Source organism: Streptomyces sp. UF-297 (assembly GCF_058245575.1).
In genome coordinates, this window is record NZ_JBSIBZ010000072.1 from 1 (window position 1) to 55162 (window position 55162).

Annotated in this window: 49 protein-coding genes; 25 read left to right on the forward strand and 24 right to left on the reverse strand. The window is 72.3% G+C overall.

Features of this window, described 5'->3' with window-relative positions:
• Positions 1-36 precede the first annotated feature (36 nt).
• Entirely contained in the window at positions 37-1809 is a 1773-nt protein-coding gene (locus AC4IJH_RS31655; protein WP_490855369.1) for an acetyl/propionyl/methylcrotonyl-CoA carboxylase subunit alpha, read from the reverse strand.
• Positions 1810-2160: 351 nt separating this feature from the next.
• Between AC4IJH_RS31655 and AC4IJH_RS31660 the strand changes: the two genes are divergently transcribed.
• Positions 2161-2616 (forward strand): hypothetical protein, encoded by a 456-nt coding sequence (locus tag AC4IJH_RS31660; RefSeq protein ID WP_490855370.1) that lies wholly within the window; start codon positions 2161-2163, stop codon positions 2614-2616.
• A gap of 69 nt (positions 2617-2685) precedes the next feature.
• On the opposite strand, the gene AC4IJH_RS31665 is transcribed toward AC4IJH_RS31660, so the two are convergent.
• The 8 genes from AC4IJH_RS31665 to AC4IJH_RS31700 all read right to left on the reverse strand — a co-directional run bounded on the left by AC4IJH_RS31665 (position 2686) and on the right by AC4IJH_RS31700 (position 10603).
• Positions 2686-3456, reverse strand: a complete 771-nt coding sequence (locus tag AC4IJH_RS31665) for an IclR family transcriptional regulator (RefSeq protein WP_490855371.1) — start codon at positions 3454-3456, stop codon at positions 2686-2688.
• Positions 3457-3555: 99 nt separating this feature from the next.
• Positions 3556-3786 (reverse strand): CstA-like transporter-associated (seleno)protein, encoded by a 231-nt coding sequence (locus tag AC4IJH_RS31670; protein ID WP_490855372.1) that lies wholly within the window; start codon positions 3784-3786, stop codon positions 3556-3558.
• Positions 3783-5936 (reverse strand): carbon starvation CstA family protein, encoded by a 2154-nt coding sequence (locus AC4IJH_RS31675; RefSeq protein ID WP_490855373.1) that lies wholly within the window; start codon positions 5934-5936, stop codon positions 3783-3785. The genes AC4IJH_RS31670 and AC4IJH_RS31675 overlap by 4 nt, the downstream gene beginning before the upstream one ends.
• A gap of 153 nt (positions 5937-6089) precedes the next feature.
• Positions 6090-6725 carry a Maf family protein gene (locus tag AC4IJH_RS31680; RefSeq protein WP_490855374.1) on the reverse strand — a complete coding sequence of 212 codons (636 nt, stop codon included), beginning with the start codon at positions 6723-6725 and terminating at the stop codon, positions 6090-6092.
• 29 nt (positions 6726-6754) lie between these two features.
• The gene (locus tag AC4IJH_RS31685; RefSeq protein WP_490855375.1) at positions 6755-8251 is read right to left on the reverse strand and encodes a peptidoglycan D,D-transpeptidase FtsI family protein; all 1497 of its coding nucleotides are present in this window, start codon (positions 8249-8251) and stop codon (positions 6755-6757) included.
• Between the two features lie 151 nt (positions 8252-8402).
• The gene (gene mmpB / locus AC4IJH_RS31690; RefSeq protein WP_490855376.1) at positions 8403-8531 is read right to left on the reverse strand and encodes a morphogenic membrane protein MmpB; all 129 of its coding nucleotides are present in this window, start codon (positions 8529-8531) and stop codon (positions 8403-8405) included.
• 206 nt (positions 8532-8737) lie between these two features.
• Positions 8738-8944, reverse strand: a complete 207-nt coding sequence (locus AC4IJH_RS31695) for an acyl-CoA carboxylase epsilon subunit (RefSeq protein WP_490855414.1) — start codon at positions 8942-8944, stop codon at positions 8738-8740.
• Between the two features lie 69 nt (positions 8945-9013).
• Positions 9014-10603 (reverse strand): acyl-CoA carboxylase subunit beta, encoded by a 1590-nt coding sequence (locus AC4IJH_RS31700; protein WP_490855377.1) that lies wholly within the window; start codon positions 10601-10603, stop codon positions 9014-9016.
• 154 nt (positions 10604-10757) lie between these two features.
• Between AC4IJH_RS31700 and AC4IJH_RS31705 the strand changes: the two genes are divergently transcribed.
• The 5 genes from AC4IJH_RS31705 (at position 10758) to hutH (ending at position 17192) form a co-directional block, all read left to right on the forward strand.
• The gene (locus AC4IJH_RS31705; RefSeq protein WP_490855378.1) at positions 10758-11636 is read left to right on the forward strand and encodes a biotin--[acetyl-CoA-carboxylase] ligase; all 879 of its coding nucleotides are present in this window, start codon (positions 10758-10760) and stop codon (positions 11634-11636) included.
• A 370-nt stretch (positions 11637-12006) separates the two neighbouring features.
• A complete protein-coding gene (locus AC4IJH_RS31710) occupies positions 12007-13296 on the forward strand; it encodes an adenylate/guanylate cyclase domain-containing protein (protein WP_490855379.1) in 1290 nt (429 codons plus the stop codon).
• Positions 13297-13475: 179 nt separating this feature from the next.
• Positions 13476-14273 carry an enoyl-CoA hydratase/isomerase family protein gene (locus tag AC4IJH_RS31715; RefSeq protein ID WP_490855380.1) on the forward strand — a complete coding sequence of 266 codons (798 nt, stop codon included), beginning with the start codon at positions 13476-13478 and terminating at the stop codon, positions 14271-14273.
• A 182-nt stretch (positions 14274-14455) separates the two neighbouring features.
• Positions 14456-15544: a GGDEF domain-containing protein gene (locus tag AC4IJH_RS31720; protein WP_490855415.1), complete on the forward strand. Its 1089-nt coding sequence runs from the start codon at positions 14456-14458 to the stop codon at positions 15542-15544.
• A 103-nt stretch (positions 15545-15647) separates the two neighbouring features.
• Positions 15648-17192, forward strand: a complete 1545-nt coding sequence (gene hutH, locus AC4IJH_RS31725) for a histidine ammonia-lyase (RefSeq protein ID WP_490855381.1) — start codon at positions 15648-15650, stop codon at positions 17190-17192.
• A gap of 69 nt (positions 17193-17261) precedes the next feature.
• Here the strand turns inward: hutH and AC4IJH_RS31730 are convergent, their stop codons facing one another.
• Positions 17262-17576 (reverse strand): hypothetical protein, encoded by a 315-nt coding sequence (locus tag AC4IJH_RS31730; protein WP_490855382.1) that lies wholly within the window; start codon positions 17574-17576, stop codon positions 17262-17264.
• A gap of 107 nt (positions 17577-17683) precedes the next feature.
• On the opposite strand from AC4IJH_RS31730, the gene AC4IJH_RS31735 reads away from it, so the two are divergent.
• The 6 genes from AC4IJH_RS31735 (at position 17684) to AC4IJH_RS31760 (ending at position 27502) form a co-directional block, all read left to right on the forward strand.
• Positions 17684-18049 (forward strand): hypothetical protein, encoded by a 366-nt coding sequence (locus tag AC4IJH_RS31735; RefSeq protein ID WP_490855383.1) that lies wholly within the window; start codon positions 17684-17686, stop codon positions 18047-18049.
• Between the two features lie 300 nt (positions 18050-18349).
• Positions 18350-19594: a L,D-transpeptidase gene (locus AC4IJH_RS31740; RefSeq protein WP_490855384.1), complete on the forward strand. Its 1245-nt coding sequence runs from the start codon at positions 18350-18352 to the stop codon at positions 19592-19594.
• A 230-nt stretch (positions 19595-19824) separates the two neighbouring features.
• Positions 19825-23142 carry a S8 family peptidase gene (locus tag AC4IJH_RS31745; protein WP_490855385.1) on the forward strand — a complete coding sequence of 1106 codons (3318 nt, stop codon included), beginning with the start codon at positions 19825-19827 and terminating at the stop codon, positions 23140-23142.
• A gap of 150 nt (positions 23143-23292) precedes the next feature.
• Positions 23293-24540 carry a DUF2786 domain-containing protein gene (locus tag AC4IJH_RS31750; RefSeq protein WP_490855416.1) on the forward strand — a complete coding sequence of 416 codons (1248 nt, stop codon included), beginning with the start codon at positions 23293-23295 and terminating at the stop codon, positions 24538-24540.
• Positions 24541-24744: 204 nt separating this feature from the next.
• A complete protein-coding gene (locus tag AC4IJH_RS31755; RefSeq protein WP_490855386.1) occupies positions 24745-26136 on the forward strand; it encodes a serine hydrolase domain-containing protein in 1392 nt (463 codons plus the stop codon).
• A 22-nt stretch (positions 26137-26158) separates the two neighbouring features.
• Entirely contained in the window at positions 26159-27502 is a 1344-nt protein-coding gene (locus tag AC4IJH_RS31760; RefSeq protein WP_490855387.1) for a serine hydrolase domain-containing protein, read from the forward strand.
• Positions 27503-27625: 123 nt separating this feature from the next.
• Here AC4IJH_RS31760 and AC4IJH_RS31765 read toward each other — a convergent pair whose 3' ends face one another.
• Positions 27626-28330, reverse strand: coding sequence for an AraC family transcriptional regulator (locus AC4IJH_RS31765; protein WP_490855417.1), 705 nt, complete (start codon positions 28328-28330; stop codon positions 27626-27628).
• Between the two features lie 217 nt (positions 28331-28547).
• Here AC4IJH_RS31765 and AC4IJH_RS31770 point away from each other — a divergent pair, with 217 nt between their 5' ends.
• Positions 28548-29156, forward strand: coding sequence for a class I SAM-dependent methyltransferase (locus AC4IJH_RS31770; protein WP_490855388.1), 609 nt, complete (start codon positions 28548-28550; stop codon positions 29154-29156).
• A 14-nt stretch (positions 29157-29170) separates the two neighbouring features.
• Here the strand turns inward: AC4IJH_RS31770 and AC4IJH_RS31775 are convergent, their stop codons facing one another.
• Complete coding sequence (locus AC4IJH_RS31775) at positions 29171-29752, reverse strand: GNAT family N-acetyltransferase (RefSeq protein WP_490855389.1); 582 nt, start codon at positions 29750-29752, stop codon at positions 29171-29173.
• A gap of 164 nt (positions 29753-29916) precedes the next feature.
• Between AC4IJH_RS31775 and AC4IJH_RS31780 the strand changes: the two genes are divergently transcribed.
• Positions 29917-30996, forward strand: coding sequence for a beta-propeller fold lactonase family protein (locus AC4IJH_RS31780; protein ID WP_490855390.1), 1080 nt, complete (start codon positions 29917-29919; stop codon positions 30994-30996).
• An 88-nt stretch (positions 30997-31084) separates the two neighbouring features.
• Here the strand turns inward: AC4IJH_RS31780 and AC4IJH_RS31785 are convergent, their stop codons facing one another.
• From AC4IJH_RS31785 to AC4IJH_RS31800, 4 genes are read right to left on the reverse strand one after another with little or no spacing between them, the layout of a single operon-like run.
• Positions 31085-31297, reverse strand: coding sequence for a hypothetical protein (locus tag AC4IJH_RS31785; RefSeq protein WP_490855391.1), 213 nt, complete (start codon positions 31295-31297; stop codon positions 31085-31087).
• Positions 31298-31314: 17 nt separating this feature from the next.
• On the reverse strand, positions 31315-31986 hold the full coding sequence (msrA, locus tag AC4IJH_RS31790; protein ID WP_490855392.1) for a peptide-methionine (S)-S-oxide reductase MsrA: 672 nt from the start codon (positions 31984-31986) through the stop codon (positions 31315-31317).
• Between the two features lie 5 nt (positions 31987-31991).
• Positions 31992-32186: a hypothetical protein gene (locus tag AC4IJH_RS31795; RefSeq protein WP_490855393.1), complete on the reverse strand. Its 195-nt coding sequence runs from the start codon at positions 32184-32186 to the stop codon at positions 31992-31994.
• Positions 32187-32213: 27 nt separating this feature from the next.
• A complete protein-coding gene (locus AC4IJH_RS31800; protein WP_490855394.1) occupies positions 32214-33344 on the reverse strand; it encodes a hypothetical protein in 1131 nt (376 codons plus the stop codon).
• 170 nt (positions 33345-33514) lie between these two features.
• Between AC4IJH_RS31800 and AC4IJH_RS31805 the strand changes: the two genes are divergently transcribed.
• The gene (locus AC4IJH_RS31805; protein WP_490855395.1) at positions 33515-34675 is read left to right on the forward strand and encodes a cystathionine gamma-synthase; all 1161 of its coding nucleotides are present in this window, start codon (positions 33515-33517) and stop codon (positions 34673-34675) included.
• Between the two features lie 140 nt (positions 34676-34815).
• Here AC4IJH_RS31805 and AC4IJH_RS31810 read toward each other — a convergent pair whose 3' ends face one another.
• The 3 genes from AC4IJH_RS31810 to AC4IJH_RS31820 form a co-directional block, all read right to left on the reverse strand.
• A complete protein-coding gene (locus AC4IJH_RS31810) occupies positions 34816-35067 on the reverse strand; it encodes a hypothetical protein (RefSeq protein WP_490855396.1) in 252 nt (83 codons plus the stop codon).
• Positions 35068-35110: 43 nt separating this feature from the next.
• A complete protein-coding gene (locus AC4IJH_RS31815; protein ID WP_490855397.1) occupies positions 35111-35623 on the reverse strand; it encodes a sigma factor-like helix-turn-helix DNA-binding protein in 513 nt (170 codons plus the stop codon).
• A 212-nt stretch (positions 35624-35835) separates the two neighbouring features.
• Positions 35836-36336, reverse strand: coding sequence for a MarR family winged helix-turn-helix transcriptional regulator (locus tag AC4IJH_RS31820; RefSeq protein ID WP_490855398.1), 501 nt, complete (start codon positions 36334-36336; stop codon positions 35836-35838).
• Positions 36337-36491: 155 nt separating this feature from the next.
• Here AC4IJH_RS31820 and ilvA point away from each other — a divergent pair, with 155 nt between their 5' ends.
• The 3 genes from ilvA to AC4IJH_RS31835 all read left to right on the forward strand — a co-directional run bounded on the left by ilvA (position 36492) and on the right by AC4IJH_RS31835 (position 39952).
• On the forward strand, positions 36492-37745 hold the full coding sequence (gene ilvA, locus AC4IJH_RS31825) for a threonine ammonia-lyase (RefSeq protein ID WP_490855399.1): 1254 nt from the start codon (positions 36492-36494) through the stop codon (positions 37743-37745).
• Positions 37746-38015: 270 nt separating this feature from the next.
• Positions 38016-39086 (forward strand): ATP-binding cassette domain-containing protein, encoded by a 1071-nt coding sequence (locus AC4IJH_RS31830; protein ID WP_490855400.1) that lies wholly within the window; start codon positions 38016-38018, stop codon positions 39084-39086.
• Positions 39083-39952: an ABC transporter permease gene (locus tag AC4IJH_RS31835; RefSeq protein ID WP_490855401.1), complete on the forward strand. Its 870-nt coding sequence runs from the start codon at positions 39083-39085 to the stop codon at positions 39950-39952. The genes AC4IJH_RS31830 and AC4IJH_RS31835 overlap by 4 nt, the downstream gene beginning before the upstream one ends.
• Positions 39953-40031: 79 nt before the next feature.
• Here AC4IJH_RS31835 and greA read toward each other — a convergent pair whose 3' ends face one another.
• Together greA and AC4IJH_RS31845 are read right to left on the reverse strand one after the other, a co-directional pair.
• Positions 40032-40529 carry a transcription elongation factor GreA gene (greA, locus tag AC4IJH_RS31840; protein WP_490855402.1) on the reverse strand — a complete coding sequence of 166 codons (498 nt, stop codon included), beginning with the start codon at positions 40527-40529 and terminating at the stop codon, positions 40032-40034.
• 227 nt (positions 40530-40756) lie between these two features.
• On the reverse strand, positions 40757-41167 hold the full coding sequence (locus AC4IJH_RS31845) for a DUF4307 domain-containing protein (protein ID WP_490855403.1): 411 nt from the start codon (positions 41165-41167) through the stop codon (positions 40757-40759).
• Between the two features lie 108 nt (positions 41168-41275).
• Here AC4IJH_RS31845 and mca point away from each other — a divergent pair, with 108 nt between their 5' ends.
• Both mca and AC4IJH_RS31855 read left to right on the forward strand, forming a co-directional pair.
• The gene (gene mca / locus AC4IJH_RS31850; RefSeq protein ID WP_490855404.1) at positions 41276-42148 is read left to right on the forward strand and encodes a mycothiol conjugate amidase Mca; all 873 of its coding nucleotides are present in this window, start codon (positions 41276-41278) and stop codon (positions 42146-42148) included.
• 4 nt (positions 42149-42152) lie between these two features.
• Positions 42153-42458: an RAMP4 family protein gene (locus tag AC4IJH_RS31855; RefSeq protein ID WP_490855405.1), complete on the forward strand. Its 306-nt coding sequence runs from the start codon at positions 42153-42155 to the stop codon at positions 42456-42458.
• A 34-nt stretch (positions 42459-42492) separates the two neighbouring features.
• On the opposite strand, the gene AC4IJH_RS31860 is transcribed toward AC4IJH_RS31855, so the two are convergent.
• Positions 42493-45768 carry a tetratricopeptide repeat protein gene (locus AC4IJH_RS31860; protein WP_490855406.1) on the reverse strand — a complete coding sequence of 1092 codons (3276 nt, stop codon included), beginning with the start codon at positions 45766-45768 and terminating at the stop codon, positions 42493-42495.
• Between the two features lie 272 nt (positions 45769-46040).
• Between AC4IJH_RS31860 and AC4IJH_RS31865 the strand changes: the two genes are divergently transcribed.
• The 4 genes from AC4IJH_RS31865 to AC4IJH_RS31880 all read left to right on the forward strand — a co-directional run bounded on the left by AC4IJH_RS31865 (position 46041) and on the right by AC4IJH_RS31880 (position 51165).
• Positions 46041-48077: a thioredoxin domain-containing protein gene (locus AC4IJH_RS31865; RefSeq protein WP_490855407.1), complete on the forward strand. Its 2037-nt coding sequence runs from the start codon at positions 46041-46043 to the stop codon at positions 48075-48077.
• A gap of 180 nt (positions 48078-48257) precedes the next feature.
• Positions 48258-49268, forward strand: a complete 1011-nt coding sequence (locus AC4IJH_RS31870; protein WP_490855408.1) for an MDR family NADP-dependent oxidoreductase — start codon at positions 48258-48260, stop codon at positions 49266-49268.
• Between the two features lie 72 nt (positions 49269-49340).
• On the forward strand, positions 49341-50669 hold the full coding sequence (locus AC4IJH_RS31875; protein ID WP_490855409.1) for an amidase: 1329 nt from the start codon (positions 49341-49343) through the stop codon (positions 50667-50669).
• 64 nt (positions 50670-50733) lie between these two features.
• Positions 50734-51165, forward strand: coding sequence for a MerR family transcriptional regulator (locus tag AC4IJH_RS31880; protein WP_490855410.1), 432 nt, complete (start codon positions 50734-50736; stop codon positions 51163-51165).
• 91 nt (positions 51166-51256) lie between these two features.
• Here AC4IJH_RS31880 and AC4IJH_RS31885 read toward each other — a convergent pair whose 3' ends face one another.
• Together AC4IJH_RS31885 and trhA are read right to left on the reverse strand one after the other, a co-directional pair.
• On the reverse strand, positions 51257-51892 hold the full coding sequence (locus AC4IJH_RS31885) for a TetR/AcrR family transcriptional regulator (RefSeq protein WP_490855411.1): 636 nt from the start codon (positions 51890-51892) through the stop codon (positions 51257-51259).
• A gap of 389 nt (positions 51893-52281) precedes the next feature.
• On the reverse strand, positions 52282-52998 hold the full coding sequence (trhA, locus tag AC4IJH_RS31890) for a PAQR family membrane homeostasis protein TrhA (protein ID WP_490855412.1): 717 nt from the start codon (positions 52996-52998) through the stop codon (positions 52282-52284).
• Positions 52999-53230: 232 nt separating this feature from the next.
• On the opposite strand from trhA, the gene AC4IJH_RS31895 reads away from it, so the two are divergent.
• Positions 53231-55072, forward strand: a complete 1842-nt coding sequence (locus AC4IJH_RS31895) for a phosphoenolpyruvate carboxykinase (GTP) (protein ID WP_490855413.1) — start codon at positions 53231-53233, stop codon at positions 55070-55072.
• Positions 55073-55162: the final 90 nt, after the last annotated feature.

A 55162-nucleotide genomic window follows, 5' to 3' on the forward strand; every position in this document is an offset into this window, starting at 1 on the left:
AGCGGCCGGGCGCCCCTCATCCGCGTACGGGCCCGGTCAGTCCTTGATCTCGCAGATCACGGCGCCGGAGGTGAGCGAGGAGCCCACCTCGGCGGCCAGGCCCTTGATGGTGCCGGCGCGGTGCGCGTTGATGGGCTGCTCCATCTTCATCGCCTCCAGGACGACCACCAGCTCGCCCTCGGCGACCTGCTGGCCCTCCTCGACGGCGACCTTGACGATGGTGCCCTGCATCGGGGACGCCAGCGCGTCACCGGAGGCCGCGGAGCCGGACTTCTTGGCGGCCTTGCGCTTGGGCTTGGCACCGCCCGCGACCGCGGCGCGGGCCAGCGGCATGCTCAGCGAGGAGGGCAGCGAGACCTCCAGGCGCTTGCCGCCGACCTCGACGACGACCGTCTCGCGGCTGTCGGTCTCGGCCTCATCGGCCTCGGCGACGCCCGCGAAGGCCGGGATGTCGTTGGTGAACTCCGTCTCGATCCAGCGGGTGTGGACCGTGAACGGGTCGGCGGAGCCGGTCAGTTCGGGCGCGAACGCCGGGTCCTTGACCACCGTGCGGTGGAAGGGGATGGCGGTGGCCATGCCCTCGACGGTGAACTCGCCCAGCGCGCGGGCGGCGCGCTGCAGCGCCTGCTCGCGGGTGGCGCCGGTGACGATCAGCTTGGCCAGCAGGGAGTCCCAGGCCGGGCCGATGACCGAGCCGGCCTCCACGCCCGCGTCCAGGCGTACACCCGGACCCGTGGGGGCGTCGAAGCGGGTGACCGTGCCGGGCGCGGGCAGGAAGTTGCGGCCCGGGTCCTCGCCGTTGATGCGGAACTCGAAGGAGTGGCCGCGCACCGCCGGGTCGTCGTAGCCCAGCTCCTCGCCGTCGGCGATGCGGAACATCTCGCGGACCAGGTCGATGCCGGTGACCTCTTCGGTGACCGGGTGCTCGACCTGCAGGCGGGTGTTGACCTCCAGGAAGGAGATCGTGCCGTCCTGGCCGACCAGGAACTCGCAGGTGCCCGCGCCCTGGTAGCCGGCCTCCTTCAGGATCGCCTTGGAGGCGCGGTACAGCTCGGCGTTCTGCTCCGGGGACAGGAACGGCGCCGGGGCCTCCTCGACCAGCTTCTGGTGGCGGCGCTGCAGCGAGCAGTCACGGGTGGAGACGACGACCACGTTGCCGTGGCTGTCGGCCAGGCACTGGGTCTCCACGTGCCGCGGGCGGTCCAGGTAGCGCTCCACGAAGCACTCCCCGCGGCCGAAGGCGGCCACGGCCTCGCGTACCGCGGAGTCGTACAGCTCCGGGACCTCTTCGAGGGTGCGGGCGACCTTCAGGCCTCGGCCGCCGCCGCCGAAGGCCGCCTTGATGGCGATGGGCAGGCCGTGCTCCTCGGCGAAGGCCACGACCTCCTCGGCGCCCGAGACCGGGTCCGGGGTGCCGGCCACCAGGGGCGCACCGGCCCGCTGGGCGATGTGCCGGGCCGCGACCTTGTCGCCGAGGTCGCGGATCGCCTGCGGCGGCGGGCCGATCCAGGTCAGCCCGGCGTCGAGGACGGCCTGGGCGAACTCGGCGTTCTCGGAGAGGAAGCCGTAGCCCGGGTGGATGGCGTCCGCGCCCGAATCGGCGGCGGCCGCAAGGACCTTGGCGATGTCCAGGTAGCTGGTGGCAGGAGTGTCACCGCCCAGGGCGTATGCCTCGTCTGCCGCGCGGACGTGCAGGGCATCCCGGTCAGGGTCGGCGTAGACGGCTACGCTCCCGATCCCGGCGTCCCGGCATGCACGGGCAACGCGGACAGCGATTTCGCCACGGTTGGCGATGAGCACCTTGCGCACGATGGCTCCCTCCTTGAAACAAGGTGAGTTTAGGGACTGGCGACACCGCGTGCCGACCCGTCCCCGGGCGTGAGCTTGCCCACACGGAGCGTGCACCTGACGCGGGTGCGGGACGAAAGTCCCTTGGTATTCCAGGGTAGGCCTGCCGTGCCGGTGCGGTGCGGGCACGGTGGTGTGGCCTAGGTCTCGGCAGCTGTGAGTTCCAGATGCCGACGATTCTTTGTGGAGTCCCTACGAATGGGCGAAGGAAACTTTGCCGTGGCATGCGGCGTACCCCGTCGCCTTCGGCGCCTGCCGCTCCGGTGTGCCGCAGACCTCTTGCCCTCAGTATTACCGGTTAGTAGCGTTCCGATGTCTCTCGTACTCGGGGTAACACCGTGGAAGTGGGTGGGCGCAGTGGCGCGCAGGCCGGTGGCGCTGGTGGCGGCCGTGGTGCTGTTCCTGGAAGCGCTCGGGATCGCGCTGCTCAACTGGATCCTGAGCATCGTCGTGGACCGGCAGCGGATGTCGATGGCGGGCCTGGAGCCCGGCGCGATGTCGGTGGGCGCCTGGGTGGCGGGCATCGTGATCGGCCTGTATCTGCTGCTGTGCGCGCTCGTCCTGCTGCGCACCGGGGTACGCGACCGGGCGCCCGGCGGCTTCGGACGGATCGTGCTGATCACCTGCGCGGTGGTGCACGGCGTGCTCGGCGCGTTCGTCGTGGGGCTGGTGGGCTGGCTCGCGTTCGCGCTGATGATGGTCGTGCTCGGCCTGGTCGTCCTGACCCTGGTGGCGTACGGCCCTCCGGTGCGCGTCCGCGCCTCTTGAGGGGCGCGGGGAACTGCGCGAGCACCCCCACCGGCCCGCGGATTCGAGACCGCGTGCCCGGCCGAGCGCTCAGCTCAGCGCCGCGGCCTCGCCCGCGGCCCGCTGGACGGCCGCCGTCAGCGCGGCGCGGTGGCGGGTGAACTCCTCCAGCGGCAGCGCCGCGGACAGGGCCGTACGGCTCCCCGCCGTGGTGCGCACCGGCGCGGCGACGCACGCCATGCCGTCCACCACCTCCTCGACCTCCACGGCGAAACCCTCCCGGCGCACCCTGCGCAGCTCGGCCTCCAGGCGCTCGGGCGAGGTGATCGTGCGCGCGGTCAGCCGCCGCATCCCGGCCGCGGCCAGGTACTGGCGACGGGCGGCCGGGGACAGCGCGGAGAGCAGCACCTTGCCGTGGGCGGTGGCGTGCGCCGTGGTGTCCCGGCCGGCGCTCAGGACGCCGAAGGGGTCGTGGGCGGTGACGGGGGTGGTGCCGTCCAGCACGGCGATCTCGCCGCCGCGGTAGGTGCTGAAGTACGTCTCGGCGCCGATCGTCCTGCGCAGCCGCAGCAGCAGTTCGTGTACGCCCTCGTCGATGCGCAGCTGCCGCTGGAAGGCGCGGTGCAGGGACGGTACGCGGTGGCCGAGGGTGTAGCCGGCGGGCGTACGGGTCAGGTGCCCGCGCGAGGTCAGCGAGCCCAGCAGCGCGTAGACCGTGGACAGGCCGCAGTCCAGCTGCCGGGCCAGCGCCTTGGCGGTGACCGGGCCCGCCGCGGCGGCGACGGCGTCCAGCAGGTCCAGCGCGCGGTCCACGGACTGCGGCCCCTGCGGGGGCGTCGCGGCTGCGGGGGTCGCGGTCATGGCGCCGTCTGCTCCTTCACGGATCCGCCGTCGGGCGGCTTCCCGTACGGACCCTCCAGAATCGCACATGTGCGGCGTACGCCCCGCGCCGCAGGCCGCTCAGCAGCAGCCCCCGCCCTCGCGGGGATCGGCGTCGCGGCGGTCGGTGCGGCGGTGCTCGAACGCGCGGCGGGTCAGGACCGGCGCCTGGGGGTCGTGGGCGCGGGCACGGGCGACGTAGCGGTCGTAGGCGTGCTCGCCGTTGAACTCGCGTACGTACCAAAGGAGTCGGGACGCGGCGCGGCGCAGGCGGGGCAGCGGGCCCGCCCCGGCGGGGGCGGCGGCCGTCACGCGGCGCCGTCCTCGCCGCGCCCGCCCGTGGCGGCGAGCTCGCGCTGCTTGTCGCGGGCGGCGAACATCCCGGCGGGGGCGTCGAGTTGGGACTCGACGTACTCGCCCTCGCGCAGCGGGAGCGAGCCGCCGTTGCGGACGGCCTTGACGCAGACGACGGCGCACGAGGCCACGATGACCAGGGTGAGGGCGGCGAACGCGATCGAGAGGGTGCCGGTCACGGTGGAATTGTGGACGACGGTGGACATCTGGTCCAGGCTCTTGGCCGGAGCCAGGGTCTTGCCGTCGGCCAACGCGTCGGCGTACTTGGCGCGTTGGGCGAAGAAGCCGATGGCGGGGTTGTCGGAGAAGATCTTCTGCCAGCTGGCCGTCATCGTCACCGCCAGCGCCCACACCATCGGGACGCCGGTGACCCAGGCCCACTTCAGACGCCCCGACTTGACCAGCAGCGTGGTGCAGATCGCCAGCGCGATGGAGGCCAGCAGCTGGTTGGCCGTACCGAAGAGCGGGAAGAGCTGGTTGATGCCGCCCAGCGGGTCGTTCACGCCGACCCACAGGAAGTAGCCCCAGGCCAGGACGACGACGGCGGAGGTGATCCAGATGCCGGGCTTCCAGTCCTTGTCGCGGAAGCGCGGTACGGCGTTGCCGATCATGTCCTGGAGCATGAAGCGGCCCACCCGGGTCGCCGCGTCCACGGCGGTCAGGATGAACAGCGCCTCGAACATGATCGCGAAGTGGTACCAGAACGACATCATGCCGTCGGTCCCGAAGGCCTTGGCGAGGATCAGCGCCATGCCGACCGCGAGGGTGGGCGCCCCGCCCGTACGGGAGACGAGGGACTCCTCGCCGACGGCGTGGGCCCAGGACTGCAGCTGGTCGGGGGTGATGTGGAAGCCGAAGTTCGCCACCGCCTGGGAGGCGGACTCCAGGGAGCTGCCCAGCACGCCCGCGGGGGCGTTCATGGCGTAGTACAGGCCCGGGTCGATGACGCAGGCGGCGACCAGCGCCATGACCGCGACGAAGGACTCCATCAGCATGGAGCCGTAGCCGATCAGCGAGACCTGCGACTCCTTCTCGATCATCTTCGGGGTGGTGCCGGAGGAGATCAGCGCGTGGAAGCCGGACAGGGCGCCGCAGGCGATGGTGATGAACGCGAAGGGGAACAGGCCGCCGGCGAAGACCGGTCCGGTGCCCTCGCGCGCGAAGTGGCTCACCGGGGCGACGGCCAGGTCGGGGTTGGCCAGCAGCACGCCGACCGCCAGCAGGACGATCGTGCCGACCTTCATGAAGGTGGAGAGGTAGTCGCGCGGGGCGAGCAGCATCCACACCGGCAGGACGGAGGCGATGAAGCCGTACGCGACCAGGCAGATGACCAGGGTGCGCGGCGAGAGGACGAAGGCGTCGGCGATCGGGGACTGGGCGATCCAGCGGCCGCCGACGATGGCGGCGAGCAGCAGGACGACACCGATCAGGGAGACCTCGGTGACCTTGCCGGGCCGCAGAAAGCGCAGGTAGAAGCCCATCAGCAGGGCGATCGGGATGGTCATGGCGATGGAGAAGGTGCCCCAGGCGGACTCGGCCAGGGCGTTGACCACGATCATCGCCAGCACCGCGAGAATAATGATCATGATCGCGAACACCGCGATCAGGGCGGCGATCCCGCCGATCCGGCCGATCTCGTCCCGGGCCATCTGCCCCAGCGACTTGCCGTTGCGGCGCATCGAGAAGAACAGGACCACCATGTCCTGCACCGCGCCCGCGAAGATCACCCCGACGATGATCCAGATGGTGCCGGGCAGATATCCCATCTGCGCGGCGAGCACCGGGCCGACCAGGGGGCCTGCCCCGGCGATGGCCGCGAAGTGGTGGCCGAACAGGACCCGGCGGTCGGTGGGGTGGTAGTCCACCCCGTCGTTGAACCGCTCGGCGGGTGTGGCCCTGCGGTCGTCGACCTGGAGGACCTTGCGGGCGATGAAGCGGGCGTAGAAGCGCTGGGCGATCAGATACGAACCGACGGCGGCCGCCACGATCCAGATCGCCGAGACCTTCTCGCCGCGGGACAGGGCGAGCACCGCCCACCCGGCGGCGCCGACCGCCGCCACGGCTATCCAGATCGCGATCCGGACCGGACTCCACCTGTTAGTGCGCACGACGCTGTGCCCTTCCGCTCGCTCCCCCTGATCACGCTGTAAGGGCGATGTTAGCCACGGCTGGCGCGAAATCGATCTCTCGATTGGCTAACTACTGTGCGGCTTGTGGCCATTGAGGCGCAGTACGTCAGATAGCGGGGAAAGCGGAGGTAGTTACTCCGCGGCCGGGGCCGGTGTCGGCGTCCACAGATCGGTGATCGCGGTGCCCAGCTCGGCGAGCAGTGTGCGCAGCAGCGGCAGCGAGAGGCCGATGACATTGCCCGGGTCGCCGTCGATCCCGTCGATGAAGGGCGCGGAGCGGCCGTCCAGGGTGAAGGCGCCCGCGACGTACAGCGGCTCGCCGGAGGCGACGTACGCGGCGATCTCGGCGTCGGTGGGCTCGCCGAAGCGGACGGTGGTGGAGGCGGTCGCCGAGGTCCGCCGTCCGCTCGCGGTGTCGATCACGCAGTGGCCGGTCTGCAGGACGCCCGAGCGGCCGCGCATGGACTTCCAGCGGGCGGTGGCGTCCTCCGCGTCCGCCGGCTTGCCCAGCGCCCGCCCGTCCAGCTCCAGCACCGAGTCACAGCCGATCACCAGCGCGCCCGCGGTCTCGGGCCGTACGGACACCGCCTCGGCCTTCGCCTCGGCCAGCACCCGCGCCAGCTCGGCCGGGCTGTCCGCGCTGATCGCGTCCTCGTCGACACCACTGACGACGACCTCGGGCGCGAGCCCGGCCTGCCGCAGCAGGCCGAGACGGGCGGGGGACTGGGAGGCGAGCACGAGCCGGCGGCCACGGGACTGATCGGTCATGCCCGCCATCGTAAAGGGGCGCCCGGTCCCTACTTCTTGTTGAGGACCGCTTCCATGACGGACTTGGCGATCGGGGCGCCCAGGCGGCCGCCCGCGATGTCCTTGCGGGGGATGTCCATGTCCTTGGGGTCGACGAAGACGGCGACGGCGACCGGCGACTTGCCGTCGGGGCCCTTGGCGTAGGAGACGAACCAGGCGTACGGGCGCTCGTCGTTGACGTCGACGCCGTGCTGCGCGGTGCCGGTCTTGCCGCCGACCGTGACGCCGGGGATCTGCGCCTTCTTCGCGGAGCCGTCGCTGGCGGTGAACTCCATCATCTCCTGCACCTTCTTGGCGGTGGCCTCGGAGACGGCCTGCGGCTTGTCCTTGTGCAGCGGCTCGGGCTGGAACTTCTCCAGTACGGACAGGTCGGGGCCGCGCAGCTCCTCGACCATCTGCGGCTTCATCACCTTGCCGTCGTTGGCCAGGCCCGCGGTCAGCAGGGCCATCTGCAGCGGGGTGGAGGTCAGGCTGCCCTGGCCCATGCCGGTCATCGCGGTCTGCGGCTTGTCGAGCTTGTCGGGGTAGCCGCTGGCGGCCGAGCGCACCGGCGTGAAGAGCTCCTCGTTGAAGCCGAACGCCTCGGCGGTCTGCTTCATCTTGTCCTTGCCGACCTTCAGCGCCGCGTCGAGGAAGACGTTGTTGCACGACCACTGCATGCCGACCTTCATCGACACCTTGTCGCACATCGCGTTGGGGACGTCGTTGCCGATCTTCGTGGTGCTCAGCGGGAGCTGGTAGGGCGCGGCGGCGCCCGAGGAGGCGTTGATGTCGGTGACCGCGCCGGTCTCCAGCGCGGCGGCCGCGGTCAGGATCTTGAAGGTGGAGCCGGGCGGGTAGATCTCGCGGGTGGCGCGGTTGTTCAGCGGCTTGCTCTTGTCCTTGAGCAGGTCGACGTACTTCTGGCTCTCCTTGATGGAGTTGCCCGCGAAGACCGAGGGGTCGTACGAGGGGTAGCTCGCCATGGCGAGGATCTTGCCGGTGCCCGGCTCGATGGCCACGACCGCGCCCTTGGCCTTCTCGCCGAGGTCGGTCAGGCCCTTCCAGGCGGCCTTCTGCGCCTTCTCGTTGATGGTGGTCAGCACATCGCCGCCGCGCGGCTTGTCGCCGGTGAGGATGTCCTTGGCGCGCTTGAGGAAGAGCCGGTCGTCCTTGCCGCTGAGGACCTTGTCGTAGACGCCCTCCAGGAAGATCGGCCCCTGGGCCTGGGAGGAGTAGCCGGTGATCGGGGCGTACATCGGGCCGTCCTTGAACGTCCGCTTGTACTTGAAGTCCGATCCCGTGGTCTCCACGGCGCCGGTGATGGGCTTGTCGCCGACGATGATGTTGCCGCGCGGGTAGGAGTACGCCTCGATCTTCACCCGGCGGTTGTGCTCGTCATTGGCCAGGGAGTCGCTCTGGACGAACTGGACCCAGGTCACCCGCCCCAGCAGGGCGAGGACGAGCACCCCGCAGAAGACGGCTATATGCCTCAGCGGTTTGTTCATCGATCTGCTACTCCCACACTCTCCGTACGCCTGCACCTGCCCCGCACGCTGTCGGCGTGCTCCTGGCACGATACGCAAGACCGAATTGCGCTCTTCGAGAGTGAAAGATGAGATCGCGGCCGTCGCGGTTGCAGCACCCGGCCGTCAGGTGTCACCTGCTGCCCAGCAGCACCATGAGAATCACCACAGCCACGGCCAGCACGATGCCCGCCCGGCGGAGCATCGCCTGGACCTGGCGCAGCTCCTCGGGGGGCTCATCGGGCGGATCGGACCACAGCATGCCTTCGATCCTGAGCCCGGCGCGGCGCCGGCGCCTGAGTACGCGTACTCAAGCCACGGCAAAGGAAGGACTAGTCCGGTGGCCAATACAGCGATCATGGGGTGTTCACCCGGATTTCGGTGACCGTTCAGCGAGTGGACGGTCACGGACAGCGCCGGCCGCCGCTTGGGGAAGGACGGCCGCCGGCGCCGGGTGTGGCCGGAAAGTCACCGTGGCCAGTACGTCGTGCGCCAGGCCCGCGGACCCGGGTGCGGCACCCGGCGGGCCGGGACCGAGGAGGCCGGGTCGGCCCACTCCTGGCCGCGGCCGCCCTGCGGCGCGGCGGCAGCGGCGGCCGCCGCGCGCGCTTGCACCACCGCCAGAGCGGCGGCCAGCTCCTCCGGGGTCGGGTTGCCCCGTACGACCTTGATCATCGTCAATGACCCTTCCTGGCGGGGGTGGAGCGGGCGGCCGGCGGCCCGGCGGCCACCGGCCCCGGCCGGCTACAGCGGGATGTTGCCGTGCTTCTTGGGCGGCAGCGACTCGCGCTTGTTGCGCAGCGTGCGCAGCCCGCGCACGATGTGGCGGCGCGTCTCGGACGGCATGATCACCGCGTCCACATAGCCGCGCTCGGCCGCGATGTAGGGGTTGAGCAGGGTGTCCTCGTAGTCCCTGATCAGCTCCTGGCGCCTGGTCTCCTGCTCGGCGGGGTCCTCGATGGCGGCCAGCGTGCGGCGGTGCAGGATGTTGACCGCGCCCTGCGCGCCCATGACCGCGATCTGCGCCGTCGGCCAGGCGAGGTTCAGGTCCGCGCCCAGGTGCTTGGAGCCCATGACGTCGTACGCGCCGCCGAACGCCTTGCGCGTGATGACGGTGATCAGCGGGACGGTCGCCTCGGCGTAGGCGTAGATCAGTTTGGCGCCGCGGCGGATGATGCCGTCGTACTCCTGGTCCGTGCCCGGCAGGAAGCCCGGCACGTCCACGAAGGTCAGTACCGGGATGTTGTACGCGTCGCAGGTGCGAACGAAACGGGCGGCCTTCTCGCTGGCGTTGATGTCCAGGCAGCCGGCGAACTGCATCGGCTGGTTGGCCACCACGCCCACCGACTGGCCCTCCACCCGGCCGAAGCCGGTCAGGATGTTGGGCGCGAACAGCGCCTGGGTCTCCAGGAATTCGGCGTCGTCCAGCACGTGCTCGATGGCGGTGTGCATGTCGTAGGGCTGGTTCGCCGAGTCCGGGATGAGCGTGTCCAGCTCGCGGTCGGCCTCCGAGGTCTCCAGGTCCGCCTCCTCGGGGAAGGCGGGCGGCTCGGAGAGGTTGTTGGAGGGCAGGTAGGACAGCAGCGCCTTGACGTACTCGATGGCGTCCTTCTCGTCGCCCGCCATGTGGTGCGCCACACCGGAGGTGGTGTTGTGCGTACGGGCGCCGCCCAGCTCCTCGAAGCCCACGTCCTCGCCGGTGACCGTCTTGATGACGTCCGGGCCCGTGATGAACATGTGCGAGGTCTGGTCGACCATGACCGTGAAGTCGGTGATGGCGGGGGAGTAGACGGCGCCGCCCGCGCACGGGCCGACCACCAGGCTGATCTGCGGGATGACGCCCGAGGCGTGGGTGTTGCGGCGGAAGATCTCGCCGTACATCCCCAGCGAGACCACGCCCTCCTGGATGCGGGCGCCGCCGGAGTCGTTGATGCCCACGACCGGGCAGCCGTTCTTCAGCGCGAAGTCCATCACCTTGACGATCTTCTCGCCGAAGACCTCGCCGAGCGCACCGCCGAAGACCGTGAAGTCCTGCGAGAAGACGGCCACGGGACGGCCGTCGACCGTGCCGTACCCGGTGACCACACCGTCGCCGTACGGGCGGGTCTGCTCCAGCCCGAAGTTGGTGGAGCGGTGCCGGGCGAACTCGTCCAGCTCGACGAACGACCCCTCGTCCAGCAGCAGCTCGATCCGCTCACGCGCCGTCAACTTGCCCTTGGCGTGCTGCTTTTCCACCGCGCGGGCCGAGCCGGCGTGCGTGGCCTCTTCGGTACGGCGCTGAAGGTCGGCCAGCTTGCCCGCTGTGGTGTGAATGGTGACTTCCGGCTCGGACATCGGGATGCGGCTCCTGCTCGTCCTGGACTGGTGCTCGTACAAAGGGTGGTACACGAGGTGGTACGGGACTGCGGCATGACTGCTACCGCTTCGTAGCGTATCGGCGGGACTGCTCACAGGCACTGCGTCGTTGGCCACACCTAGGCTGGGGGCCATGACGCCTCAACCTCCCGAAAACCAGGACAAAGAACAGGGCGCGGGCGGGCGCTGGTCCGATCTGGACCGGCCGCCGCTCGGTGCGGCCGGGCTGCGCCGGGCGCTGCTGCGGCCCGGCGCGCTGTGGACCTCCCTGGACGTCGTGCAGCGCACCGGCTCCACCAACACCGACCTGGCGGCGCTCGCGGCCAAGGGCGAGCTGGCCGAGGGAGCGGTGCTCGTCGCCGAGGAGCAGTCGGCGGGGCGGGGACGGCTGGACCGCCGGTGGTCCGCGCCGCCGCGCTCCGGGATCTTCTTCTCCGTCTTCCTGCGGCCCACCTCGCCGGTGGAGCGCTGGGGCTGGCTGCCGCTGCTCGCCGGGGTCGCGGTGGCCGGTGCGCTGGCGCGCAGCGCCGGCGTCGACACCGCGCTGAAGTGGCCCAACGACCTGCTGGTGACGGTCGGCGGCCAGGAGCGCAAGGCCGGCGGCATCCTCGCCGAGCGGGCCGGGGACGGCGTGGTCCTGGGCATCGGCGTCAATGTCTCGCTGCGCGCCGAGGAACTCCCCGTACCCGGCGCCGGTTCGCTCGCGCTGGCCGGGGCGCAGGGCAGGGACCGCGACCCGCTGCTGCGCGCCGTACTGCGCTCGCTAGAGCAGTGGTACGGGCAGTGGCAGGAGGCGGGCGGCGACCCGGCGGCCAGCCGCCTGCAGGAGACGTACGCGGCCGGCTGCGCCACGCTCGGGCGGTCGGTGCGCGCCGAACTCCCCGGCGGGCGGCAGCTGCTCGGCGAGGCGGTGGCCATCGACGGGGACGGGCGGCTGGTGCTGGCCACCGAAGACGGGGTGCAGCAGCCGGTCGGGGCGGGGGACATCGTGCATCTGCGGGCCGCGGAGTAGGGCGCGGGCGGTCGGCTGCCGGGTCGGTCGGGGCCGTAGCGCGGTGCCGCCCGGTCCGCTCGCCCGGGGCCGCCGGTCCGCTCGGCCGGTTGGCCGGGGAAGGGCGGCCGGGTGTCGTCAACCGGCCAGTCGGCGGGTGCCGGTGGGCGGCCGGAGTGGGACCTGTGGGTTCTGTGATGCCTAAAGGGGCTATATGCGCGGGATGTGAGAGTGAGCCAGAGCACACCTGCCGTATCGTTGAGGCGATCCGGCGCGCGGGCGAGGGCAACACCCGCGACGGCCGGGCAGCCGGGCAGCAGGCCAGCCGGACTACGTACGAGCGAGAAGTGATCGGAAGGGCAGTGCGCAGGGATCGGACAGGGGGCGGGCGGTGACCGTCGACGACTCGGGCGCCGCCCCGCGCGGTTCGGGCACCGTCCCACGCGACGCGGAGCCCGACACGGGCGTGACGTCGGCGCGGGCCGGCGGCGAGGGCAGCCGCGCCGACGGCATCGACCGGGGCTACGGCGAGGGCGTCGCGGTCCGCGGCGGTGACGGCGCCGACGGCGGCGGCCACAGCGGCAGCAACGGCGACGGCGCCCACGGGGGCCGCGGCGAGGAGGGCGAGGGCGACGACACCATCGCCATCCGCCTGGAGCAGCTCATCCTGGGCGCCGACCGCCGCTACACCCCCTTCCAGGCCGCGCGCAGCGCCGGCGTCTCCATGGAACTGGCCTCCCGCTTCTGGCGCGCCATGGGCTTCGCCGACATCGGCCAGGTCAAGGCGCTGACCGAGGCCGATGTGCTGGCCCTGCGGCGGCTGGCCGGCCTGGTGGAGGCCGGGCTGCTCAGCGAGGCCATGGCGGTGCAGGTCGCCCGCTCCACGGGCCAGACCACCGCCCGGCTCGCCGACTGGCAGATAGATTCCTTCCTGGAGGGCCTGACCGAGCCCCAGGACTCCGGCCTGACCCGTACGGAGATCACCTATCCGCTCGTGGAGCTGCTGCTGCCCGAGCTGGAGGAGTTCCTGGTCTACGTCTGGCGGCGGCAGCTGGCCGCCGCGACCGGGCGGGTCGTGCAGGCCCAGGACGACGCCGAGATGGTCGACCGGCGCCTGGCCGTCGGCTTCGCCGACCTGGTGGGCTTCACGCGGCTGACCCGGCGCCTGGAGGAAGAGGAACTGGGCGAGCTGGTCGAGGCGTTCGAGACCACGGCCGCCGACCTGGTGGCCGCGCGCGGCGGCCGGCTGATCAAGACGCTGGGCGACGAGGTGCTCTTCGCCGCCGACGACGCGGGGACCGCCGCCGAGATCGGGCTGCGGCTGATCGAGACGATGACCCACGACGAGACCATGCCCGAGCTGCGGGTGGGCATCGCGTTCGGGACGGTCACCACGCGCATGGGCGACGTCTTCGGCACGACCGTGAACCTCGCGAGCCGGCTCACCTCGATAGCGCCCAAGGACACCGTGCTGGTGGACGAGGCGTTCGCGGAGGAGCTGGGGCGTACGGGCGACGCGCCGGTGTCCGAGGCGGAGGCGGTGGCCGCGGAGAAGGCGGCCGCCGAAGGGGGCGGTGACGTCCCGGCGCCCAAGTACCGCTTCGCGCTCCAGCCGATGTGGCAGCGCCCGGTGCGCGGCCTGGGCGTCGTGGAGCCGTGGCTGCTCAGCCGCCGCGGCTGAGCGCCCGCGACCGCAGCGCCTGCCTTGGAGCGCCTGTCGTCGAGCCCCTGTCTTCGAGTGCTGTTCCCGGACCGCGCGGCATGTGAGGCCGTGGGGGGCTCCCGCTGAGCGGTGCGGCGATGCGATGATCCATGCTGCGTCATCGGTGTTATCGGTCGTTAACCGGGAGGGCGGCACGTATGGACGGGCAGCGGTTCGGTGAGTGGGTCGAGGTGCGGCGGCACGACGGGTTCGTGGTCGAGCTGGCGCTGGACCGGCCCAAGTCGATGAACGCGATCAGTACGGACATGGCGCGGGCGCTGACCGAGGCCTGCGCCGCGCTGGCCGAGGACCCGGACGCCCGCGCGGTCGTGCTGACCTCGACCCATGAGCGGGCGTTCTGTGTGGGCGCCGACCTCAAGGAGCGCAACTCCTTCTCGGACGCGGACCTGCGGCGCCAGCGGCCCACGACCCGCGCCGCCTACACGGGCGTGCTGGAGCTGCCGATGCCCACCGTCGCGGCGGTGCACGGCTTCGCCCTGGGCGGCGGGTACGAGCTGGCGCTGGCCTGCGACCTGATCGTGGCGGACGGTACGGCCGTGGTCGGGCTGCCCGAGGTGTCGGTCGGGGTGATCCCCGGCGGCGGGGGCACGCAGCTGCTGCCGCGCCGGGTGGGCGCGGCCAGGGCCGCCGAGCTGATCTTCACCGCGCGGCGGGTGGAGGCAGTCGAGGCACGGGAGTTGGGGCTGGTGGACCAGCTCGTCGCGGCGGGTGAGGCGCGCGCCGAAGGGCTGGCGCTGGCGGGGCGGATCGCGCGCAATTCGCCGGTCGGGCTGCGGGCAGCCAAGCGCGCCATGCGGCTGGGGAACGGGCTGGACCTGCGGGCCGGGCTGGAGCTGGAGGACGGGGCCTGGCGCACCGTGGCCTTCTCCGGGGACCGGGCGGAGGGCGTCGCGGCCTTCAACGAGAAGCGGACGCCCCAGTGGCCGGGTGAGTAGCCGGGACACCCGGCGCGGACATTCCCGTATGTCACGCAGAGTGAGCGTGGCGGGAGGGGGCGAATGGGGCGAAACATTCCTACGCTGTAGTGCAGGGTGTACGCACGGTTACGGAATGTGAGGGTCCGGTGACGGACGAGGGTGATGCGAGGCTGCGGGCCGTGGTGGAGCTGGCGCAGGCGATGGCCGCTGCGCACACCCCGCGCGAGTCGGTGCACGCCGCGGCGGAGGGGGTGCGGCAGGCGCTGGGCGGCTCCTTCGCCGCGATCTCCGCGTGGGAGCGGGATCTGGGGCTGCTGAAGGTCCTGGTCAACGTCGGCGAACTGGCGCCGGGGGAGGAGGAGTTCCCGCGGCGCGAGGCGTATCCGGTCAACGAGTTCCCGGAGATCGTCGGGTTTCTGCACGAGCGGTGGGCCGGGGGCGGCGAGCCCAACGCGTGGGTGGAGACCGCCGAGGGGCCGCTGGACGAGGGGCCGTACAACCACCAGCGGGTGGCCGCGCTCCGGCGCCGCGGCCGGGGGTGCTGCGTGGTGGCGCCGATCGTGCTGCACGGGCGGGCGTGGGGCGAGCTGTATGTGGCCCGGCGGGCGGGGCAGCCGGTCTTCGGGCGGCAGGACGCCGACTTCGCGACGGTGCTGGCGGCGGTCACCGCGGCCGGTATCGCGCAGACCGAGCGCCTCGCCGAGGCGCGGCGCCTGGCGTTCACGGACTCGCTGACGGGCCTGGCCAACCGGCGGGCGGTGGACATAAGGCTGGACGAGGCGCTGGAGGCGCACCGCACGGACGGGGCGGTGGTCAGCCTGGTGGTGTGCGACCTCAACGGGCTGAAGGCGGTGAACGATTCGCACGGCCACGCGGTCGGCGACCGGCTGCTGGAGCGCTTCGGGTCGGTGCTCTCGCTGTGCGGCGCCATGCTGCCGGGCGCGCTGGCGGCGCGGCTGGGCGGGGACGAGTTCTGTCTGCTGGTGGTGGGGCCGCCCGCCGACGAGGTGGTCAAGGTCGCCGGTGAACTGTGCAGGCGGGCAGGGGAGTTGGAGCTGGGGGAGGGGGTCGCGGTGGGGGTGGCCTCCACCGGGGACCCGATCGGGCCCGTACGGTCGGCGCGGCGGCTGTTCCGGCTCGCGGACGCCGCCCAGTACCGCGCCAAGGCCGCCCGGTCGCGCGAGCCGGTGGTCGCCGGGCGGGACGGCGGTCCCGACGACCCGGTCGTACGCCTCGCGGACGCGCCGCAGAGCCGCCCGACGGCCGAACGCCGGCGCTTCCGGAGGTGAACGGCCTTCCCCAGGAGGCGCGCACGAGCGGGGTGACAGGGTAAGGAGTGATCCCCGGATCCAGTGGTGACATCCGTCGATTCAGTCTCTAGGGTGCCTGAATATGGATATGCACACCGTGGTGCTGGGGACGTCCGGCACGACCGCGCAGGATGTCATCGCCGTGGCCCGCGGCGCCGCCCGTATCGAGCTGTCCGATCAGGCCAGGGCCGCCGTCGCCGCCTCCCGCGCCTTCATCGACGACCTCGCCGCCAAGCCCGACCCGGTCTACGGCGTCTCGACCGGCTTCGGCGCGCTGGCCGTGCGGCACATCAGCCCCGATCTGCGCGCCCAGTTGCAGCGCAACATCGTGCGCTCGCACGCGGCCGGGATGGGGCCGCAGGTGGAGCGCGAGGTGGTGCGCGCGCTGATGTTCCTGCGGCTGAAGACGCTGGCCTCGGGGCGTACGGGCGTGCGTCCCCTGGTCGTCGAGACCATGGCCGCCGTGCTCAACGCCGGTATCACCCCGGTCGTGCACGAGTACGGCTCGCTGGGCTGCTCCGGCGACCTGGCGCCGCTCTCGCACTGCGCGCTGACCTTGATGGGCGAGGGCGCGGCCGAGGGCCCCGACGGGGTCGTACGGCCCGCGGGGGAGCTGCTGGCCGAGCACGGCATCACACCGGTCGAGCTGCGCGAGAAGGAGGGCCTGGCGCTGCTGAACGGCACCGACGGCATGCTCGGCATGCTCGTCATGGCCTGTGCCGACCTCGCGCGCCTCTACACCTCCGCCGACATCACCGCGGCGCTCTCGCTGGAGGCGCTGCTGGGTACGGACAAGGTGCTCGCGCCCGAGCTGCACGCCATCCGCCCGCACCCGGGCCAGGCCGCCGCTGCCGCCAACATGCTGAAGGTGCTGGCCGGTTCGGGCCTGACCGGCCACCACCAGGACGACGCGCCGCGGGTCCAGGACGCGTACTCGATCCGCTGCGCCCCGCAGGTGGCGGGCGCGGGCCGGGACACCCTTGAGCACGCGCGGCTGGTCGCCGACCGCGAGCTGGCCGCCGCGGTGGACAACCCGGTGGTGCTGCCCGACGGCCGGGTGGAGTCCAACGGCAACTTCCACGGCGCCCCCGTCGCCTACGTACTGGACTTCCTCGCGGTCGCCGCGGCCGACCTCGCCTCCATCGCGGAGCGGCGCACCGACCGGCTGCTGGACAAGAACCGCTCGCACGGGCTGCCCGCCTTCCTGGCCGGGGACCCCGGAGTGGACTCCGGGCTGATGATCGCCCAGTACACGCAGGCCGCGCTGGTCAGCGAGATGAAGCGGCTGGCGGCCCCGGCGTCGGTGGACTCCATCCCGTCCTCGGCGATGCAGGAGGACCATGTCTCCATGGGCTGGTCGGCGGCGCGCAAGCTGCGCACGGCCGTGGACAACCTGACGCGGGTGCTCGCCGTGGAGATGTACGCCGCGACCCGGGCCCTGGAGATGCGCGAGGGCCTCACGCCCGCGCCCGCCTCGCGCGCGGTGCTGGAGGCCGTGCGGGCGGCGGGGGTGCAGGGGCCGGGCGAGGACCGCTTCCTGGCGCCGGACCTGGAGGCCGCGTACGGATTCCTGAAGGCCGGGACGTTGGTCGAGGCGGTCCAGGAGGTCACCGGCGAGCTGGCCTGAGCCGGGAGGCGGGGGAGTCAACTGGCGGACGGGCGTGGGTTTTGATGGCCCGTCCGCCAGTCGTAGCGCCTACGAAGTGGTGCCGCGGGTGCGGCGTACGGAGTAGCTGACCAGGCCCGCGCCCAGGGCGAGGAAGGCGGCGCCGCCCATGACGTACGGGGTGGTGTCCACGGCGCCGGTGTCGGCCAGCGAGAGGTCCGCCGGGCGCTCGCCGGGGGCGGCGTTCTCGGCGGCCTTCGCGGCGCGGGCGGCCTGGGCGGCACGGGTCTGCGGGGCCGCGGAGCCCTCCTCCTCGACGGTGGCGTTCGCGGAGGGGACGAACCACAAGGCGAGCAACACCGATCCCGCGGCAGCGGCGGTCAGTACTGGTCGACGCGCGGTCACTGAACGATCCCCCTTGTGGGCTGGGCGAATTGGCCGTCGAGGGCAGATGTTAGTAACAGCCGCGGGTCGTGGGGAAGCCAGGCTCCGCAGTGCCTACGCTCCGTGCCATGAGCAATGGTGAGACATCACGCTTTGTCCGTCTCCACGTCGAACTGGTGCTGGAGGTCGCGGACCCGGCACAGCTGACCGGCGCGGCGCTCGACCACATCAGCGGCGATACGTTCATGCCCGACCAGGAGCGCCAGCATGCGCAGAGCGCGGTCAAGGAGGAGCCGGCCGAGGCGCTGGCGTATCTCGTGGACCCCTTCGACCTGGTGAACACGGTGCCGGGGGTCGAGCTGGCCCAGGCGTCCTGGAGCAGCGAGGAGACCGACTACGACCCCGAGGCTGATTGGGACGCTGCGGAATGGGAACTGGAGGACGACACTGGAAAAGGCGGGGGCGGGAGTGACGGGAGCGAAAAGGGCGACTGAGCGGCCGGTGATCACGACCGGCTGAGCCAGGGGTGACCGCGGCCGGCCGAGCGGCCGGCGCGGTGACCGCGGACCCTATGCCCCCCGACCTCCGGATGTGCCGCACGGCATCCCGGGGGTCGCGTGGTGTTCCCCACATTTTCCCCGGGTGTGGAACGGACGAAAGGGAACAGACGTTCATAAGGCGTCGGCCGGGAGAGCCGGGGCCCGCGAGAGGCCCGGGACCCGGGGGCCGTGCGGGCCGTGGCCCGCCGGCCGGCTCGGGGACTGTGGCGTTCGGTAGCAATGGAGAAGCGTGTGATGACGGACAGCAAGCGCCGGAAGGGGCTCATAGCCACCGCCGCACTGCTCGGCGGCGTACTGACGCTGGCGGCGTGCGGCGGCGGTGACGGCGGCGGCGACGCGGGCCGCGACAAGACCAAGCAGGTCGACGAGGCGGCGGCCAAGGATGCCTCGGACGCGAAGATCACCGTCCAGCCGAAGGACGGTGCGACCGGGGTCGGGATCAACAACGACGCCAAGGTCACCGTCAGTGACGGCAAGCTGACCGAGGTCACCATGACCGCCGTGGAGACCAAGAAGAAGGTCGCCGGGTCCATATCCTCCGACGGGAAGACCTGGACCCCCAAGGGGCAGCTGGACCGCTCGGCGAAGTACACCGTCGCCGCGCACGCCGAGGACTCCAAGGGCCGCAAGGTGGTGGAGAACTCCACCTTCACCACCGTCTCGCCCAAGAACAGCTTCATCGGGACCTTCACCCCCGAGGACGGCTCGACGGTCGGCGTCGGCATGCCGGTCTCCCTCAACTTCGACAAGCCGGTCAAGGACCGCAAGGCGGTGGAGTCCGCGATCAAGGTCGCCTCCAGCAGCAACCAGAAGATCGTCGGCCACTGGTTCAGCAGCCAGCGCCTGGACTTCCGTCCGCAGGAGTACTGGAAGGCGAACTCCAAGGTCACCGTCGACCTGAAGCTGGACGGCGTGGAGGCGGCGCCCGGCATCAAGGGCGTCCAGGACAAGACCATCTCCTTCAAGGTCGGCCGCTCCCAGGTCAGCACCGTCGACGCCAAGACCAAGATGATGACCGTGGTCCGCGACGGCAAGGTCTTCAAGAAGATCCCGATCTCGGCGGGCAGCGTGCAGAACCCGACCTACAACGGCAAGATGGTCATCTCCGAGATGTTCAAGCAGACCCGCATGAACGGCGCCACGGTCGGCTTCACGGACAACGACGGCAAGGGCGAGTACGACATCCCCGACGTTCCGCACGCCATGCGCCTGTCCACCTCGGGCACGTTCATCCACGGCAACTACTGGGGCAAGGGCATCTTCGGCAACGCCAACACCAGCCACGGCTGCATCGGCCTGGCGGACGCCAAGGGCGCGGGCGACCCCTCCACGGACGGCGCGTGGTTCTTCAAGGAGTCGATGGTCGGCGACGTCGTCGAGATGGTCAACTCGCCGGACAAGACCATCAAGCCCGACAACGGCCTCAACGGCTGGAACATGGACTGGAAGCAGTGGGTGGCGGGCAGCGCGCTGAGCTGAGCGCCTGACGCCTGACGCCAACTCCCCCTGCCCGATGGGCGGTTTCCTCCACCAAGGAGGGGGTCGCCCATCGGTGCTTGTGCGGCCCATGGGCCCGGTGTGCCCGTGGAAGTCTCAACTGGCTTGTCCTGTAACGGTATTGAGCCATCGGGGCGCGCCCGGCAAGCTGCGGTGCGCGGGGGCCCGGGGAGGTCCCCTCTCACGGTGAACAGCACTCACCTGGGGGAGAGTTGACCATTCACGTCAAGAGATCCTGCGCCGCCGCGGTCGCCGCCGCGGCGGCCGTCGCCCTGACGGCGGGCATGACCGCCCCGGCGTCGGGCGCACCGGGGCGGGCCGGCGCCGCGGCCGCGAGCGCCGCCGCGAAGGCGAAGGGCGCCGGGCAGCACTGGATCACCCTGATCACCGGTGACCGGATCGCGGTGGACGGCAAGGGCCGCCCGCAGGCGCTGCGGCGCACCGAAGGCCGTACGCACATACCCGTCCAGATCCGCCGCACCGGCGGGCACTTCTACGCGGTACCGCTGGACGCCCAGCGGCTGATCCGCGAGGGCAAGGTCGACGAGCGCCTCTTCGACCTCACCCTGCTCAGCCGCCCCGAATACCGCAGGTCCCAGGCCGGCGGCGTACGGCTGATCGTCGGCTACAAGGGCGGCGCCGCCGACGCCAAGCGGGCGGTGCGCGACGCCGGGGACAGCACGGTCAGCCGTACGTTCACCCGGCTCAACGCCCAGGCGGTCACCGCCGACCGGCAGCACCCCGCCAAGGTGTGGGACGCGCTCACCGACCGGGCGCGCGGCCCGCAGCGCATCGCCGCCGACGGAGTGGCCGCGGTGTGGCTGGACGGCTTCCGCACCGCGAACCTGGACAAGAGCGTCCCCCGGATCGGCGCGCCCGCCGCCTGGAAGGCCGGCTACAACGGCAAGGGCACCAAGATCGCCGTACTGGACACCGGTGTCGACCAGACCCACCCCGACCTGGCGGGCCAGGAGGTCGCCGAGAAGAACTTCTCCGACGCGCCCGACGCCAAGGACCGCTACGGCCACGGCACCCATGTCGCGTCCATCTCCGCCGGTACGGGCGCCAAGTCCAAGGGCAAGTACACCGGTGTCGCACCGGGCGCCAAGCTGCTGGACGGCAAGGTGCTCGACGACAGCGGCGGCGGCTGGGACTCCGGGATCATCGCGGGCATGGAGTGGGCCGCCGCCCAGAAGGCCGATGTGGTCAACCTCAGCCTCGGCGGCCAGGACGCCCCGGGCATCGACCCGCTGGAGGAGGCCGTCAACCGGCTCTCCGAGCAGACCGGCACCCTCTTCGTCGTCGCGGCCGGCAACTCCGGGCCGCGCGGCCTGAACACCCCCGGCAGCGCGGACGCCGCACTGACCGTCGGCGCCGTCGACAAGCAGGACAGGCTCGCCGCGTTCTCCAGCACCGGGCCGCGCATCGACGACGGCGCCGTCAAGCCCGACCTGACCGCGCCGGGCGTGGACATCGGCGCCGCGGCCGCCCCCGGCAGCGTCGTCGCCGGCGAGGGCACCCCGGTCGCCGACGGCTATGTGGCCATCTCCGGTACGTCCATGGCCACCCCGCACGTCGCGGGCTCCGCCGCCCTCCTCAAGCAGCAGCACCCCGACTGGAGCGGCCCCCGCATCAAGGCCGCGCTGACCGGCTCCACGACCCCCGGGGCCGGCTGCAGCGCCTTCCAGCAGGGCTCGGGGCGCGTCGATGTGGCCAAGGCCATCGGGCAGAGCGTCGTCGCCGAGCCGGTGTCGCTCAGCTTCGGCACCCAGCAGTGGCCGCACGCCGACGACAAGCCGGTCACCAAGGCGCTGACGTACCGCAACCTCGGCAAGGACGCCGTCACCCTCGACGTGTCCGTCACCGCGCTGGCCCCGGACGGAAAGCCCGCCCCCCAGGGCATGTTCACCCTCGGGCAGAAGAAGGTGACCGTGCCCGCGGGCGGCACCGCTTCGGTGCCGGTGACCGTCGACACCCGGCTCGGCGGCACCAACGACGGTGCCTACAGCGCCTATCTGGTGGCCTCCGGCGGCGGGCACAGCGTCCGTACGGCGGCGGCGGTCGACCGCGAGGTGGAGTCCTACGACGTCACCGTCCAGCACCTGGGGCGCGACGGCAAGGCGGCGCCGTTCTACAGCACCAGCCTCTACGGCCTCAGCGGCCTGGGCGAGGGCCGCACCTTCACCCCGTACGACAAGAGCGGCACCGTCACACTCCGCCTGCCCAAGGGCGGATATGTGCTCGACAGCGTGGTGTACCCGGACGACAGCCCCGAGTGGAAGGGCGGGGACTGGATCGCCGCGCCGAAGCTGGAGATCACCAAGGCCGGTACGGTGACGGTGGACGCGCGGACCGCCAAGCCGGTCGATGTCACCGTGCCGGACACCGCCGTCCAGCAGACCAACGCCTTCATGGACGTCGAGGTCGACGGCGGCCGTCTGATCACCGGCGTACTGCTGGACACCTTCAAGGGGCTGAACACCGCCCACCTGGGACCGGAGTTCACCGCGGGCTCGGTGCACCAGCAGATCATCGCGCAGTGGACCGGCGGCGCCCAGGAGTACGCGCTGGCCTACGGGCTGAAGCGGACCACGCTGGCCACCGGCTACACCCGGCACGTCACCAAGCCCCAACTGGCCACCGTGACCGCCGATCTCGGCTCGTCGGTGCCGGGCAAGCGCGGCTACCTCTCGGTGCTGCCCGACAGCGGAGGCGCGCTGAGCATCACCACCGCGGCCGAGCGCACCCTGCCGCACGTCTCCACGGTCCACGTCAACGGCAAGGGAGCCACCTGGCAGATCGGCTTCGACCAGATCGACGAGAAGCTCGGCTTCGTCACCGTCTACTTCGGCGAGCCGCGCACCTACCAGGCGGGCCGCGGCTACCGCGAGACCTTCAACGTCGGGGTCACCGGGCCCCAACTGGGCGCGGACGGTGGCCTGTTCCGCAACGGCGACAAGATCTACGGCGTACTGCCGCTGCTCGCCGACGGCAAGGGGCACACCGGCTACACGTACCTGGACAGCGTCGTGACCACCCTCTACCGCAACGGCAAGAAGGTCGGCACGCACGACGACCCGCTCACCGGCGAGAAGCAGTTCACGGTCCCGGCGGGCAAGGCCGACTACCGGCTGACGACCACCGTCACCCGCAGCGGGTACGCGGCGCACACCACCAAGGTCAGCTCCACTTGGACCTTCACCTCGCAGCGCACCGCCGCCGAGACGAAGCTGCCCGCCTCCGTGGTCCGCTTCACGCCCTCGCTGGCCAACGACTCCACCGCCAAGGCCGGGGCGCGCACCCGGATTCCGGTGACGGTCCAGGGCCCGGCGGCGGACAACCTCACGTCGCTTGCGGTGTACGTCTCCTACGACGGCGGCAAGAAGTGGCAGAAGGCCGCCGTGGACAAGGGCAAGGTGACGGTGACCAATCCCAAGGCGGGGAAGGGGATCTCGCTGAAGGCCGTTGCCGCGGACAAGAAGGGGAACCGGGTGACGCAGACGATTGTGGATGCGTACCTGGGCAAGTGATGCCGTGAGCTGACGGCATGCGGTCGGGTAGGGACCGGCGGGGCACCGGGCGCCATGCGGCGTGCGGTGCCCCGTGCCTTTGCGGGGGGTACGTACAGTGACCGGGTGAGTGAAGGTGAGCGGGCGGCCGCCGATGAGCTGGTCGGGGGCGTGTTGGGCCGGGTGCTGTACGCCGCGGACGGGGAGGCGGCCGAGGACGCCATCGAGGCGGGTGCCTCGATGCTGGCCGCCGCGTCCGAGGGGTGGGAGGCGGTGAGCCGGGCGGTGCTCGGGGCCGCCGAGGCCCGCGTACGGCAGTGCTGGGACGGCGGCTGGCAGCCCGCTGACCTGGAGCGGATCGCCCGTCGGCGGGCGCCGGGCAGCGCGCCGCTGGTGGTGGACGCCATCGCCGCCGAGGCGCGCCACAGCTCGGTCCGCCGCGGCGCGCGCTGGACGGCGCAGCTGCGGGAGCTGCGGGCCGAGGCGTGGTGGGAGGCCGATGACGGCTATCTGCACGCCGTGGCGCGGCGCCGCAGGAGCTCGCGCTTCGAGACGGCCTGCGATGTGCTGGAGGCGCTGCGGACGCTCGGCAGGCTGCCCCGCATCACGCCGCTCCCCGGGCCGGGCACGGCTACGGGCAGCGGGCATGGCCGTAGTGGCGGCGGGGACGGGCACGCGCGGATGCTCGGGCGGATCCGGGGGCTGCTGGCCAAGGCGGAGGCGACGCAGTTCCCCGAGGAGGCCGAGGCGCTGTCCGCCAAGGCGCAGGAGCTGATGGCACGGCACAGCATCGACGAGGCGCTGCTGGACGGGGGCGGCGGTGCGGGGGCGGGCGGCGGCCCGGTGCCCGCCGCGGTCCGTATCGGCATCGAGGGGCCCTACGAACAGGCCAAGGCGCTGCTGCTGGACGCGGTCGCCGCCGCCAACCGCTGCCAGGCGGTGTGGTCCGAGGAGCTGGGCTTCGCCACCCTGGTGGGCTTCGAAGCGGACCTGGAGGCGGTCGAGCTGCTGTACGCCTCGCTGCTGCTCCAGGCCACCGCCGCCATGAGCCGGGCGGGCGACGCCCACCACGCCCGCGGGCGCTCCCGCCGTACCCGCGACTTCCGGCAGTCCTTCCTGGTGGCCTACGCCGACCGGATCCGCGACCGGCTGGCCGCCGCCACCGGCGAGGCCACCGCACAGGCCGCGGGCCACACCCCGGGGCTGCTGCCCGTACTGGCCGCGCGCGATGTGGCCGTGGCCGAGACCACCGGCGAGCTCTTCCCCGAGACGGCCGCCGTCCGGCTGCGCGGGGTGCGCGACGCCGCGGGCTGGCACGAGGGCGCCGCGGCGGCGGACCGGGCGCGGCTGGGGCGCGGCGGCGCGGGTACGGCAGGGCCGCCGGAGCGTATGCCTGACAAACGTCAGCGGCGCTGCTGACAAACGTCACAGGACTTGATGAACAAGGTCGTTCCTGGGGAGGACGGCGCGGCGCGGCGTGATCGGCAGAATCGAAGCGACCAAGATCGATAGCCATTGACGGCCATCGACGGCCGCTGCCGAGGCCCGCACCGGCCCGTCCCAACGGGCCCTGCCGCGCGGGCAGTTCGGTGGCGGCGACGTACGCCGCGAACGGGAGATGCCATGCTCCAGCACCGCCCCAGCCGTCCGAACCGCCGCAGCCGCGCGCGGGTCGCCGGTACCACCGCCGCCGTCCTGCTGTCCCTGGCCGCGGCGGCCGCCCCGGCGCAGGCCGCGACCGCCCCCGCCGCGGCGGGGGCCCCGGCCCTGGGCAAGGCGGCCGCGCACACGGCGCCGTTGGACAAGGAGCTCCTGGACAAGAAGCTGGCGGCGATCCACACCGCGGGGATGTACGGCGTGTACGCGGCCGTGCGGGACGGCGGCGACCGCTGGCGCGGCGCCGCCGGAGTCGCCGACCTGGAGACCGAGCGCCCGGTCACCGCGCAGATGCGGCACCGGGTGGGCAGCGTCACCAAGGCGTTCACCTCCGTCGCCGTGCTCCAGGAGGTCGCCAAGGGCCGTATCGACCTGGACGCGCCCATCGGCCGCTATCTGCCGGACCTGGTGCCCGGCGAGCGCGGGCAGCGCATCACCGTACGCATGCTGCTCAACCACACCAGCGGCATAGGCGACTACATCCCGGGCGCCTTCCCCTCGCTGCTCCAGAGCAAGACCGACAGCCTGGACGCGAACCGCTACCGCCACTTCGACCCCGAGGAGCTGGTCCGCATCGGTCTGAAGGCCGAGCCGACGGGCCGTCCGGGCGAGAAGTGGTCCTACTCCAACACCAATTACGTCCTCGCGGGCATGCTGCTGCACAAGGTCACCGGGGAGAACCCCGAGGCGTACATCACCCGCAACGTCATCCGCAGGGCCGGGCTCAAGCACACGTACTTCCCCACCTCGGCGCGGATCTCCGGGCCGCACTCCAAGATGTACGAGTCCTTCTACGGGCTCATCGACCCGGCGCGCGACTACAGCACGTACGACATGTCCTGGGCGGGCACCGCCGGCGCGCTCGTCGCCACGACGGAGGACATCAACGACTTCTACCGCGCCCTGCTCACCGGCAGGCTGCTCGCGCCCGAGCAGCTGCGGCAGATGCAGACCACCGTCGAGGCCAAGGACGCCCAGGGCAATCTGCTGATGCACTACGGCCTGGGCATCGCGGCGATCGACACCGGGTGCGGGAGGTTCTGGGGGCACACCGGCGCGGTGTGGGGCGCCGAGACGGTGACGTACTCCAGCCCGGACGGCAAGCGGCAGATGACGTTCGGCTACAACCGCGCCAAGTACCAGACCTTCGACGGGACCAAGATCGTGCCGAGCCCGGTGGACTTCGCGACCGGGGCGTTCACGGCACAGGCGATGTGCGGCATCGACACACCGGGGACGGGCGACTCCGCCTCTCCCGCCTCTCCCGCAGCGCCGGCCGCTCCCGCGCCGCGCACGGCCCCGCCGCTGCGGACGCCGGCCGGACCGGCCGCCGTCCCCGCCCCCGTACCGACCCGCTGAGACAGGAGCCACCACACCAGCCATGGCCACCACTCTCCCTTCCTTCGCTGACTCCGCTCGCCCAACTCGCCCCGGGCGCCGCCGTACAGGCCGCCGCGCCGCCGGGGTCGCCGCCGCCGTCCTCCTGTCGCTGGCCGCCTCCGCGCTCCCGGCACAGGCCGCGTCCACCGCCCCGGGGCAGGACACCCCGGTGCTGCCGGGGCACGGCGCCGCCGCTCGGTTCGGCCTCCCCGCACCGGAGGGCGCGGACGCCGCCGGGCCCGCGCGCCGCGGCCTGGACCGTGCGTCCCTGGACGCCTCGCTGGACGCGATCCGTAAGGCGGGCATCTACGGCGCGTACTCCGCCGCACGGGACGGTGACCAGCGCTGGCGCGGCGCCACGGGCGTCGCCGACGTCGCGACCGGGCGGCCCGTACAGCCCGGGATGCGCCACCGCATCGGCAGCGTCACCAAGACCTTCACCGCGGTCGCCGTGCTCCAGGAGGTCGGCAAGGGCCGTATCGACCTGGACGCGCCCATCGGCCGCTATCTGCCGGACCTGGTGCCCGGCGAGCGCGGGCAGCGCATCACCGTACGCATGCTGCTCAACCACACCAGCGGCATCGGCGGTTACGACGGCGCGATCTACCCCACGCTGGAGAGCGTCGAGGCCAACCGCCATCATCACTTCGACCCGCGGGAGCTGGCGCGGCTCGCGCTGAAGGACACGCCGAGGGGCGAGCCGGGCGCCAAGATGTCCTACTCCAACGCCAATTACGTCATCGCCGGGCTGCTGCTGCACCAGGTCACCGGGCAGTCCCCGGAGGCGTACATCACCCGCAACGTCATCCGCAGGGCCGGGCTCAAGCACACGTACTTCCCCACCTCGGCGCGGATCTCCGGGCCGCACTCCAAGATGTACGAGTCGCTGTACGAACAGTTCGACCCGCCGCGGGACTTCAGCGAGTACGACATGTCCTGGGCCGGTACGGCCGGGGCGATCGTCTCGACGACGGAGGACCTCAACCGCTTCTTCGGCGCGCTGCTGGGCGGCGAACTGCTGCGCCCGGCGCAGCTGGAGCAGATGCGCACCACCGTTCCCATGGTGGAGGGGAAGGGGCCGGACGGGCCCGGATACGGGCTCGGACTGTTCACCATGGACCTGTCCTGCGGCCGCTTCTGGGGCCACAACGGGCTGGTGCTGGGGTCCGAGACCTGGGCCCTGTCCAGCGCGGACGGCCGCCGCCAGGTGAGCCTCGGGGTCAACCAGACGCGGCGCCTGAAGTGGGACGGCACCGGGCCGGAGCCGGGCACGCAGTCGCCGGAGGTGTTCCGGGCGATGGTCGTGCATCTGGACCGGGCGATGTGCGGGGCGCCCGCACGGTAGGCGGTAGGCCCGCACGGTGGGCGGTATGGCTGCCCGGTAGCCGGTAGCCGGTAGCCGGTAGCCGGTAGCCGGTAGCCGGTAGCCGGTAGCCGGTAGCCGGTAGCCGGTAGCCGGCGGCCGCGCTCAACTCGCCGTCTGCCCCGCGAAGTACACCCCCGGCGGCACCCCCACCACCCGCCGGAACGCCGCCACGAAGGCGCTCGGCGAGGCGTAGCCCACCCGGGCCGCCACCGAGGCCACCGTCGCCCCGCCCGCCAGCAGAGGCATGGCGGCCTGGAGGCGTACACGGGTGCGCCACTGCCCGTACGCCATGCCGGTCTCCGCCACGAACGCGCGGGCCAGCGTGCGGCCGCTCGCGCCGACCCGCGCACCCCACTCCTCCAGCGTCCGCGCGTCCGCCGGGCGGGAGCGCAGCGCCTCGGCGACCCGCCGCGCCCGCGGGTCCCGCGGCATCGGCGCCAGCACCGTGGCCACCGACACCGGCCGCAGCTGGTCGAGTACGACGCTCTCCGCGCGCCTGCGGGCGGCGGCGTCCAGGTCGTCGGCGGCCAGATAGGCGATCAGCTCGCGCAGCAGCGGCGCGACCCCGACGACGGTCGGCCCGGTCCAGGTCACCGGGCACTGCTCGGGCGCGAAGTAGAGGCTGCGCAGCAGGGACGGGCCGGTGGCGCCGGTGGCGTGCTCGACCCCGGCCGGTATCCACAGCGCCATGGAGGGCGGCAGCACCCAGGTGTTGCCCTCGGCGCGCAGGGCGAGCACCCCGCGCTGCGCCCAGGCCAGTTGGTGTGCCACATGGTGGTGCCGGGCGAACCACTGCCCGCCGTCCATCGTGAAGCTGCCGACCAGGACCGCCGCTTCCGGAAACCCCGTCCCGGGCACCAGCCGCACGCTCTGCCCGGCCCCCGCGCCCGTCCCGCCCGGTCCGTCCCCCGGCTCCATTCCGCCTGGCCCGCCCGGCGGTCCGGCCGCGCCCTGTCCGTCTCGCGACATCACATGTCCCCCTGTCCCGTGGTGGACACCACGCGCCCCTTCCTAGCATCGCGGCATGCCCTCCACGAAACGCATGAACCGATACCACCAGTGGGTCTGCAACTCCGGCCTGTGGGCCCGCGCGGTCGAGCGCGACCTGCTGCCGTGGGTCCTGGAAGACCTCGAACTGGGCCCGGAAACCCTGGAGATAGGGCCGGGGTACGGCGCCACCACGCGCGTACTGGCCAAGCGGCTGCCGGGCCGTCTCACCGTCGTCGAGGTGGATCCCGACTCGGCGCGGAAGCTGCGGCGCGCCTACGGCACGTACGGCGAATTCGGGGAGTACAAGGACCGCGTCGAGGTCCTCCACGGCGACGGCACGGACATGCCGCTGCCCGACCGGAGCTTCGACTCCGTCGTCTGCTTCACGATGCTGCACCACGTCCCCTCGCCCGAGCAGCAGGACCGCCTCTTCGCCGAGGCGTTCCGGGTGCTGCGCCCCGGCGGCGTCTTCGCGGGGTGCGACGGGCGCGCCGGCCGCGCCTTCCGGCTGATCCACCTGGGCGACACCTACGTACCGGTCCCGCCCCAGACCCTGCCGCAGCGGCTGCGCGCCGCCGGCTTCGGCGCCACCGACATCAGCCTGACCCCGGACAACTTCCGCTTCCGGACGCAGCGTCCCTGACCCGCGGCACCGCGTCAGCTGCCGCTCCTGCTGCCGCCGCCGGGCGAGTCTCTGCGGGCGGCATCCCGCAGAAAGCACACCCGGTCCTGGCCGGGGCCGTCATAGTCGGCGCGTACGGTGCTCCCGTCCGCGCCCTGCTCCACCACGAAACCCATCGCGCGGTGAAAGGCGATGGACCGCTCGTTGCCCGGCGAGGTGACGGACCGCACGCGGCCCCGGCCCGCCGCCGCTGCCTCGGCGAAGAACCGCTCGTACATCCGGCGCGCGACTCCGGCGCCCCGCGCCTGCGGCCGTACGCCGACGAAGTGGATGTACGCCTCGTCGCGCCGGTCCGCGGAGTGAAAGCCCACCAGGAAGCCGTCGATCCGGCCGCCCGGCCCCTCGGTGACCAGACTCGTCCGCGCACAGTGCTGCAGAAACAGCCGCGGCAACAACAGCGTCAACTCCCGCGCGGCCTCCGGCGACCTGACATCCGCCCACCACTCCCGCACGGCCGCGATGACCGCGTCGTAATCCGCCTCCCGCGCCTGCCTGATGCCGCTCACCGGTCCGCCTCCCGTGCCTTTCCGATCCCGCGCCTGTGGCCATGGAAACATCCCGCCCGGCGCCCCAACTCGCCCACCCCGCCCACGAGTCGGCGTGATCTGTGCCACGCCGTACCGCCGCCGCCCACCGCCACCAGCCCCTTTGCGCCCGGCGCAACCACTCCTTGCCAAGAGTGCACTGGAGTCAGCCGGCCCCCTCGCCGACGATACGAAGCATGACCCACACACCCGCAGACACCCCCGGTGCCGCCGCCGCTGCCGCCTCCTCCGACGTGATCGCCGTCGTCAGCCAGAGCGGCCCCACCGTCACCTTCTTCGACGCCGCCACCCACCAGCGCCTGGACGTACTGCAAGTCCCGCCGCAGCCGCACGAGTTGTGCTTCGACGCGGACCGCAGACTGCTGTACTGCACCAGCGCCTACGCCTCCGGCTACTACGACTCCAACACGGGGCGGGCCCGCGAGGTCAGTGTCATCGACGCCGATGCGCGCAAGATCGTGGAGGTCATCGACCTCGGGCCGGACCACGGCCCGCACGGGCTCGCGCTGGACCGTGCGCGCGGCCGGCTCTACGTCAGCGTCGAGGCCACCGAGACCGAGCCCGGCGGGGTGGTGGTCCTGGACGCGGACACCCGCGAGCGCACCGGCCGCATCGCGACCATGGCCCCCGGCCCGCACTGGTTCGCCATCACCCCCGACGGCCGCCGCGGGTACGCGACCAACAAGGAGGCGCCGTTCGTGTCCGTGGTGGACCTGGACCGCGACGAGTTCGCCGGGCGGATCGAGGTGCCGGGGAGCGAGGGGCTGGCGGTCTCGCCCGACGGCGCGTTCGTCTACGCGGCCACACCCAAGGCCGACTTCGCCGCCCCGGGGAGTGGCCCGTCGAGCGTATGCGTCATCGACACCGCCACCGACGCCGTCGTACGCACGCTCCCCGTCGAGGGCGCCGCCGTACCCGTGCACATCACCGGCACCGGCACGCTCCTGGTCGGCGAACTGAGGCCGCCCGCCGCCCCGTCCGGCACCCGGGCCAACGGCACCCTGGCGGTCTTCACGCCCGCCGACCTCGCGGCGGCCGACCCCACCCCCAGCGCCCGCATCGAGGTCGGCCTCTCCCCGCTGACCATCACCTCGTCCCCCGACGGCCGGCTCGCCTACGTCTCCAACATCTTCTCCGGCACCGTCTCCGTCATCGACCTCACCCGCCTCGCCGTGCTCACCACCCTGGAGGTCGACCGCACCACCGAGGCAGGCGCCCACGGCCTGGCCTACATACCGGCGGCGCCCCGCGGCTGAGCCGACGCGAACGCCGACCACACCCACCCGCTGTCGACGAGGACGACAACACCGACCAACAGCACTCCGCACACCGCCTGTTCGGCCCTCATCCACGCCGGAAAGACGCCGGACACACGCCGACGACCGCGACGGCCACCACCATGATCGCCGAGGCCGGCCGCAGCCGCAGATCGGACCGACTGCGCCCCCGCGCCGCCCGGGCGGCGAAGGACACCACGAGCAGCGACGTGGCCTCGGCGGTGAGGTCGATGGCGATGCCCCAGGGCCCTTGGAGCAGGCGGTACGCAGTCGTTCGCACCTGTGCGGTCCCCGCCATCAGCCCTCGGCCGACGCCACCCCGACCGGGCAGGAGACGCCCGTGCCGCCGATGCCGCAGTAGCCTGTCGGGTTTTTGTCGAGGTACTGCTGGTGGTAGGGCTCGGCGGCGTAGAAGGGGCGGGGGTCGGCGGGGAGGATTTCGGTGGTGATGGGGCCGTAGCCGGCGGCGGTGAGGATGGGCTGGTAGGCGGTGCGGGAGGCTTCGGCCTCCTGCTGGTGGGCGGGGGTGTGGGTGTAGATGGCGGAGCGGTACTGGGTGCCGGTGTCGTTGCCCTGGCGGAAGCCCTGGGTGGGGTTGTGGGACTCCCAGAAGAGTTTGAGGAGGGCGGCGTAGGAGACGCGGGCGGGGTCGTAGACGACGCGGACCGCTTCGGTGTGGCCCGTCAGGCCGCTGCACACCTCTTCGTAGGTGGGGTGGGGGGTGTGGCCGCCCTGGTAGCCGACGAGGGTGGTCCATACGCCGTCCGTCTGCCAGAACTTGCGCTCGGCGCCCCAGAAGCAGCCCAGCCCGAAGTCGGCGACGGCCAGGCCCTGCGGGTACGGGCCGAGGAGCGGGTTGCCCAGGACCGTGTGCCGGGAGGGGACGGTGTAGGACGGCTCGGAGCGGCCCTTGAGCGCTTCCTCGGGGGAGGGGAGGCGGTGGGAGAAGCTGGTGAACGGCAGCGGCATGGGGATCAGGGCTCCTGGTCCGGGGCGGTGGCGACGGCGGGCGGCGCGCCCGCGGTGCGTGCGTAGGGGTAACGCCGCGGTACGGGCCCGCATTCCGTACGGGCCGGGTGGGGCCCGCCTCCCGTACGGATCGGGTGGCGGTCCGAGTCCTGTACGGGCCGGGTGGCGGTCCGCTCCCGTACGGACCGGGTGGGGCCCACTCCCGTACGGACCCGGTGGCGGGAGGGCTACGGCTGGGAGCGGAAGGAGGCCGGGGTGCCGCCCAGGCGTTCCCAGCCGGCGACGGCCAGGGCGCGGCAGGCGGTGTACTCGACGGCCGGCTGGGGGCTGTAGGACCACGGGACGGCGCCCACGTGGCCGTCGACGTGGCGCAGCTGCTCCATCGCCTCCGGGTAGCGCTCGGCGCGTACCAGGAACCAGACCAGGAGGTGGCGGACGTGCGCGGCCATGGGGTGGTCCTCGGGCGCCTCGCGCAGGGCGAAGTGGGCGCCGTCGACGGCCCGCTCCACGACCTCGCTCTGGTACAGGCCGCGGACCATGTTGGCCTCGGGCAGGTGCTCGTAGACCGAGAAGAGCGGGAGCGCGGGCAGCAGGCTGCCCGCGGGGGCGCCGGAGGCCGCGCGCTGGGCGAACTCGTCGGCCTGCTTCCGGGAGCCGTGCCACTTCTGCGACCAGAAGGAGAGGGCGGCCAGATGCGCGCCCATGTGGTGCGGGGCGCGCTGGAGGACCTTGGACCACAGCTCCTCGTAGTCCGCCGGGCGCTCGCCCAGACCGCGCGCGACGGCCAGCTCGATGATGTACGGGATCGGGCTGCCCGGCGCCAGCAGGGCCGCCTCCCGGCAGACCGTGCGGGCCTCCTCCAGGATCATGCGGAAGTCCTGCGAGGACGGGTCGCGCAGCGCCTGCAGGACCAGGAACTGGGCGTGCGTCTGGGCGCCGCCGGCGTCCTTGGGGGCCTCCGAGCGCCAGGTGCGCAGCCAGACGCCGCCCCGCCCCGGCTCCTGGGCCAGCGCGAAGGCCGCGGCCCCCGCGAGGGTCTGTACGCGCTGCCAGCGCCGCTCGGCCGCGTCACCGGAGGCGGAATCTCCTGCGTCTCCGGTGCCCGACAGCAGCCGGGCCGCCGGCCGCCAGTCCTGGGTGCGGGCCAGCTCCTCCAGGGCCTCCTCCAGCTCGCGGTCGGGCCCGGGCAGCCGTACGTCCAGCTGATCGGCCGGTACGAAGCCGTAGTCCGTCATCGGGTCGGCGGCGCTCGCCAGTCCGGCATGGACCTGCTGCGCGGCCTGCCGGCGCCGCATCCAGGGGTAGGCGACGACACCGCCGATCGCGGTCGCGGCGATGAGAACCAGCAGTACGTCCATGAGTCGAGTCCCGGTCGGAGGATCCCCGGCCCGAGCGGGCCAGGGGCGGTCGAGCCCGGCGTGCCGCGGTGGTGCGGCGCGGCGAGGGCTCGTCTGTACCTGTATTCACTCTCCAGCCAACCAGAAAGTTCCGGGCGGCGTACGAGCGCGGCCGACTACCCTCTGCACACATGAGCGACGATCGCGACACCAGCCGTCAGAATTTTGAGACCCTCGCCATCCACGCAGGTCAGGAGCCCGATGAGGCGACCGGCGCGGTAGTGCCTCCCATTTACCAGGTATCGACCTACAAGCAGGACGGCGTCGGCGGACTGCGCGGCGGCTACGAGTACAGCCGCAGCGCCAACCCGACGCGCACCGCCCTTGAGGAGAACCTCGCCGCCCTGGACGGCGGCCGCCGCGGCCTGGCCTTCGCCTCCGGCCTCGCCGCCGAGGACTGCCTGCTGCGCACCCTGCTGACCCCCGGCGACCACGTCGTCATCCCCAATGACGCCTACGGCGGCACCTTCCGCCTCTTCGCGAAGGTCGCCGAGCGCTGGGGCGTTCAGTGGTCGGTGGCCGACACCTCCGACCCGCAGGCCGTACGCGAGCAGATCCGCCCCCGCACGAAGGCGATCTGGGTGGAGACGCCCAGCAACCCCCTCCTGGGCATCACCGACATCGCGGCGCTGGCCGGCATCGCGCGCGAGGCCGGGGCCCGCCTGGTCGTGGACAACACCTTCGCCAGCCCCTACCTCCAGCAGCCGCTCGCGCTGGGCGCCGATGTCGTCGTGTACTCCACGACGAAGTACATGGGCGGCCACTCCGACGTCGTCGGCGGCGCGCTGGTCGTGGGCGAGGACGCGCTCGGCGAGGAGCTGGCCTACCACCAGAACGCCATGGGCGCCGTCGCCGGGCCCTTCGACGCCTGGCTGGTGATGCGCGGCATCAAGACCCTGGCCGTACGCATGGACCGGCACAGCGCCAACGCCGCGCGGGTGGCCGAACTCCTCAGCTCCCACGCCAAGGTGACCCAGGTCTACTACCCGGGCCTGGAGTCGCACGCGGGCCACGAGATCGCCGCCAAGCAGATGCGCTCCTTCGGCGGGATGGTCTCCTTCCGGGTCGCCGGCGGCGAGGAAGCGGCCGTCGAGGTCTGCAACCGGGCCAAGCTGTTCACGCTGGGCGAGTCGCTGGGCGGCGTGGAGTCGCTGATCGAGCACCCGGGCCGGATGACGCACGCCTCCGTGGCGGGCTCCGCCCTGGAGGTCCCCTCCGACCTCGTCCGCCTCTCGGTCGGCATCGAGGCCGTCGACGACCTGCTGGCGGACCTGACGCAGGCGCTGGGCTAGGGGCTCTGGGCTCTGGGGCTCTGCCCCCGTAAGGGGCGCGGGGCCGCGTCGATATGCGGCGGCTTCGCCGCGTGGACGCGGCCAGCCACGGCGCGCCCGCGGTCGGACACGGCGCCCGGTGGCCCGGTGCTGCCGCGCTCCTACCACCCCTCCAGCGGAGGCGTCGTGTTCACCGTCGGCGGCAGCCACGGCTCGGCGAGCGCCGCCCAGGTCAAAAAGGCCACCAGGGCGGCGAGCGCGAGCAGCCAGGCCAGCCGGCGGGCCGCGCGGCGGCGGGCCAGCAGCCGCCTGCCGCGCTCGGCGGCGCGTGCCGCCAGGGCGGGCGGGACCGGGGGGTGCGGGGTGTCCAGCATCCGGCGCACCTCGGTCTGCTTGCGGTCGGGGAGCGTCATCCGGCGCTCCCCGTACCGCTGTTGAGGGCTGCGGCGTATCCGCTCATGGCGTCGCCACCTCGGCGCGCGCGGGCCCCGGGTCGGACGGCGCCGGGCGGGCGGCGGGCCCGGAGGAGACGCGGGCGCTGCGCAGCTCCGCCACCGCCCGCAGGCACAGGGCGCGCACCCGCTCGGCGGGCAGGCCCAGTTGGGCCGCCGTCTGCTCCTCGGCCACGCCCTCGTACAGCCGCAGGACCAGGACCAGGCGCTCGCGCGGCGGCAGTCGGTCCAGCGCTCCGCCGCGCGGCCGGCGGTGCCGCCGGGCGCGGTGCGCGAAGCGGGTGGCCAGCTCCTGGCGCGTACGGTCGTAGGGGTCCTCGCCGCGCAGCCGGTCCCACTCGGCGAAGGTGCGCGCCAGCGCGGCGGTGAGCAGTTCCTCCGCCATGGGCGCGGGCTGTCCGTCCGGCTCGCCGGTCAGCAGGGTGGCGGCATGCAGCAGCCGGCCCCCCGCGCCCGCCACGAACGCCTCGAACTCCCGGGCGCGACGGCGCTCTTGTGCCGCCCGCCGCTCTCGCACAGCGCCTCCCGGCCGCCCCGGCCCCCGCCCCGCCGACAGGTGCGCGGGACCGGCATCGGCTCACGCCCTCCATAGCACGGCAGCGGCCCGCGCCCGGTCAAGAGGCGCGTCACAAGCCGCCCGCCCGCCGTACGCGGCTCAGCAGGGAATGCCCCGCTCGTACCCGGCGGCCACCGCGGCGGCGCGGTCCTTGATCCCCGACTTGCCGAGGGTCAGGACGTCGGTTCTGCCGGGGGGAGGGAGGCGGTGACGGTGGACAGGGAGGAGTTGAAGCGTGTCAGGAGCGTGCAGAACGCGTCGCGCTCCTCCTGGGTCCACTCCTCGGTGACCATGGCCATCAGGGCGCGGCGCGAGGCCCGTACCTCCTCCAGGCGGGTCAGGCCGCGCTCGGAGAGCTGGAGCACCACCGCGCGGCCGTCCTCCGGGTGCGAGGTGCGGGTGACCAGGCCGGAGTCGACCAGCGGGGCGACCTGGCGGGTCACCGTCGAGGAGTCGATGCCCATGCCGGCGGCCAGCGCCTTCACGCCCATCGGGCCCTCCTGGTCCAGGCGGTTGAGCAGCAGGTAGGCGGCGCGGTCCATGGAGTTGCGCGCCTGCCCGACCCCGCCGAGCCGGCTCTGTTCGGCGCGGCGGGCGAAGACGGCTACCTGGTGTTGCAGCGCGTCGAGAAGAGCGGTGTCGGTGTTGGTCGTCATGTCCGAAGAGGTGGGCATGGCCGGGTGCTCGCTTCATGGGGTGCGTACGGATTGGGGGACAGAGTACGCGGCCCGGGCGCCGGACGTACCGGCGCTGCCCAAACATGTGCCCGCCGGAGCGGGTCCGCCGCCTCGCGACGCCCGCTTGAGCCCGAACTGTAAGACTTGGCGCCATGGCCGATCACACGCCGCACGCGTCCGTCCCCGCCTCGCAGCGCGCGCTGTCCGCGGTCACGCTCGACGACGTACGGGAGGCCCAGAAGATGCTCTCCGGCGTCTCGCGCGCCACGGCGCTGGAAGGCAGCCGCTATCTGTCCGGGCTGGTCGGCGGGCCGGTGCACCTCAAGTGCGAGAACCTCCAGCGCACCGGCTCCTTCAAGATCCGCGGCGCCTATGTGCGCATCGCGGGGCTGAGCGCCGAGGAGCGGGCGGCGGGCGTGGTGGCGGCCAGCGCGGGAAATCACGCGCAGGGCGTGGCGCTGGCGGCTTCCTTGCTGGGGGTGCGCTCGACGGTGTTCATGCCGGTGGGGGCGCCGCTGCCGAAGGTCGCCGCGACCCGGGAGTACGGCGCCGAGGTGCGCCTGCACGGCCATGTCGTGGACGAGACGCTGGCCGCCGCGCAGGATTACGCGCGCGAGAGCGGCGCGGTCTTCATCCACCCCTTCGACCACCACGACATCATCGCGGGCCAGGGCACGGTGGGCCTGGAGATCCTGGAGCAGTGCCCGGAGGTGCGCACCGTCGTGGTGGGCATCGGCGGCGGTGGGCTCGCGGCGGGCGTCGCGGTGGCCGTCAAGGCGCTGCGCCCGGACGTACGGGTGGTCGGGGTGCAGGCGGCGGGCGCGGCGGCCTACCCGCCCTCGCTGGCGGCCGGGCGCCCGGTGTCCATCGAGTCGCCGTCGACGATGGCGGACGGCATCAAGGTGGGGCGGCCCGGCGATGTGCCGTTCAGAATTGTCGGCGATCTCGTGGACGAGGTCCGTACGGTGTCCGAGGACGAACTCTCCAGCGCGCTGCTGTTGTGCCTGGAGCGGGCCAAGCTCGTCGTGGAGCCGGCCGGGGCCAGCCCCGTGGCGGCCCTGCTGTCGCAGCCGAAAACCTTTGAGGGCCCGGTCGTTGCGGTGCTGTCCGGGGGGAATGTCGACCCGCTTCTGATGCAGCGCATCCTGCGGCACGGCATGGCCGCCGCCGGGCGCTATCTGTCGCTGCGGCTGCGGCTGACGGACCGTCCGGGGGCACTTGCGACGCTTCTGGGTGTGCTGTCAGTGGTGGACGCTAACGTCCTTGATGTGAGTCACGTACGGACCGATCCGCGGCTCGGACTCACCGAAGCGGAGGTGGAGTTGCACCTGGAGACCAAGGGCGTGGAGCACTGCGCCGAGGTGAGCGCCGCCCTTCGGGAGGCGGGCTACACCGTGATGCTCTGAGGCCGCGCCGAGGGGCAGGGAGCAGGGGGCGGGGGACGATGCAGCAGTTCATAGCGTGACACCACAGCTGGACAGCGGGAGGCGGCCGCGGAGCAGCGGGTCCCATCGCGATATGAGTATCGCGATGTATCGCGTATAGGGTAATATTCGGGGCCGGGTCGCTGTCGCGCAGGCGGCAGCCGGTGAGCGGACAAATGCCCGCAGGGCGGGTCGAGTCCGACGAACGTAAAATTCTTCGTGGAACTAACCCAAAACCCTGGGAGTCCCTACATGCCAGGCGCGATCTATGCCGAAGGTCTGGTGAAGACCTTCGGAGATGTCAGGGCACTGGACGGCGTCGATCTCGACGTCCCTGAAGGAACCGTCCTCGGTCTGCTCGGCCCCAACGGCGCCGGCAAGACCACCACCGTGCGGGTGCTGACGACCCTGCTCCAGCCCGACAGCGGCCGGGCCGTCGTCGCGGGTATCGACGTCCTCAAGCACCCCAACGAAGTGCGCCGGTCCATCGGCCTGTCCGGCCAATTCGCCGCTGTGGACGAGTATTTGACGGGCCGTGAGAACTTGATGATGGTCGGTCAGCTCTACCAGATGAGCGGTCGGGACGCGAAGGTGCGGGCCGGTGAGCTGCTGACGCGCTTCAACCTCGCCGACGCCGCCGACCGCCCCGCCAAGACCTACTCCGGCGGTATGCGGCGGCGGCTCGACCTGGCCGCCGCCCTGGTCGTCAGCCCGCCCGTGATGTTCATGGACGAGCCGACCACCGGCCTGGACCCGCGCAACCGGCAGCAACTGTGGGACGTCATCCAGGAGTTGGTGGCCGGCGGTACGACCCTGCTGCTCACCACGCAGTATCTGGAGGAGGCCGACCACCTCGCGCACGACATCTGCGTGGTGGACCACGGCAAAGTCATCGCCCGCGGCACCTCCGACCAGCTCAAGGCCCAGACCGGCGGCGAGCGCGTCGAGGTCGTCGTACACGCCCCCGAGCACATCGCCATCGCCGACGAGGTCCTGCGCGGCTTCGGCAAGGGCGAGGGGAAGATCGAGCAGCACACCCGCAAGATCACCGTCCCGGTGACCGGCGGCGCCAAGCTGCTCGCCGAGGTGATCCGCGAACTGGACGCGCGCGGCGTGGAGATCGACGACGTCGCACTGCGCCGCCCGACCCTGGACGATGTGTTCATCTCGCTGACCGGGCACGCCGCCGAGGCCGAGACCGAGGGTGGCGAGGACGTCCAGGACGCCGTGCCCAAGTCCAGGCGCGGCAGGCGCGGCGGCAAGGGCGACCCGACAGACAAGACCGGCAAGAGCGATAGGAACGACAAGGGGGTCGCGGGATGAGTGCCGTGACCGACACCGTCAGGCCCGGGATTCCGCAGGCGCGCGGCGGCGTGAGCCAGTCCGTGCGGGACTCCCTGGTCGTGGCCAAGCGCAATCTGATCCGCATGATGCGCATCCCGGAGATGGTCATCTTCGGGCTGGTCCAACCGATCATGTTCGTGGTGCTGTTCACGTACGTCTTCGGCGGATCCATCATCATCCCCGGCGCCGCACCGGGCAGCGCCCAGGCCTACCGCGAGTTCCTGATGGCGGGCATCTTCGCGCAGACCGTCACCTTCGCCACGGCGGGCGCGGGCGCGGGCATCGCCGACGACATGCACAAGGGCCTGATCGACCGCTTCCGTTCGCTGCCCATGGCGCGCGGCGCGGTGCTCACCGGCCGTACCCTCGCCGACCTGGTGCAGACCGCGCTGACCTTGGTCGTGCTGGCCGTGGTCGCCCTGCTCATCGGCTGGCGCACCCACGAGAACATCGCCAAGGTGCTGGCCGGCTTCGGCCTGCTGCTCCTGCTCGGCTACGCCTTCTCCTGGATCGGCGCGCTGATCGGCCTGACCGTGCGCACCCCGGAGGCGGCCACCTCCGGCGGGCTGATCTGGCTCTTCCCGCTCACCTTCATCTCCAACGCCTTCGTGCCGGTCGACGGCATGCCGAGGTTCCTGCAGCACGTCGCGGAGTGGAACCCCTTCAGCGCGACGGTGCAGGCCGCGCGGGAGCTGTTCGGCAACACCATCGACGGCAGGGCCACCTCGGTGACCGGGGCCTGGCCGATGGAGCACCCGGTGCTGGCGTCGGTGATCTGGTCCGTGGTCATCATCGTGTTCTTCCGGACCCTGGCGGTACGCAAGTACCGCTCGGCGACGGCCTGATGAGGCCGCGGGGCCGCTCGACCGCCCTGTGAGCGCGCAGGCACGCACCAACGGGCCCGGGCCCGTGGAACAGTGGTGATCAGCCCTGGTACGGCTTGGCGTCCAGGATCTTCACCGACGCCTTGCGGCCGTTGGGCAGCTCGTACTCCGCCTCGGCACCGACCTTCTTGCCATTGACGCCCGAGCCCAGCGGCGACTGCGGGGAGTAGGTCTCGATGTCCGAGCTCGCGTACTCCCGCGAAGCCAGCAGGAAGGTCACGGTGTCGTCCGGGTCTCCGTCGAACGCGATGGTGACGACCATGCCGGGGGCCACGACACCGGTGGCGGCGGGGGCCTCGCCGACCTTCGCGCTCTCCAGCAGCTGCGTGAGCTGGCGTACGCGAAGTTCCTGCTTGCCCTGCTCCTCCTTGGCCGCGTGGTACCCGGCGTTCTCCTTCAGGTCACCTTCTTCGCGGGCCGCCTGGATCTTCTCGGTGATCTCAGCGCGTGCGGGACCAGACAGGTACTCCAGCTCGGCCTTGAGCTGGTCATACGCCTCCTGGGTCAGCCAGGTGACGTTGTCGCTGGTCTGGGTCACAGGTGCTCCTCGTCGGTACTGGGGATAAATCAAACGCCCTACCAGGAAGGGTGCGCCTTCACAGGTGGGCGAAACCACGAGCCTAACAATTCCGGCACAAAAGGGGGAAGAGAAAATTCACAAGGAACGCGTCAGCACCGATCAGTGCTGGTCAGCGGCCGGTCGCCGGCTGGTCGGCGGTGGTCCGAAGGTGGGGCGGCCGTCCGCCGGTGTGCTGACGCGGCCGGTCAGCCGCGGCCCGAGGTGGTGCAGCCGACCAGCACGGCGTTGGTGGCCCGCTGGGTGGTCCGCAGCGTGACCTCGGTGTCCACCTGCTTCTCGCGCTGGTCGATGGTGACGTCCTTGCGCCCCACCTCCGCGCCGCTCTCGGCCTGCGAACGCAGCGTGCACACGCCGGTGGCGTCCGCGTCCTTGGTGACCTCCAGGTGCACCGTGACCTCGGTGTCGGAGGCCACGTTCCAGGTGATGACCCGGCCGCTGAGGTCCTGCCCCGAGACATAGGAGACGCCGATCCAGGCGACCACGCCGAGCAGGCCGGCACCCAGCACCGCGCCGATGATCTTCAGCTTGCGGTCCGCGCGCTGATCGGCGGAACGGCCGTAACGCCCGTCCGGCAGCCCCTCGCGCACCGCGCCCATGATCGTTCCTCCTGGTAGGGGGACCTGGAATTAATCGACCCCTCTCTTCAGTCACTATAGAGAGGCATTCAGAGGCATCTTCCACGGCCCTTCACTGAGGATCGAGTCTTGACTGAGCAGCTGCGATTGATGGCGGTCCACGCGCACCCCGACGACGAGTCGAGCAAGGGCGCGGCCACCATGGCCAAGTACGTGTCCGAGGGGGTGGAGGTGCTGGTCGTGACCTGCACCGGCGGCGAGCGGGGCTCCATCCTCAACCCCAAGCTCCAGGGCGACGCGTACATCGAGGAGCACATCCACGAGGTGCGCAAGAAGGAGATGGACGAGGCCCGGGAGATCCTGGGCGTCAAGCAGGAGTGGCTGGGCTTCGTGGACTCCGGGCTGCCCGAGGGCGACCCGCTGCCGCCGCTGCCCGAGGGCTGCTTCGCGCTCCAGGACGTCGAGGAGGCGGCCGAGCCCCTGGTGAAGCTGATCCGTGAGTTCAAGCCGCAGGTCATCACGACCTACGACGAGAACGGCGGCTACCCGCACCCCGACCACATCATGACCCACAAGATCACGATGGTGGCCTTCGAGGCGGCCGGGGACGCGGAGAAGTACCCCGGGGCCGGCGAGCCCTTCCAGCCGCAGAAGCTCTACTACAACCAGGGCTTCAACCGCCCGCGCACCCAGGCCCTGCACGAGGCCATGCTGGAGGCCGGGCTGGAGTCCCCCTACGGGGAGTGGCTCAAGCGTTGGGAGGACTTCGAGCGCCGCGAGCGCACCCTGACCACGTACGTACCCTGCGCGGACTTCTTCGAGATCCGGGACAAGGCGCTGATCGCGCACGCCACCCAGATCGACCCCGACGGCGGGTGGTTCCGGGTGCCGATGGACCTCCAGCGCAAGGTCTGGCCCACCGAGGAGTACGAGCTCGCGAAGTCTTTGGTGGACACTTCCCTCCCCGAGGACGACCTCTTCGCGGGCATCCGCAACAATTGAGCCCATGATGAGCGCGACCAGCACCCTCGCCATGACGCAGTTCGTCACTCTTGCCGACAACTTCGACAAGGACAAAGTGACTCCCGGCGTCCTCGGCTTCATCGTCTTCGCGGTCATCGGCGGTGCCGTGTGGCTGCTGATGAAGTCCATGAACAAGCACATGAAGAAGGTCGACTTCCAGGAGAAGGGGGCTCCCGGTGAGGACGGCCCGGCGGGCCCGGCCACGGCCGACCGCTCGGAGGCGACCGCCGAGCGGCCCGCCTCCCCGAAGGCGGCCCCGGCCAAGGGCGCCCGGCCCAAGACGAGCTGAGCCGCGCGCCGCGCTGTCCCACCCGGGTTCACCGTCAGTGCGGTGAAGCCGCCGCCACGCCCATGACCTCGCGGGCGTGGCGGTTGGGGACCATGCCCAGGCGCCACGCCTGCCAGCCGGCCTCCAGCTCCACACCGCGCTCCAGCAGCAGCCCGAACGCCTCCACACAGTCCTCCAGCTTCGAGTCACGGCTGGGGTGGCCCTCCTGCGCCAGCCGCGCGAGCTCTCCCTGGGCCACGGCCGTGCCCACCACCGAGCCGCCGGGGGAGGCGTAGGGCAGCAGCGTGCAGCGCAGGAAGCGGGCCCAGTCCTCGCCCCGCCGGTCGCCGTAACCGGCGAACGTCCGCGCCGCCTCGTCGGCCAGCTCCAGGGCCTGCGCCGCGCGCGCGTTGCCCGCATCGATGATCACCAGTTCCAGGCAGGACCAGGCCTCCCCGTGCGGCACACCGATGCGCTGGAAGTCCTTGCGGGCGTCCTGCAGCAGCTGCCGGGCGAAGCCGCTGTTGCGCAGCGAACCGGTCTGGGCGGCGCGCAGATCGCGGGTCACCCGGCCCGAGTGGTGCCGGGCGCAGGCCAGGCCGTAGCCGTCCTGCATCCTGCTGAACATCGTCCGCGAGCGCTCCAGATGCCGCACCGCGGCGTCGTGGTCGCCGCGCTCCTCCAGCGACTGGCCCAGGTAATACAGCGTCCAGGCCTCGCCGCGCGCGTCCTCGTGGCGCCGGTGCAGCGGCAGCGCCTGGCGCAGCTGGTCCACGGCCGGGCCCGGATCGCCGGCCACCAGCCGCGCCCGCGCCAGCTGCGTCATCGCCCAGGCCTCGCCGCGCTCGTCGTGCGTACGGCCGTACAGGTCCGACGCCGAGTGGAACTCCCGCTCCGCATCGGCGACTTGGCCCATGCGCAGATACACCTGCCCCAGCTGGAAGTGCGCCCAGGCCTGGCCGTGCAGGCTCTCGCTCTCGCGGTGCAGCTCCAGTGCCTCGTGCAGCAGCTGGAGCGCCTCGGCTATCTGCGCGCGGTCCCGCTCCACCGCCGCCAGGGCGTGCAGCGTCCAGGCCCGGTCGCCGCGCAGGTCCTGCTCGGACTGCATGCCCAGCGCCTCGCGCAGCTTGCTCGCCGCCTCCGTCAGATTGCCCTGCTGCTGCAGGGTGATGCCCAGATCGCGCAGCGCCCGCGCGGCACCCGCCGGATGCTGCGCCTCGAAGTAGAGGTCCACCACGGAGGACAGGGTCGTGCGCGCCCGGTCCAGCTCGCCCAGCTGCCGGGCCGCCACGCCTGTGCGCCACTGCACGGACCGTACGAGCATCCCCTGGCCCACCGCCTTGGTCAGCTCGCTCAGCTCGCCCAGGCGGTACAGGTCGCCGCGCAGCAGGCAGTAGTCGGCCAGCGCGCCCAGCAGGTGCGAGACGGTGGCCTGGTCCACGTCCTGGTCGGCGTGGCGCAGCGCGGCCGTGATGAAGCTGGTCTCGTCGTCCAGCCACTGCAGCGCCGCGTCCAGTGAGGTGAAGCCGTGCGACCCGAAGCGGTCGGCACGGGTGGAGGTGCGCCCGTCGACCAGGCGGATGACGGAGTCCGCCAGCTCCGCATAGCTGCGGATCAGCCGCTCCTGGGCGGTGGACCGCTCGCCCGGCTCCTCCTCGTCCACCAGCCGGGCGTGGGCGAAGCGGTGCACGAGGGCGTGCAGGCGGTAGCGGTCGCCGCGCACCTGCTCGATCAGCCCGGCCCGCGCCAGCGCCGCCAGCTGCCGCTCGGCCTCGCCCTCGGCGACCCCCAGCAGGGCCGCGGCGGCGGCCGCGCCCAGGCTCGCCCGGCCCACCAGCGCCAGCCGGCGCAGCAGCCGCCGCGCGGACTCGGCCTGGTCGGAGTAGCGCAGCCACAGCGCCCGCTCCACCGGCGAGACGGGACCGTAGGCCTCCAGGTCGGTGGCCAGCGACTCGGGAGTGCGCGTGCCCAGCGCCGAGCCCGCCACCCGCAGCGCCAGCGGCAGCCCGGCACACAGCTCGCCTATGCGGTCGATGGAGCGGGAGTCGTACGGACCCGCCTCGGCGCCGCCGTCCTGCGCCGCGGCCGCCGTGGCCCGCAGCAGCTCCTCGGTGCCCGCGGCGTCCAGCGCACCCACCGGCAGGTGGCGCACCCAGGCCTGGAGGTCGGCCGGCAGCTCCAGCGGCTCGCGGGAGGTGACCAGCACCAGGCTGTCGGAACGATCCGGCACCAGGGTGCGCACCTGCTCCGGGTCCGCCGCGTCGTCCAGCAGGACCGTCACGGGCAGGCCCGTCACATGCTGGTGGTACAGCTCGGTGAGCCGCTTGACGTGCTGCTCCTGGGAGGGCCGCTCGCGGAACAGCAGCTGCTCGCGGGGCGCGCCGAGCCGGTTGAGCAGGTGCAGCAGCGCGTCGCGGGTCGACAGCGGCTGCTCGCTCGCGGTGCCGGCGCCCAGGTCCACCACGCACGCGCCGCGGAACTGGTCGCGCAGCTGGTGCGCGGCCCGCAGCGCCAGGGTCGTGCGCCCCGAGCCCGGCTCGCCGTGCAGCACCACCACCGTCGGCCTGGTCTCCGTGCTGGCCCGTCCGGCGTGCACCCACTGCGCGATCTGGGTCAGCTGCGCCCGCCGCCCCGCGAACGGCCCCTCGGGGCGCGGCAGATGGGAGAAGGACCGCTCCAGGACCGAGCGCTGGCGCGCTGCCGCACTGCGGTCGGCACCGCGCAGCTGCGGCACCCGCGCCGTCTTCGCCGGGGCGGGGGTGCCCGCCCCGCCGGCCGCCCTGGTCGCCGCCGTCAGCATCCGCTGCTGGTCCAGGAAGGGCCGTATGCCGCGCACCTCCAGCGCCGTCAGCCACTGCAGCCGCAGCTGCTCGGGCCCGCCCGGCTGCCCGCGCATGCCCGCCTGGCGGTGCGCCGCGGGCCAGTGGCCTGCCGTCAGCTTCACGAAGGTGGCGGCGGCGCCGGCCGCCGCCACGGCGAGCCCGACGCCCACCGCGGTGCCGGGCCCGGTGCCGTACGCCAGGTCCGTGCCGAACGCCGCGACGGCCGCGACGGCCGTGGCCACCGCGGGGGTGCCCAGCTCCTTGCGCGACAGCCGCTCCGAGAGCGGGCGCCGCCCGGCCTCTGCCTCGTCCAGCGCGCGGACGAACGCGCCGTACTCCTCCGAGGCCGTCCCCGCCAGGTCGTCCAGCGCCGCGCGCGCCCGGGTCAGCAGCACGCCTGCTTCGATACGCCCGCCGGAGCGGCGCACCTCCTCTTCCACGGCCCGCGCCAACAGCCCTTCCGCTTCCGCCCGATGGCTGTCCCGCAACACAGCCAGTGAGCCCGGCATGCGCTTCCCCCTCCAGCAGTCCTCAGCTCCCACAGCGCCGGTGCCGTGACCGGCCCGACGGTCCTTCGCGTTGATCGCCTTCGTACGCACAGTGTTCCGCGTCGACGCGGATTACGGCAGGCCTGTGGATAACTCCCGGAGGACAACTCCCGGCCCCTGGCCGGAAACCCCGGGCAGCCCCCGGACCGCGGACCGCAAGGCCCCCGGAACCCCGGCCGGACAAACCGCCCCCGCTCCCCGTCGAGCGGCGTCCCTTGAGGGAGGATGGCCCCATGCCGAACCGCCTGGCTCATGAGACTTCCCCGTATCTGCTCCAGCACGCCGAGAACCCGGTCGACTGGTGGCCGTGGTCGCCCGAGGCGTTCCAGGAGGCGAGGCGGCGGGACGTACCGGTCCTGCTGAGCGTCGGCTACAGCTCGTGCCACTGGTGCCACGTCATGGCGCACGAGAGCTTCGCGGACGGGGCCACCGCCGAGCTGGTCAACGCCGGTTTCGTGGCGGTGAAGGTGGACCGCGAGGAGCGCCCGGACGTGGATGCCGTCTATATGGAGGCCGTGCAGGCCGCCACCGGCCAGGGCGGCTGGCCCATGACCGTCTTCCTCACCCCCGACGCCGAGCCCTTCTACTTCGGTACGTACTTCCCGCCCGCGCCGCGCGGCGGCCTGCCCTCCTTCCGCCAGGTGCTCCAGGGCGTCACCAAGGCCTGGGCGGACCGCCGCGAGGAGGTCGGCGAGGTCGCCGCGCGCCTGGTGCGCGACCTGTCCGCGCGCCGCCTGACCGACACCGGTGACGGGCCGCCCGGGCCAGAGGACCTGCACGCCGCCCTGATGGGCCTGACCCGCGAATTCGACGCGGTGCGCGGCGGGTTCGGCGGCGCGCCGAAGTTCCCGCCGTCCATGGCGATGGAGTTCCTGCTGCGCCATCACGCGCGTACGGAGTCCGAGGCGGCCCTGCAGATGGTGCAGTCCACCGCCGAGGCGATGGCCCGCGGCGGCATCTACGACCAGCTCGGCGGCGGCTTCGCGCGCTACGCGGTCGACGCGACCTGGACCGTCCCGCACTTCGAGAAGATGCTGTACGACAACGCGCTGCTGTGCCGGGTGTACGCCCACCTGTGGCGGGCCACCGGCTCCGACCTGGCCCGGCGTATCGCGCTGGAGACCGCCGACTTCATGGTGCGCGAACTGCGCACCCAGCAGGGCGGGTTCGCCTCCGCGCTGGACGCCGACTCCGACGACGGGAGCGGCCGGCACGTCGAGGGCGCCTACTACGTATGGACCCAGGAGCAGCTGCGCGAGGTCCTGGGCGAGAAGGACGCGGGGCTGGCCGCCGCGTACTTCGGCGTCACCGAGGAGGGCACCTTCGAGGAGGGCGCCTCCGTGCTCCAACTGCCCGACAACGAAGCCCTGGCCGAGGCCGGACGCATCGCCGCCATCAAGGAGCGGCTGCTGGCCGCCCGCGAGCAGCGGCCCCGCCCGGGGCGCGACGACAAGATCGTCGCCGCCTGGAACGGGCTGGCGATCGCCGCGCTCGCCGAGACCGGCGCCTACTTCGGCCGCCCGGACCTCGTCCAGGCCGCCACCGACGCCGCCGACCTGCTCGTACGCGTCCACATGGACTGGCAGGCCCGGCTGCTGCGCACCTCCCGCGACGGTGCCCCTGGCACCAACTCCGGTGTCCTGGAGGACTACGCGGATGTCGCCGAGGGCTTCCTGACCCTGGCCTCGGTCACCGGCGAGGGCGTCTGGGTCGACTTCGCGGGCTTCTTCCTGGACACCGTACTGGCCCACTTCACCGCCGAGGACGGCTCGCTGTACGACACCGCCGACGACGCGGAGGCGCTGATCCGCCGCCCCCAGGACCCGACCGACAACGCCACGCCGTCGGGCTGGAGCGCGGCGGCCGGCGCCCTGCTGTCGTACGCCGCGCTGACCGGCAGCGGACCGCACCGGGACGCCGCCGAGAAGGCCCTGGGTGTGGTCAAGGCGCTGGGCGGCCGGGTGCCGCGCTTCATCGGCTGGGGTCTCGCGGTGGCCGAGGCCGCCCTGGACGGCCCGCGCGAGATCGCCGTCCTGGGCCCGCACGGCGAGGCGGCCACCGCCGCGCTGCACCGCACCGCCCTGCTCGGCACGGCCCCCGGCGCGGTCGTCGCCCTGGGCGAGCCCGGCTCGGACGACGCGGAGGCCATCCCGCTCCTCAAGGACCGCCCGCTGCTGGAGGGCCGCCCCGCCGCGTATGTCTGCCGCGCCTTCACCTGCGAACGCCCCACCTCGGACCCGGAGGAACTGGCCGAGCGGCTGCGGTCGTAGGGCCTGTCGTCACAGTCCCGCCTGCCTGGCGACGCCTGGCAGGCGCGCTGGCCGACCTCGCCGCCCACCCGCACCCCGTAGGGGACGGTACGCACCGCCCTAGGACCGCAGGCCGAGAAGGGGCGTAGGTCCAGGGGCGGACTTGAACTTGACGCGAGGGTCAAGTTCTAGCGTCGGGGCATGACGAACCGCACGCACCGCGAGGTCCGCCTCGCAGCCCGTCCCACCGGCCCCCTCACCGACGAGCTCTTCGAGATCGCCGAGGTGCCGGTGCCCGAACCGGCGCCCGGCCAGATACTCGTACGCAACACCGTCATGGCCGTGGCCGCCGTGATGCGCACCCTCATGGAGGAGAACGCCGGACTGCCGATGCCGTCCTTCGTGCCGGGGCAGCCGCTGTACGGGGGCGCCATCGGCGAGGTCGTCGCGGCGCCCGGTACCGACTTCCGCCCCGGCGACCTGGTCGAGCACAACCTCGGCTGGCGGGAGTACGCCGTCGTGGACGCCGCGCGGGCCACCCGGCTGGACGCCAAACTGCTGCCCGACCCCGCCGCGTACCTCTCCCAGGGGCCCACCGCCTGGATGGGCATCGTGCGCGGCACCCAAGTGCGCGAGGGCGACACGGTGTTCATCACCGGGGCCGCGGGCGGCGTGGGCACGCTGGCCGGGCAGATCGCCAAGCTGCGCGGCGCCGCCCGCGTCATCGGCTCCACCAGCTCCCGGCGCAAGGCCGATGTGCTCATCAACGAACTGGGCTACGACGCGGTGGTGATCCGCGGCGCGGGCCCCATCGAGGAGCAGCTGCGCAAGGCCGCTCCCGAGGGCATCGACGGCCTCTTCGACAACGTCGGCGGTGAGCAGTTGCAGGCCGCCATCGCGGTGGCCAAGCCGCGGGCCCGCCTCGCGCTCATCGGCGCGCTGGCCAACCAGCTGACGGGGAACGCCGAGACCAGGGAGAAGACCCCGATCGACACCGTGTCGCTGCTGGCCCGCAGCATCACCGTGCGCGGCATGGCCCTCTACGACAACCTGGATCTGATCCCGGAGTGGAACGCGCAGTTCGGGCGCGGGCTGCGGGACGGCACGCTCACCTTCCCGCACGCCCGGCTGCACGGCATCGCCCAAGCGCCGCAGGCGCTGCGGGAGTTGATCGAGGGGCGCCACCTGGGGGCCGTACTGGTGGAGTTCTGAGAGCGAGGGTCCGGGCCGAAGGGGGAGGGTGCGCTCCGGCGTGCCCTCCGGGGGGCTTGTAGCCTCTGAGGCGTGGAGCAACTGGTCAGGAACTGGTCATTGACGGACGAGGCCGCCGCTTTGCGGGACGGCCGCAGCGATCCGGCCGACGCGGTGGAACGATCCTGCGCCCGGATCGACGAGGTGGACGGGGAGATCAAGGCCTTCGTCCCCGAACCGGAGCGCCGCGCCCGGCTGCTGGCCGCCGCACAGAAGCTGGCGGGCGGTGCCCGGGAGCCGGGCGCCCGCCCCGCGCTGTACGGAATCCCGGTCGGGGTCAAGGACATCGTGCGGGTGGCGGGCCTGCCCACGCGCGCGGGCTCGGCGCTGCCGCCCGAGGCGCTCGACGGCCCGCAGGCGGCGGTGGTGGACCGGCTGGAGGCGGCGGGCGCACTGGTGGCGGGCAAGACCGTGACGGCCGAGTTCGCCGTACTGGCGCCGGGGCCGACCCGCAATCCGCACAACACCGCGCACACGCCCGGCGGTTCGAGCAGCGGCTCGGCGGCCTCGGTGGCGGCGGGCATGGTGCCGCTGGCGATCGGCACCCAGACGGTGGGGTCGATGATCCGCCCGGCCGCGTACTGCGGAGTGATCGGCTTCAAGCCGACGTTCGGGCGTATCCCCGTGGACGGGGTGATTGCCAACGCCCCGTCCTTCGACACCCTCGGCGTCTACGCCACCGATGTCGCGGGGGCGGCGCTGGCGGCCTCGGTGCTGTGCGACCACTGGCGCCAGGGCGCCGCCCCTGAGGGCCCCACGGTGCTCGGTGTCCCCGTCGGGCCGTACCTGGAGCGGGCCGGGGACGAGGCGCTTCAGGCCTTCAACGGCCAGGTGGAGCGGCTGCGTTCGGCCGGGTACGAGGTGCGCAGGGTGCCGGTGATGGCGGACTTCGAGGACATCGTCCGGCACCTTTTCACGATGAACCGTTACGAGGTCGCGCGCACCCACACCGAGTGGTTCGCGCGCTTCGGCGACCTGTACCGCGCGGAGACGGCCGGCGCCATCCGCGAGGGGCACCAGGTCCCCGAGGCCGCGTACGAGCAGGCGCGGCGCGGGCGCGAGGAGTTCAGGGCGCGGCTGGCCGAGGAGACGGACGCGGCGGGCATCGCAGCGTGGATCACCCCGGCCGCGACCGGCCCCGCGCCGCACGGGCTCGCCACCACGGGCAGCTCGATCATGTGCCTGCCGTGGAGCGACACCGGCCTGCCCTCGCTGACCCTGCCCGCGGGCCGGGCCACAGGCGGACTGCCGCTGGGGCTCCAGCTGGTGGGCCGGGCCGGGGCCGACGAGGAACTGCTGGCCCGGGCCCCGGGCATCGAGGCCGCGCTGGGCGGCATCGACGGCACCGCCCGCACCCACTGACCCAGCTGCGCTGCCCGGCCTGACCGACCGGGGAGCCGACGGACCGACCGGGGAGGAAGGACGGATGCGGATCGGAGACGCCGCGGCCGCCGCGGGGATGATCCCGAGGGCGCTGCGCTATTACGAACAGCACGGGCTGGTACGGGCCGACCGCACGCCCTCGGGACACCGGGTGTACGGCCCCGAGCACGTGCGCCGCCTGCGGGCGCTGCGCGAACTGCTGGACGCCGGGCTGACGGTGGGGGACCTGCGGGCCTTCGAGCCGATCCTGGACACGCTGCCGCCCAGCGGCATGGCGGAGGTCTTCCGCTACGACGCGTCCCGCGCCCAGGGGCAGCAGGCCCGGGCCCAGGCCGTGGCCCGCAGCCGGCTGGCCGACCTGGACGCGCGCATCGAGCGGCTGTCGCAGCTGCGGGAGCGGCTGGCGCTGCGGCTGGGGGAGCCGCCGCGCGAGCCGGGGCGGGTGGGCGCGTACACGGGGCGGCTCAGGGAGTGAAGCAGGGCCCCTGGCCCGGGAGTCGGCCGTTCGCGGGCCGGCCGTTCGCGGGCGGGCCGGCCGAGGGCCGGTCGCCGCGTCGGGCCGCGCGTCAGAGGGTGAGGCCGCGGGCCAGTACGTCCATGGTGGTGCCGATGAGCTGCTCCAGGTCGCTCCTGTGGCCGGTCTCCACCCAGCGCATCATCGCCTCCTGGAGGGCCGCCATGATGGCCGCCGCGATGACCCGGACCTCCAGGTCGCCGGCGGGCCGCCCGGAGCGCTCGGCCAGCACGCCCGCGATCATGGCGGCGTCGCGCGCGGTGTTCTCCGCCATCCGGCCCCGCAGCGCGGGCACTTCGTGCACCAGGAGGGTGCGCTGGCGCAGCACCGCGCGGTCCTGGGCGGTGAGGCGGCGCAGCGCGTCCAGGGCGGCGTGCCGCAGCGACTCCACCATCGGCTCGTTTGCGGGCCTGGCCCGGATGCCGGCCTCCAGCTCGGGGTCGTACTCGTCGGTGAGCACGATGTCTTCCTTGGTGGGGAAGTAGCGGAAGACGGTGCTGGGGGAGACCTCGGCGGCCTCGGCGATGCGGTCCACCGGGGTCGCGTCGTAGCCCTGCTCGGCGAAGAGCTGGTAGGCGGCCCGGCGGATGGTCCGCCGGGTCTGGATCTTCTTCCGTTCGCGCAGTCCGATCTTGGGGGTCGCGGGCTGCGCTGCGGAGCTGCTGCGTGCGGAGGGCATGGTCAACATTGTCGGCCATCGGTCCGCCCGCGGCCCTGTCGCGAATCGGCCGGGGCGCGGCGGGGGAGCGGGCGGACGAAGTGCGCTGTTAATCCTTAATGACACTCTGTCTGTCAGTGGTGTGTGTAACTCTCTCAGTAGGGCATGGTCGCGTTCAGTGATGTCAACGGTGATGCCTTGATGGGGGTGTTGCGAGGATGCGTAGTGGAATTCAGGTGAGTGCAGTGCTCGCGGCGGCGCTGTGCGTCGGAGGGTTCCTCGTGGGCGGCACGACGGCGGTGGTCGCGGTGACGGTGGCCTTCGTGGCCGCCCTGACATGGCAAGTGGCCGCGGCCTCACGGCCACGGCCACTTGCGGGACGACGGGTCCCCGGCGCGCAGATGCCGGGTGCGCGGATCTCAGGCGTGCGAATAGGCCACCAGAGAGATGCCGACGTAGTGCACCACGAAGGCGGCCAGCGTCAGCGAGTGGAACACCTCATGGAACCCGAACCACCGAGGTGACGGATTCGGGCGCTTGATTCCGTAGATCACGCCGCCCGCGCTGTAGAGGAGTCCGCCCACGATCACCAGGACCAGGACGGCGATGCCGCCCTTGCTCAGGAAGTCGGGGAGGAAGAAGACGGCCGCCCAGCCCATCGCGATGTAACAGGGGGTGTAGAGCCAGCGCGGTGCGCCGACCCAGAAGACGCGGAAGGCGATACCGGCCAGGGCGGCCGCCCACACGGCCCACAGCAGCAGCTGACCGCGGGTGCCGGGGACGAGCAGCATGGTGAGCGGGGTGTAGGTGCCCGCGATGATCAAGAAGATATTGGCGTGATCGAGGCGGCGGAGTATCGCGCTGGTGCGCGGACCCCAGTTGCCCCGGTGATAGAGCGCGCTGATCCCGAAGAGCAGACAGGCGGTCAGGGTGTAGATCGCACACGCCACCCGTCCACGGGTGCTGTCGGCGAGTGCGGTGAGCAGGACGCCCGAGAAGAGGGCGGCGGGGAACATCCCGGCATGCAGCCATCCCCGCAGTTTCGGCTTCAGGGGGGCGGCCGCCGCGGCCACCGCGGTGACCGCGGTGGTCACAGGGGTCGAATGGCTCTCGGCGGCGTGAGGCGCGGAAGTCATGCCCGCAATGCTACCTACGCAACCGTAGGTTATGGATTGGTCGGGAAGTGGTGACGGTCACGAGAGCGCCCTCTGGACAGATAAGGATCGGGGCCGGATGATCAAATGAGTGCGGTCGGCACCGGATGAGCGGTCGCGAAGCATCCGGGTCGCAGCCCCCAAGGGGCGACAACGACAAAAACGGGCGCTCGGGATGGAGCTGCCCGTCCTCAACCCTCAAAGAGGAGCGATCGTGGCGCGCGACGCTGTGCTGCCTGGCGGCGACCCCCAGAACCCCAAGGCACCCACCAGCCATCAAGAACTGATCGCCTGGGTCGACGAGATCGCGTCGATCACCCAGCCGGACCGGGTCGTATGGTGCGACGGCTCGGAGGCGGAGTACGAGCGGCTGAGCGAAGAGCTCGTCGCCAAGGGCACGTTCAAGAAGCTCGACCCGATCAAGCGGCCCAACTCCTACTACGCCGCCTCCGACCCGACGGATGTCGCGCGTGTCGAGGACCGCACCTTCATCTGCTCCCAGAAGGAGGAGGACGCGGGCCCGACCAACCACTGGAAGGCTCCCGCGGAGATGCGCGAGATCTTCACCGGTGAGCAGGGCATCTTCCGCGGCTCGATGCGCGGCCGGACCATGTACGTCGTCCCGTTCTGCATGGGCCCGCTCGGCTCGCCGCTGTCCGCCCTCGGCGTGGAGATCACCGACTCCGCGTACGTCGCCGTCTCGATGCGCACCATGACCCGCATGGGCCAGGCCGTACTGGACGAGCTGGGCAGCGACGGTTTCTTCGTCAAGGCCGTGCACACCCTCGGCGCCCCGCTGGCCGAGGGCGAGCAGGACGTGCCGTGGCCCTGCAACTCCACCAAGTACATCTCGCACTTCCCCGAGGACCGCGAGATCTGGTCCTACGGCTCGGGCTACGGCGGCAACGCCCTGCTCGGCAAGAAGTGCTACGCGCTGCGCATCGCCTCGGTGATGGCGCGCGACGAGGGCTGGCTCGCCGAGCACATGCTGATCCTCAAGCTCACCCCGCCGCAGGGCGAGTCCAAGTACGTCGCCGCCGCGTTCCCGTCCGCCTGCGGCAAGACCAACCTGGCCATGCTGGAGCCCACCATCTCCGGCTGGACGGTGGAGACCATCGGCGACGACATCGCCTGGATGCGCTTCGGCGAGGACGGCCGCCTCTACGCCATCAACCCCGAGGCCGGCTTCTTCGGCGTCGCGCCCGGCACCGGTGAGCACACCAACGCCAATGCCATGAAGACCCTTTGGGGCAACTCCGTCTTCACCAACGTCGCCCTCACCGACGACAACGACGTGTGGTGGGAGGGCATGACCGAGGAGCAGCCCGCCCACCTGACGGACTGGAAGGGCAACGACTGGACGCCCGGGTCCGGTGTGCCCGCGGCCCACCCCAACGCCCGCTTCACCGTCCCGGCCGGGCAGTGCCCGATCATCGCGCCCGAGTGGGAGGACCCCAAGGGCGTGCCGATCTCGGCGATCCTCTTCGGCGGCCGCCGCGCCAGCGCCGTACCCCTGGTCACGGAGTCCTTCGACTGGCAGCACGGCGTCTTCCTCGGCGCCAACGTCGCCTCGGAGAAGACCGCGGCGGCCGAGGGCAAGGTCGGCGAGCTGCGCCGCGACCCGTTCGCCATGCTGCCCTTCTGCGGCTACAACATGGGCGACTACATGGGCCACTGGGTCAATGTCGCCAAGGGCAAGGACCAGTCCAAGCTGCCCAAGATCTACTACGTCAACTGGTTCCGCAAGAACGACGCGGGCAAGTTCGTCTGGCCCGGCTTCGGCGAGAACAGCCGGGTGCTGAAGTGGATCGTGGAGCGTCTGGAGGGCAAGGCCGCGGGCGTCGAGACGCCGATCGGTGTGCTGCCGACCAAGGACGCGCTGGACACCGACGGCCTCGAACTGGCCGACGCCGACCTGGACTTCCTGCTCACCGTCGACAAGGACGTGTGGCGCGAGGAGGCGGCGCTGGTGCCCGAGCACCTCAACACCTTCGGCGACCACACGCCCAAGGAGCTGTGGGACGAGTACCGCGCGCTGGTGCAGCGCCTGGGCTGATCCGCGCAGCGTTCACGGCCGGGGGGGGGGGGGGGGGGGGGGGGGGGGGGGGGGGGGGGGGGGGGGGGGGGGGGGGGGGGGGGGGGGGGG

What these genes read in the sequence shown, in the direction of transcription:
- AC4IJH_RS31820 (WP_490855398.1), bottom strand. Translation starts at nt 36,336, where the DNA reads ATGCCCACCTCTTCGGACATGACGACCAACACCGACACCGCTCTTCTC.
- trhA (WP_490855412.1), bottom strand. Translation starts at nt 52,998, where the DNA reads ATGACTTCCGCGCCTCACGCCGCCGAGAGCCATTCGACCCCTGTGACC.
- AC4IJH_RS31735 (WP_490855383.1), top strand. Translation starts at nt 17,684, where the DNA reads ATGAGCAATGGTGAGACATCACGCTTTGTCCGTCTCCACGTCGAACTG.
- AC4IJH_RS31845 (WP_490855403.1), bottom strand. Translation starts at nt 41,167, where the DNA reads ATGGGCGCGGTGCGCGAGGGGCTGCCGGACGGGCGTTACGGCCGTTCC.
- mmpB (WP_490855376.1), bottom strand. Translation starts at nt 8,531, where the DNA reads ATGCTGTGGTCCGATCCGCCCGATGAGCCCCCCGAGGAGCTGCGCCAG.
- AC4IJH_RS31800 (WP_490855394.1), bottom strand. Translation starts at nt 33,344, where the DNA reads ATGGACGTACTGCTGGTTCTCATCGCCGCGACCGCGATCGGCGGTGTC.
- hutH (WP_490855381.1), top strand. Translation starts at nt 15,648, where the DNA reads ATGGATATGCACACCGTGGTGCTGGGGACGTCCGGCACGACCGCGCAG.
- AC4IJH_RS31830 (WP_490855400.1), top strand. Translation starts at nt 38,016, where the DNA reads ATGCCAGGCGCGATCTATGCCGAAGGTCTGGTGAAGACCTTCGGAGAT.
- AC4IJH_RS31835 (WP_490855401.1), top strand. Translation starts at nt 39,083, where the DNA reads ATGAGTGCCGTGACCGACACCGTCAGGCCCGGGATTCCGCAGGCGCGC.
- AC4IJH_RS31720 (WP_490855415.1), top strand. Translation starts at nt 14,456, where the DNA reads ATGGCCGCTGCGCACACCCCGCGCGAGTCGGTGCACGCCGCGGCGGAG.
- AC4IJH_RS31885 (WP_490855411.1), bottom strand. Translation starts at nt 51,892, where the DNA reads ATGTTGACCATGCCCTCCGCACGCAGCAGCTCCGCAGCGCAGCCCGCG.
- msrA (WP_490855392.1), bottom strand. Translation starts at nt 31,986, where the DNA reads ATGCCGCTGCCGTTCACCAGCTTCTCCCACCGCCTCCCCTCCCCCGAG.
- AC4IJH_RS31860 (WP_490855406.1), bottom strand. Translation starts at nt 45,768, where the DNA reads ATGCCGGGCTCACTGGCTGTGTTGCGGGACAGCCATCGGGCGGAAGCG.
- AC4IJH_RS31755 (WP_490855386.1), top strand. Translation starts at nt 24,745, where the DNA reads ATGCTCCAGCACCGCCCCAGCCGTCCGAACCGCCGCAGCCGCGCGCGG.
- AC4IJH_RS31865 (WP_490855407.1), top strand. Translation starts at nt 46,041, where the DNA reads ATGCCGAACCGCCTGGCTCATGAGACTTCCCCGTATCTGCTCCAGCAC.
- AC4IJH_RS31855 (WP_490855405.1), top strand. Translation starts at nt 42,153, where the DNA reads ATGATGAGCGCGACCAGCACCCTCGCCATGACGCAGTTCGTCACTCTT.
- AC4IJH_RS31880 (WP_490855410.1), top strand. Translation starts at nt 50,734, where the DNA reads ATGCGGATCGGAGACGCCGCGGCCGCCGCGGGGATGATCCCGAGGGCG.
- AC4IJH_RS31780 (WP_490855390.1), top strand. Translation starts at nt 29,917, where the DNA reads ATGACCCACACACCCGCAGACACCCCCGGTGCCGCCGCCGCTGCCGCC.
- AC4IJH_RS31805 (WP_490855395.1), top strand. Translation starts at nt 33,515, where the DNA reads ATGAGCGACGATCGCGACACCAGCCGTCAGAATTTTGAGACCCTCGCC.
- AC4IJH_RS31665 (WP_490855371.1), bottom strand. Translation starts at nt 3,456, where the DNA reads ATGACCGCGACCCCCGCAGCCGCGACGCCCCCGCAGGGGCCGCAGTCC.
- AC4IJH_RS31695 (WP_490855414.1), bottom strand. Translation starts at nt 8,944, where the DNA reads ATGATCAAGGTCGTACGGGGCAACCCGACCCCGGAGGAGCTGGCCGCC.
- AC4IJH_RS31775 (WP_490855389.1), bottom strand. Translation starts at nt 29,752, where the DNA reads ATGTTTCCATGGCCACAGGCGCGGGATCGGAAAGGCACGGGAGGCGGA.
- AC4IJH_RS31810 (WP_490855396.1), bottom strand. Translation starts at nt 35,067, where the DNA reads ATGACGCTCCCCGACCGCAAGCAGACCGAGGTGCGCCGGATGCTGGAC.
- AC4IJH_RS31715 (WP_490855380.1), top strand. Translation starts at nt 13,476, where the DNA reads ATGGACGGGCAGCGGTTCGGTGAGTGGGTCGAGGTGCGGCGGCACGAC.
- AC4IJH_RS31705 (WP_490855378.1), top strand. Translation starts at nt 10,758, where the DNA reads ATGACGCCTCAACCTCCCGAAAACCAGGACAAAGAACAGGGCGCGGGC.
- AC4IJH_RS31740 (WP_490855384.1), top strand. Translation starts at nt 18,350, where the DNA reads ATGACGGACAGCAAGCGCCGGAAGGGGCTCATAGCCACCGCCGCACTG.
- AC4IJH_RS31870 (WP_490855408.1), top strand. Translation starts at nt 48,258, where the DNA reads ATGACGAACCGCACGCACCGCGAGGTCCGCCTCGCAGCCCGTCCCACC.
- AC4IJH_RS31660 (WP_490855370.1), top strand. Translation starts at nt 2,161, where the DNA reads ATGTCTCTCGTACTCGGGGTAACACCGTGGAAGTGGGTGGGCGCAGTG.
- AC4IJH_RS31685 (WP_490855375.1), bottom strand. Translation starts at nt 8,251, where the DNA reads ATGAACAAACCGCTGAGGCATATAGCCGTCTTCTGCGGGGTGCTCGTC.
- AC4IJH_RS31770 (WP_490855388.1), top strand. Translation starts at nt 28,548, where the DNA reads ATGCCCTCCACGAAACGCATGAACCGATACCACCAGTGGGTCTGCAAC.
- ilvA (WP_490855399.1), top strand. Translation starts at nt 36,492, where the DNA reads ATGGCCGATCACACGCCGCACGCGTCCGTCCCCGCCTCGCAGCGCGCG.
- AC4IJH_RS31760 (WP_490855387.1), top strand. Translation starts at nt 26,159, where the DNA reads ATGGCCACCACTCTCCCTTCCTTCGCTGACTCCGCTCGCCCAACTCGC.
- AC4IJH_RS31700 (WP_490855377.1), bottom strand. Translation starts at nt 10,603, where the DNA reads ATGTCCGAGCCGGAAGTCACCATTCACACCACAGCGGGCAAGCTGGCC.
- AC4IJH_RS31765 (WP_490855417.1), bottom strand. Translation starts at nt 28,330, where the DNA reads ATGGACGGCGGGCAGTGGTTCGCCCGGCACCACCATGTGGCACACCAA.
- AC4IJH_RS31680 (WP_490855374.1), bottom strand. Translation starts at nt 6,725, where the DNA reads ATGACCGATCAGTCCCGTGGCCGCCGGCTCGTGCTCGCCTCCCAGTCC.